We start from the raw sequence: 57149 nt of genomic DNA, 5'->3' as shown, positions 1-57149 counted from the left end.
GGATCGATGCGTGCGCATCGTAGACCTGCGCCTGGAGCATCTGGCGCGGCTGGCGCCACGGCCCGATCAGAGCGCTGTCGGTTTCAGTGATGTCGGTGTCGAACGCTTGTGCCGTCATGGTGGCCTCCCTTGCAGCCATGACTAGCAGGGGCGACACGGATGCGGCCAGCGATATTGACTTCGCCGGTGCATGCTCTTGACTGCACCGATCTGCTTCGCAAAGCCGCCAATCCCCTCCCGCGGCGCAATTCCTCCAGCCGGAACAAGAAAAGGACAACGAGATGGCGCTGTTGCAGGTCGAGCTGGAGGACAAGTACCGGCTCGAATCGAAGCGGATCTACCTGTCCGGCACGCAGGCCCTGGTCCGTCTTCCCATGTTGCAGCGCGAACGCGACCGACTGGCAGGCCTCAATACCGGCGGTTTCATCTCGGGCTATCGCGGCTCGCCGCTCGGCATGTACGACCATGCGCTGTGGCGCGCAAAGTCCTTCCTGCAACAGCACGACATTGCCTTCGTGCCCGGCCTGAACGAGGACCTTGCGGCCACGGCAGTATGGGGCAGCCAGCAGGTCGGCCTGTTCCCGGGCGCCAAGGTCGATGGCGTGTTCGGCATCTGGTACGGCAAGGGTCCCGGCGTCGATCGCTCGGTCGATGCGCTCAAGCATGCGAACTCGGCCGGCACCTCGCGCCATGGCGGCGTGCTGGCGCTCGCGGGCGACGATCACGGCTGCCAGTCCTCGACGCTGGCGCATCAGAGCGAGCAGGTGTTTGCGGCGGCGCTGATCCCGGTGATCAATCCCGCGACCTTGCAGGACTATCTCGACCTCGGTCTTTACGGCTTCGCGCTGTCGCGTTTCTCCGGCTGCTGGGTCGGCTTCAAGGCGATCGGCGAGACCGTGGAAAGCTCGGCGTCGATTGACAGCGATCCCGCGCGCATCCGGATCAAGCTGCCCGACGATTTCGAGATGCCGCCCGGCGGGCTCAACATCCGCTGGCCCGATCCGCCGCTGGAGGCGGAGAAGCGCCTGTTCGGCCCCAAGATGGAGGCCGTGAAGGCGTTTGCCCGCGCCAACCAGCTCGACCGTATCGTGCTGGATTCAAAGCCCGCGCGGCTCGGCATCCTCGCCACCGGCAAGGCCTATCTCGACCTGCGGCAGGCGCTCGCCGATCTCGGCATCACCGACAAGGACGCGCAGGACCTTGGCCTTCGCATCTACAAGGTCGCGATGACCTGGCCGCTGGAAGAAAGCGGCGCGCGCCGTTTCGCCGAAGGTCTTCAGGACGTGCTCGTCGTCGAGGAGAAGCGCGGCTTCATTGAGGACCAGCTCATGCGCATCCTCTACAACGTCGATGCGTCAGGGCGTCCGGCCATCGCCGGCAAGCGCGACGAGAACGGCGCGCCGCTGCTTCCCAGCGAAGGCGAGCTGACGCCGACCATGGTGGCGTCCGCGCTGGTCGCCCGGCTGCGCCGGCTCGGCCATCAAAGCCCCCTGCTCGAGCAGCGGCTGGCCCGGCTCGAAGCCTTCGACAATCCCGTTACCGCGAACGCGCCGATCAAGCTTTCGCGCACGCCGTTCTTCTGCTCGGGCTGCCCGCACAACTCTTCGACGCGCGTGCCCGAGGGCAGCCGCGCCATGGCCGGCATCGGCTGCCACGGCATGGCCTTGAGCATGCCGAGCCGGCGCACCGACCTGATCTCGCATATGGGCGCCGAGGGCGTGAACTGGATCGGGCAATCGCCGTTCACCAGCGAAAAGCACATCTTTCAGAACCTCGGCGACGGCACCTACACGCATTCCGGGCTTCTCGCGCTTCGTGCCGCCTCCGCTGCCGGGACCAACATCACCTACAAGATCCTCTACAACGATGCGGTGGCGATGACCGGCGGCCAGCCGGCAGAAGGCAGCTTCAACGTCGCGCAGATCGCGCACCAGGTCTGGGCCGAGGGCGTCAAGCGCCTCGCGATCGTCTCGGACGATCCGACGAAATACCCGGCCGGAAACTACTTCCCGCAAGGCGCGAGCGTCCATCACCGCCGCGAGCTCGACCAGGTGCAGCGCGAGCTGCGCGACATCAAGGGCCTCACCGTCATCATCTACGACCAGACCTGCGCGGCTGAGAAACGCCGCCGCCGCAAGCGCGGGCTCTATCCCGATCCGCAAAAGCGCGCCTTCATCAACGAGCTCGTCTGCGAAGGCTGCGGCGACTGCTCGCAGGCCTCCAACTGCGTCTCCGTGCAGCCGCTGGAGACCGAGTTCGGCCGCAAGCGGCAGATCGACCAATCGAACTGCAACAAGGACTATTCCTGCGTCGAGGGCTTTTGCCCGAGTTTCGTCACTGTGCACGGCGGCACGTTGAAGCGGATCAAGACCTCGGCGGTGGATTCCGGGCAGTTGTTCGCCGATCTGCCGCTGCCCCCTGCCCGCAAGCTCGACGGGCCCTACAACATCCTCGTCACCGGCATCGGCGGCACCGGCGTCATCACCATCGGCGCGCTGCTCGGCATGGCCGCCCATGTCGACGGCAAGGGCTGCTCCGCGCTCGACTTCACCGGGCTGTCGCAGAAGAACGGCGCGGTGATGAGCCATGTCCGCATCGCACCGAAGCCGGAGGACATCTCCGCAGTGCGCATCACGACCGGCGGCGCCGACGTCATCCTCGGCTGCGACATGATCGTCTCCGCAGGTCCCACTGCGCTCAGCCGCGCCGCGCGCGGCGTGACCAAGGCGTTCATCAACGCCGACCTCCAGCCGACCGCGAGCTTCGTGCAAAACCCGGATCTCGATTTCGAGATGGGCGCGATGCAGACCGTGCTGCGCGATGCGGTCGGCGACAAGAACCTCGACATCGTCGATGCCACCGGCATTGCCGCCAGCCTGATGGGCGATTCCATCGCGACCAACCCCTTCATGCTCGGCTTCGCCTTCCAGAAGGGCGCCATTCCACTGTCGCTGGAGGCGCTGCTCCGCGCCATCGAGATCAACGGCGCCGCAGTCGAGATGAACAAGCTCGCCTTCACCTGGGGGCGGCTGGCCGCGCACGACATCGCGCGGGTGCGCAGCGTGCTCCAGTTCAGGAGCCGGGCGAGCGCGCCAGCCAGATCGCTCGACGACATCATTGCAACGCGCGCGGAGTTTTTGACCAACTATCAGGACAAGGCTTACGCGGACCGCTATCTCGCCGCCGTCGCCAAAGTGCGCAATGCGGAGACGATTGCCGCGCCCTCTTCCGCCGAGCTGACGGAAGCGGTGGCGAAGAACCTGTTCAAGCTGATGGCCTACAAGGACGAGTACGAGGTCGCGCGCCTCTACACCGATGGCAGCTTTGCCAGGAAGGTCGCCGAAAAATTCGACGGCAACGTCACGCTCAAATTCCATCTCGCACCGCCGATCTTCGCGCGGCGCGACAAGGTAACCGGACATTTCCAGAAGCAGGAATATGGCGGCTGGATGATCCACGCCTTCCGCATGCTGGCAAAGCTGAAGTTCTTGCGCGGCAGTGCGTTCGACCCATTCGGTCGCACGGTGGAGCGCAGGATGGAGCGGAAGCTCGTCGCGGACTATTTTGCGATGATTGACCAGCGGTTCGCGGGGTTAAAGGCGGAACAGATTCCCCTGCTGGCACAGCTCGCGCGCGTGCCGGAGACCATCCGCGGTTTCGGTCATGTGAAAGAAGCGAACATGAAGCAGGCGGAAGCCGAGAAGGTGCGGCTGGAGGCAGAACTCGAAAACAGCCGCTTCGCCGCCGCGGCGGAGTAGCGGTGACAGCGCGAACCCGTCTCCACCACTGTCATACCGCTCCCGGAGGGGCGAGCGCTAGCGCGCGGGCTTGCGCTCGACGGGATCGATGTCGATCGCCCGCAGGCGCCCGAGCCGCAGCACGTCCATGGCGAGCCGCCGGCCGATCCGGTCGCGGTCGAGCACGCGGATCAGATCGTCGACACCGTTGATCTCGACGCCGTCGAGCCTGATCACGACGTCGCCGGGGAGCAGTCCCGCCTTCGCCGCCGGCCCGTCCGGCTCGATCTGGGCGAGCAGCGCACCCATCTTGTTCTCGACGCCGGCGAGCACCGCATGGCGCCGCGGGATCGGGGCGGTCTGGCCGGCGACGCCGATATAGGCGCGGCGGACATAGCCGTGGCGGATGATCTCCGACAGCACGAACTGCGCAGTGTTGCTCGCAACTGCGAAGCAGATTCCTTGCGCACCGCTGATGATCGCAGTGTTGATGCCGATCACCTCGGAATTCGACGAGACCAGCGGCCCGCCCGAATTGCCGGGGTTGAGTGCGGCGTCGGTCTGGATCACGTCCTCGATGGTACGGCCACTCACCGAGCGGATCGAGCGTCCCAGCGCCGAGACCACGCCCGCGGTCACGGTGGACTCGAAGCCCAGGGGATTGCCGATCGCGATCACGAGCTGGCCGCGCCTTAGACCCTTCGAATTGCCGAGCGATGCATAGCGGAGGTCGCGGACGCCGTTGGCGCGGAGCAGCGCCAGATCCGTGTCGGGATCGACGCCGAGCACCCGGGCGTCGCCGACATTCCCTTCGATGTCCCGCAGGCGGATCTCCTTGGACGAACCGACGACGTGGCTGTTGGTGAGCACCAGACCATCCGGCGAGATCACGATGCCGGAACCGAGCCCGCCGCGCTCGCGGCCGTTCGGCACCTTCGGCCCGGTCTCGACGCGCACCACAGCTGGTCCGACGCGTTCCGTGACGCCGATCACGGCGTTGGAATAGGCGTCTAACAGCTGCTGGTCGTCGACGGGAGTGAATTGAACGGGGTGCGATGACTGGCTGGCATCGCTGAGATCTGAGGTAAAATCTAACATGACGAATTTTCCTTCGCGCGTCAGATGGTTACCTCGGACTTATAATGCAAGCCGATTGCTCTTCACGAACTGCTTAACTGACCTGACGCATCGCGTGAGCTCGGGCCTTGACCGGATCGAGCAGCGACCAATCGCCGTCTTCCAGCACGTGCCCCTTGGGGAAAGGCGCGCGCGGCTCGAGCCCGAGCGAGCGCAGCACGCGGTCGTCGCGATAGTAGCATTGCAGCACGACGCGGACGAGGGTTGCGGCCGGCGCACCGCCTTCGGCGCGGAACGTCATGATGACGCCGTCCCGCGCGGCCGGATCGAGATCGGCAAGCGGCATGCCGGCAAGCCGGGCAAGATGATCGAGCGCCGTGGCAACGAGCTTGGCGTCGCGGCCGAGCGTCGCGAGGATGTCGGCCTGGATCGCCGGGTCGTCGGCGCCGGGCACACGGTACTCCTCGCTCGCGGGGATGATCATGGCCGCAATGGTGCGCAGGTCCCGGCACTGCCGTGGCGTGAGGGCGGTCTGATCAGGCATTGTGTCCTCTTTTGGCGCTCGCACGGCGATGAAAGTGCACTCCCTCCCCCGCTTGCGGGGGAGGGTTGGGGAGAGGGTGTCTCCACAACGGGACTCCCCCAGAGGAGAGAACCCTCACCCGGCGCTTCGCGCCGACCTCTCCCGCAAGCGGGAGAGGTACAGAGAATTCGTGGTCCGCATTGTTCAACAACGTCATTCCTCTAATCGAAGAGATTGGCGAGACGCTGCTTCATCTGGTCGGCGACGTAGAGCGCGATGGCCTGGATGGTCGAAGTCGGGTTCACCCCGCCCGAGGTGACGAAGACGCTGCCGTCGACAATGAACAGGTTCTTGACGTCATGCGAGCGGCCCCATTCGTTGACGACGGAGCTTTCGGGGTCGGTGCCCATCCGCGCGGTGCCGAGGAGGTGCCAGCCGCCCCAGGGGATCGGACTGTTGACGCAGATGTCGGTGGCGCCGGCAGTCTCGAGAATCTCCCGACCGCGAGCCAGCGCATGCTCCATCATCTTGCGGCTGTTCTCGCTGATGGTGTAGTCGATCCGCGGCGCGGGAATGCCGTGGCTGTCCTTCAGGACCGGATCGAGCGTGACGCGGTTGTGCTCCTCCGGCAGATCCTCGCAGATCGCGGAGACACCGAGCCGGTGGCCGTTGAGCTTGCGGAAGATGCGGTGATGATCCGCTCCCCACGGCAAGATGCCCTTCTGCTCGCTGACGACGGCCTCGAACACCGGGCCGGCGCCACGCACGAACTGGATGCCGTAGCCGCGGACGAAACCACGCGTCAGGTCGGTGTCGTAGAATTCCTTGCTCCAGAGACAGGTCGGCGGCGCGCGGTTTGAGTCAGTCGGCTCAGCGACATAGCCGTAGATCTGCGCGTAAGGGTGGAACATGAGGTTCTTGCCGACGAGCCCGGACGAATTGGCAAGGCCGTTCGGAAAGCGCCCCGAGGCGGAGTTGAGCAGCAAGCGCGGCGTGCCGACGCCGTTGCACGCGATGATCACGACATGCGCGGGCTGGAACTGCTCGACGCCGTCCTTGTCGTAATAGACGACGCCCGACGCCATGCCGTTCTCGTCGGTCGTGATCTCGCGCACCCGGCAATGGGTCCGCAGCTCGACGCCGGCGCGGATCGCATGTGGCCAATAGGTGATATCGGTGGAGGCCTTTGCGCCTTGCGCGCAGGCCGGCGTGCAATGGCCGAGATTGATACAGCGCGCCCTGCCCTCATAGTCCGCCGTCGCAACCGTGGTGTCCGACGGCCACCAGTGCCAGCCGAGCTTGTTCATGGCCTTGGCGACGAGCGGACCGGAGAGCCCGAGCGGCTGCGGCGGCATCGGCGGATGGGTCAGCGGCGAGAGCGGGTCACCTGATAGGCCCGATGTCCCCATGATCCGGTCGTTCTCCTCGAAGAACGGCACCAGCGTGTCGTAGTCGATCGGCCAGTCGTCGGCGACGCCGTCCAGCGTCTTCACCCTGAAATCGGACGGATGCAGCCGCGGCCAGTGCGCTGTGTACATCACCGTCGAGCCGCCGACCGCGTTGAAATTGACGACCTTGATCGGCGAGTTGTCGTCGTTGATCGGATAGTCCTCGGGCCGGCCGCGGATGTTCGGACTGGTCGACCATTCGCCGTAGAACCTGGCTTCCCAGTCCCTCCCCGTGCTCGGATAGTCCGCCGGCTTCATCCAATCGCCCTGCTCGAGGCAAAGGATGTGCATCTTGGTCTCGGCGAGTGACCAGGCAACCGCGGCTCCGGAAGCGCCGGCGCCGATGATCAGGACGTCCACGGGGTCGTTCATGCCAAAGTCATCCTCCCGCCCTCGCCGCTTTCCGGGCGATTCAGCTTGCGTGCAGCGTCAAACGATAGGGTCAGAGCGGCCGGCGAGTAAAGCCGCAGGGGACGAATGTCGGGCTTCGCTGGGCGCAGACCATTGGTGTTGCAATGTCGAGATGCTAGAGAACCCTCGCGAAAGAGAAAATCGATAGCGAGAACGTATGTCCTTCCAAAATTCCTTTGCCGCCGCCCGCGCCGCCGCGCTTGCCCTGTTTCTCGCTATCCTCGGCTGCGTCGCCGATACCGGGCCCAGCTTCGCCGTAACGGCCAGCGCAACGGTACGGGACGGCAACTCCATCCAGCTCGGCGACGTGACCTACCGGCTGGACGGCGTCGACGCGCCGGAACTGGACCAGGTCTGCATCGACGACCACGCCGATCCCTGGACCTGCGGGCTGGAGGCGCGCGATCAGCTTGCAAAGCTGATCAACGGCCGCAACGTGCGCTGCGACGATGTCGGGCCGGAGAAGAGCTTTGGCAAGCGTCACCGCGCCATCTGCACGGCCGAGGACGACAAGACCAGCCTGAACGAGCAGCTCGTCCGCCTCGGCTTTGCCGTCGCGCGCGAGCCGGTCAAGGCGAACGTCAAGCCGGCCGCCGCCGAGGCCAAGACGAATTCAGCAGGCATATGGAAGGGCTGCTTTGTTGCACCGCAGGAATTCCGCATCGGCAAGAAGGACGGCACGCTGCTCGGCGCCGCCTGCCGCTCCGACCGCGACAAGGAGATCCGCAGCGTGCTGTTTCCGGACGAGCTGACCATGCCGCCGAGTTGCAGCATCAAGGGCAAGCTCGCCGTGCGCGCGCGCGTCACCGGCAATATCGGCATCTACCATCTGCGGGGCTGCCCGAGCTATCCGGCGACGACGAAGCCGGACCGCTGGTTCTGCTCCGAGGACGACGCGTTAGCCGCAGGCTTCCGCAAGGCGTACAACTGCCGCCGGCCGAAGTGAGCGGAAGCACTACGCTCTTAGCGTGACCGGGGGCTTCCGCGAGTCTCCGTCACCGCCCCCGCGGCTACCCCCGCCCTAGGGGGGAGGGAATGCAGCGGACGATGCCGCCACGTCGTCATTGCGAGCGAAGCGAAGCAATCCAGACTCTTCCCAAGAAAAGACTCTGAATTGCGCCCTCCTCCCTCACTGCATCCGCATGATCTGGTCCATCGCCGGCATGTTCTCGTTCAGGTGCGACATGATCCAGACCGAGCCGCCGACCACCAGGAAGACGATCAGCAGCCCGAACGCCAGCGCCAGCACGTTGTTGGTGTTGTCGGGGCCGGTGGTGATGTGCAGGAAGAACACGAGATGCACGCCCATCTGGGCGATCGCGAGCACAATGATGGCGATGGGAATGCTGGGCTGCCAAACGAGATTGGTACCGGCGATAAAGAACGAGGTCGCCGTCAAGAGTAGCGCAAGGCCGAGGCCGACGACGTAGCCGACGATCCGCTCGCCGACGCTGTGTATCTCTTCCTCGCCAGGTGCCAGGTCATGTTGGACAGGATGGTGCGTCAGATCGCTCATACGCCACTCCCAAGCAGATAGACGACGGAAAACACCGCGACCCAGATGATGTCGAGCGCGTGCCAGAACAGTGCAAAGCACATCATGCGGCGCAGGATGTCGGCACGAAAGCCCTTGGCGAACACCTGGGCCATCATGGTGAGGAGCCACAGCACGCCGGCCGTGACGTGCAGGCCGTGGCAACCGACGAGCGAGAAGAACGCAGTCAGGAACGCGCTGCGCGAGGGTCCATAACCCCGGGAGACCAGATCGGCGAATTCGCGGAATTCGATGCTGAGGAATATAAGCCCGAGCAGGCAGGTCACCGCCATGCCGAGGTAGAACCAAAGCCGGTTGCGGACGTCGGCCGCAATGCTGGCCATGCCGCATGTGAAGCTCGACAGCAGCAGGCAGACCGTCTCAATCGCCACGTTCCGCTGCTCGAAGATCTCCGAGCCCTTCGGGCCGTCGGCAGTCTGGCCGACCAGCACGGCATAGGCCGCGAAGAAGCAGGAGAACATCACGATGTCGGAGAGCAGGAAGACCCAGAAGCCGTAGGCGGTCACGATGCGCTTCGGCGCCGGTCCGGGATGCTCGATAGCACGGCCGAGATGGTGTGGGTCGGCATGGGCGTGCCCATATGTCGCGGTCATCGCCATTAGACAGCTCCCGCCATGCTGACGAGATTGCGCCGCTCCTCGAGATTGGCGCGATCGATCGCCGCGACGTCGGCCGCCGGAATGACGTATTCGTCATGGTCGCGCCAGGCGAACACGACGAAGGTCGCGAACGCGCCGAGGCAACCCAATATCACCATCCACCAGATGTGCCAGATCAGCGCAAAGCCCGTGACGGTGGCGAAGAAGGCGCAGACGAAGCCGGTCGGCGAATTCCGGGGCATCTCAATGTCCTGGTATTCGGGCTCGGCGTGCTCAAGCTGCTGCTCCTTGGCATGCTGCTTCAGTGCCCAATAGGCGTCCTCGCCGCGCACATCGGGATAGAAGGCGAAGTTGAACACGGGTGGCGGCGACGAGGTCGCCCATTCCAGCGACCGCCCGTCCCAGGGATCGCCGGTGCGGTCGCGCAAGGCGTCGCGATTGCGGATGCTGACGACGACCTGCGTGATCTGGCAGATCACTGCAATGCTCAGCAGCGCCATGCCGATCGCCGCCCAGAACATCCAGGGTCGCCAGGCCGCGACGTCGTAGTGCTGCATGCGCCGGGTCATGCCCAGCATGCCCGCGGCATAGAGCGGGATGAAGGTGACCCAGAAGCCGATGAAGGTGAACCAGAACGCCGCCTTGCCCCAGGTTTCATCGAGCCGGAAACCGAACGCCTTGGGAAACCAGTAGGTAAAGCCCGCAAACGCCCCGAACAGCACGCCGCCGATGATCACGTTGTGGAAATGCGCCACCAGGAACATGCTGTTGTGCAGCATGAAATCCGCCGGCGGCACCGCGACGAGAACGCCGGTCAGGCCACCGATGATGAAGGTCACCATGAAGCCGACCGCCCACAGCATCGGCGTCGCGAAGCGGATGCGGCCGCCATACATCGTGAACAGCCAGTTGTAGATCTTCACGCCCGTCGGCACCGCGATGATCATGCTGGCGATGCCGAAGATGGCGTTGACATCGGGCCCCGCGCCCATCGTGAAGAAGTGGTGCAGCCACACCATGAACGAGATGACGCAGATCGCCATGGTGGCGAGCACCATCGAGCGATAACCGAACAGCGGCTTGCCGGAGAAGGTCGACACCACCTCGGAGAAGATGCCGAAGGCCGGCAGCACGAGGATATAGACCTCGGGATGCCCCCATGCCCAGATCAGATTCATGAACATCATGAGGTTGCCGCCGGCCTCGTTGGTGAAGAAGTGGAAGCCGAGGTAGCGGTCGAGCAGCAGCATCGCAAGCGTCGCGGTGAGGATCGGGAACGCCGCGACGATCAGGAGGTTCGAGGCAAGCGTGGTCCAGCAGAACATCGGCATGCGCAGATAGCTCATGCCCTTGGTGCGAATCTTCAGGACCGTGGTGACGAGATTGATGCCGGCAACCAGCGTCCCTACGCCCGAGATCTGGAGCGACCAGGCGTAGTAGTCGACGCCGACTCCCGGCGAGTAGGTGAGCTCCGACAGCGGCGGAAAGGCGAGCCAGCCGGTGCGCGAGAACTCGCCGATCACCAGCGACAGATTGACCAGGAGCGCGCCGGTCGCTGTCAGCCAGAAGCCCACCGAATTCAGCGTCGGGAAAGCGACGTCGCGCACGCCGAGTTGCAGGGGCACGACCAGGTTCATCAGCCCGATCACGAACGGCATCGCAACGAAGAAGATCATGATGGTGCCATGCGCGGAGAATATCTGGTTGTAATGCTCCGGCGGCAGATAGCCCTGCGACTGATAGGCGATCGCTTGCTGAATCCGCATCATGATGGCATCGCTGCCGCCGCGCAGGAACATGACCGAGGCGAGCAGCACATACATCACGCCGATCCGCTTGTGATCGACGCTGGTGATCCATTCGGCCCAGAGATAGGGCAGATATCCCTTCACCACGACCCAGAGCAGGACACCGAGAATCGCAACCAGCACTACACCGCCGGCGATCAGCGGAATCGGCTGCTCGAGGGGGATCGCCGACCAATCAAGCTTACCGAGCATCGTGATCTCCACTGTGCGGGCGGCCGGCACTCGATGTCACTTGCGGACCGGGTCCGGGCGGAATGTGCTGGGTGGAGATCAGGTTGAACAGCGTGGGATCCTCGAGGCGATAGGTCGGCCTGCCCCGCTCGACGAACTGCTGCATCAGCTTCTTGTAGCTGTCCTCGTTCAGCACCTGGTCGGTCTTCGCCGTGCTCGCCACCCAATCCGGAAAGGCAAGCGGCGAGATCACGTTGACGTCGAACATCATCTCGGGAAAGCCGTCGCCGGAGAAATGCGCCGAGAGACCCTGGAGCTTGCCTTCATTGTCGGCGCGCAAATTTAGCCGCGTCACCATGCCGTTCATGGTGTAGATCATGCTGCCGAGCTGCGGGATGAAGAACACGTTCATCACGCTCGACGACGTCAGCTGGAAGTTCAGCTCGGCGCCCGCCGGCGCCGTCAGCGAATTGACGGTCGCAATGCGCTGGTCGGGATAGATGAAGAGCCATTTCCAGTCGAGCGACACCGCCTGGATGCGCACCGGGCTGCCGGTCCCCGGCACCGGCGCCCGCGGATCGAGCTGGTGCGAGCCGATCCAGGCGACGCCGCCGAGCAGGATGATGGTAAGTGCCGGGATCGCCCACACCACCATTTCGATGCGTCCGGAGTAGACGAAGTCGGGTTGATACTGCGCCATGGGATTAGAGGCGCGAAACCACCAGGCGAAGCCGAGGATGGCGACGATCGTCGGCACCACGATCGTCAGCATGATGAAAACGGAATCGACGAGAATCGTACTGTTGGCAACAGCAACAGGCCCTTGTGGATCGAGCAGATTCATCGGCAAGCCACTGGCGGTTGGGAAGCCCCGATCGAGAGCCTAGCGCGGAAAGGATGGGGCGACAAACGAAGTTCGTGTGACTTCTTATCCTGCCGTCGCGGCACGTGATTGCATGTTCCTGCTCCTTCGGCCGCGCGACGGAGCCATGCCTGCAGCGCCGGGCGATGCGCATTCGGCACGGTCATCATCAAGGACGATCAATCTTCTCTCTTTGCGCATCCGTGCTATCCTGATGAAAAAGCAGGGAGAAAGCCGTCATGCGCTTGAAGGACAAGGTCGCCATCGTGGTGGGCGCAGGGCAGAGCCCCGGCGAAGGCATGGGCAACGGCCGCGCCACCGCGCTGACCTTCGCACGCGAGGGCGCGAAAGTGGTCTGCGTCGATCACAATCTCGAATCGGCACAGGAGACCGTCGCGATGATCGCGGCAAAACAAGGCACCGCGAGTGCCTTCAAGGCCGATGTCACCAGGACTGCCGACATCAAGGCGATGGTGGCGGATGCGCAGGCGCGCTGGGGACGCATCGATATCCTGCACAACAATGTCGGCGTCAGTCTCGGCGGCGGCGACGCCGAGCTCCTGAAGCTGACCGAAGCGGCATTCGACCGCGTGGTCGCCGTCAACCTGAAGAGCTGCATCCTGGCGGCAAAGGAGGTGATCCCGATCATGCGGACGCAAAGAAGCGGCGCGATCATCAACATCTCCTCGATGGCCGCGATCACGACCTATCCTTACGTCGCCTACAAGGCGACGAAGTCGGCGATGATCGCCTTCACGGAACAGCTCGCCTACCAGAACGCCGAATACGGCATCCGCGCCAACGTCATCCTGCCCGGCCTGATGAACACGCCGATGGCCGTCGATACCCGCGCCCGCGAATGGCACAAGACCCGCGCCGAAGTCGAAGCCGAGCGCGACAGCAAGGTGCCCCTGCGCAGGAAGATGGGCACCGCATGGGACGTCGCGAACGCGGCGCTGTTTCTGGCGTCAGACGAAGCGAACTTCATCACCGGCGTGACCCTGCCGGTGGACGGCGGCGCGAGCGTGATCAGGGGATAGCCGAAGCGACCACGCTGCCTTCCCTTCTCCCCTTGTGGGAGAAGGCGGCGCGAAGCGCCGGATGAGGGGTTGCATCCTCGCATTCACATCGAGAGATGAAATCGCGGAGAGATACCCGTCTCACCCGTCTCGCCGCTTCGCGGCGAGCCACCCTTCCCACAAGGGGAGAGGGTGCAGCGTCAGCGCTGCGCGAGCTTCAATGCGTCACCCGCCAGATGGTGCCGCCGCCGTCTTCCGAGAACAACAGCGCGCCGTCTTTCGCCACGGCGACGCCGACCGGGCGGCCCCAGACGTCGCTGTCGTTGACGACGAAACCGGTCACGAAGTCTTCGTATTCGCCGGTCGGCTTGCCGTCCTTCATCCTGATGCGGATCACCTTGTAGCCGGTGCGCTTGGACCTGTTCCACGAGCCGTGCTCGGCGGCGAAGGCGTCGCCTTGATAGTCGACTGGGAAATTGCTGCCCTGGTAGAACGTCATGCCGAGCGAGGCGGAGTGCGGTTGCAACAGCACATCGGGAATCGTGACCTTGTCCTTCAGGTCCGGCCGCGCGCCGGCATGGCGCGGGTCTTCGTTAGCGCCGATATAGAACCACGGCCAGCCATAGAACGCGCCTTCCCGCACGCTCGTGACGTAATCCGGCACGAGATCGTCGCCGAGGCCGTCGCGTTCGTTGGTCGAGCACCAGGGCAGGCCGCTCTGCGGCTGGATGGCAAGGCCGACACAGTTGCGGATGCCGGTGGCGTAGAACTTTCGGTTCTTGCCGTCCGCATCGAAGGCGAGCACGGCTGCGCGCTCCGCCTCATAACTCCAGGGTGCGCCAAGCGGCTGCGCGCGCGACCACGCCTCAAGACCGCCGGGCGGATTGCCCATGCCTTCGCCGACATTGCCGACCGAGCCGACCGAGACCAGCATGCGCTTGTTGTCCGGCGTGAAGACGATGTCGCGGGTGGAATGGCCCGTGCCGTGCGCAAGGTTCGCGACCACCGTCTGGGGCTTGCCGGATGCCTTGAGGTCACCGCTGCGATAGGCGAAGCGAACGACACTGTCCGTGTTGGCGACATAGACCCATTGCGGATTGTCGCCGTTCGGAAAGAACGCGATGCCGAACGGACGGTTCAGCCCGCTGGCAAAGATCTCATTCGCCACGATCTTGGCGCCGTCTGCGCGCAGCACGCGGATGCGCCCTGCCCGCGTTTCCGCAACGACGATGTCGCCGTTCGGAGCGACGCGCAGGGTGCGCGGACCTGAAAGACCTTCGGCGAGCAGCTCGATCTTGAAACCCTCGGGCACAAGCGGCGTTGCGTCGGCGGGCCGTGCCACGACGCGCGAGGCGTTGGCGACCGATGGCGAGGCGCCGGGCCGCGGCAAATCCTGTGGCCGGATCAGCCTCACCGTCCCCGGCTTGTCCGCTTGCCAGCTTCCGAAGGCGTCCTTGCCTTGCAGCACGGGTTCTGCCGACGCGGTGGTAGCGATGACAGCAATGCACAGCGCGGACGTCGATGCGGGATTGGACCGGCGTCCAAGATACTTCGTCACGAGTTCCTCCGCAGCCTTCGAGTGCCGAATCGCACATCAGCTCATGCCCGCAGGATGTGCAATGCGTAATGCCGTCCTGCTGGAAAATCCCGTCGATCAATGCGACACATTGTAAGGGCGCGGCCGCCGGTTGCGGTCATCAAAGCTGCGGCATCGACGTCGCGACGGACGGGGTAAGCATGTGGGGATCCATCATCTCGGAATGGGCGAGCCTGCTCCTGCGCTGGCTGCATGTGGTGGCGGCGATCGCATGGATCGGCAGCTCCTTCTATTTCATCCATCTCGACCTGAGCCTGAAGCAGAAAGCGGACCTGCCTGACGGCGTGCAGGGCGAAGCCTGGCAGGTCCATGGCGGCGGCTTCTACCGGATCATGAAATATCTGGTGGCCCCGAGCCAGATGCCGGAAGAGCTCACCTGGTTCAAATGGGAGGCCTACACCACCTGGCTCTCCGGCTTCGCGCTGATGGTGGTGGTCTATTATCTCGATGCCGACCTCTTCCTGGTCGACAAGTCGATCCTCGACCTGACGCCGGTCCAGGCGGGCCTGTTCAGCCTTTGCAGTTTGGCGCTGGCGTGGCTGCTCTACGAGATCGCCTGCCGCACCGGCCTTGCCCAGCGCGAGCTCGGCTTTGCGATCGGTGGCTATCTGTTCCTGGTCGCGCTGACCTACGCCTTCACCCACGTCCTGAGCGGCCGCGGCGCGTTCAACCAGATCGGCGCGATCATCGGCACCATCATGGTCGCCAACGTCTTTACGGTGATCATCCCGAACCAGAAGAAAATCGTCGCGGCGCTGATCGCAGGACAATCGCCCGACCCAAAGCTCGGCAAGACCAGCAAGGAGCGCTCGGTCCACAACAACTATCTGACGCTGCCCGTCGTCGTGCTGATGATCAGCAACCACTATCCCCTGCTCTACGCCACGCGGTTCAACTGGATCATCGTTGCGATCGTGCTGGCACTGGGACCGGTGATCCGGCATTTCTTCAACGAGCGGCATGCGGGTCGCAAATCGCCGTGGTGGGTGTGGGGCGTTGCCGCAGCCGGCGTGATCGCGATCGGCTTTCTCTCCGCCGCCGGCCCGCGCGAGGTGAAGACCGGCGCACTTGCCACGCAGCCACCGCTTGCCAATGTCGAGGAAATCGTGATGTCACGCTGCAGCATGTGCCATGCCGCAGAGCCGGTATGGGCCGGCATCGTCACCGCGCCAAAGGGCATCCTGCTCGATGCACCCCAGCATATCCAGCGCAACATCCGCTTGATCGGACGTGTCGCTGCATGGTCGAGCGCGATGCCGCCGGGCAACATCACCGAGATGACCGGCGAGGAACGCGCGGTGCTGGCCGCCTATATCACGCAGACCGATCGCTGAAACCAACAGCAGCCACGCGTCCATGCGGCCTTTTGCGGAAGGATATTCCGCAATCGCAGACCATTTCAAAATGACTTGAACGCCCGTCCGGCGTAGATAGGGAACCTGTGCGGCCACAGGTCGGCCCTTAAGTCAGTTTGTTTGGAGACGTCGTATGGATTTGACCCGCCTCGAAATCAACCGCCGCACGGCGCTCCTGACCTCGGCGGCGATCGCCGCCAACGTCATCAACCCGATGCGGGCGTTTGCGCAGGAGGCCCCGAAGAAGGGCGGCGTATTCAACGTCCACTACGGCGCCGAGCAGCGCCAGCTCAATCCGAGCATCCAGGCCTCCACCGGAGTCTACATCATCAGCGGCAAGATCCAGGAGAGCCTGGTCGATCTCGATGCCGACGGCAAGCCGGTCGGCGTTCTCGCCGAGAGCTGGGAGTCCTCGCCCGACGGCAAGACCATCACATTCAAGCTGCGCAAGGGCATCACCTGGCACGACGGCAAGCCTTTCACCTCGGCGGACGTCGCGTTCACCGCGATGAACATGTGGAAGAAGATCTTGAACTACGGCTCGACGCTGCAGCTCTTCCTCACCGCCGTCGACACGCCGGATCCACAGACGGCCGTATTCCGCTACGAGCGGCCGATGCCGCTGAACCTCCTGCTCCGGGCGCTGCCCGATCTCGGCTATATCTCTGCAAAACATCTCTATGAGAGCGGTGATATCAGGCAGAACCCGGTCAACCTCGCGCCCATCGGCACGGGCCCGTTCAAATTCGTCAAGTATGAGCGCGGCCAGTACATCATCGCCGACCGCAACGCCGACTACTGGCGACCCAATGCGCCCTATCTCGACCGCATCGTCTGGAAGGTGATCACCGATCGTTCGGCTGCCGCAGCCCAGCTCGAAGCCGGTGAACTGCAATACGCCCCGTTCTCGAGCCTGACCATCTCCGACATGGCGCGATTGGGAAAGGACAAGCGCTTCATCGTCACTACCAAGGGCAACGAAGGCAACGCGCGCACCAACACCATCGAGTTCAACTTCCGCCGCAAGGAATTGTCCGATATCCGCGTACGCCGCGCGATCGCGCATGCGATCGACGTGCCCTTCTTCATCGACAACTTCCTGGGTGATTTTGCCAAGCTCGGCACCGGTCCGATTCCGTCGACCTCGACCGACTTCTATCCCGGCGCAGGCACGCCGCAATATCCGTTCGACAAGGCCAAGGCCGCCGCGCTTCTCGATGAGGCCGGCTACAAGGCCGGCGCCGGCGGCGCGCGCTTCTCGCTGAAACTCCTGCCCGCACCCTGGGGCGAGGACATCTCGCTGTGGTCGACCTTCATCCAGCAGTCGCTGAAGGATGTCGGCATCACCGTCGACATCGTGCGCAATGACGGCGGCGGCTTCCTCAAGCAGGTCTATGACGAGCACGCCTTCGATCTCGCCACCGGCTGGCATCAATATCGTAACGATCCCGCCGTCTCGACCACGGTGTGGTACCGCTCCGGCCAGCCCAAGGGCGCGCCGTGGACCAACCAGTGGGACTGGGAGGACAAGCAGGTCGACCAGACCATCGACAATGCCCTGACCGAGCTCGATCCCACAAAGCGCAAGGCGCTTTATGCCGATTTCGTGAAGGAGGTGAACACGGAGCTGCCGGTCTGGATGCCGATCGAGCAGATCTTCGTCACCGTGATCACCGCCAAGGCCCGCAACCACTCCATCACCCCGCGCTGGGGCTCGTCGAGCTGGCACGATCTTTGGCTTTCCGCGTGATCCGTTTTTCGTCAAGATGATGCCATGCGCATCATAGGCCTTGCGGGGCGGCGGCTCGCCGCCTCGATCCCGACCCTGTTCCTGATCCTGATCGGCGTCTTCCTGCTGCTGCAACTCGCGCCGGGAGACACCGTCGACGCGCTGATGGCGCAGATGGGTGGCGGCGACGCCGCGACGGCGCGCGAGCTGCGCAAATTCTACGGGCTCGACCTGTCGATTCCGGCGCAACTTGCCAACTACCTCTGGCATCTGGTGCGGCTCGATCTCGGCTTCTCCTCGATCTACGGCAAGCCAGTCGCCACCGTGATCATGGAACGGCTGCCGCCGACGATCCTCTTGATGACGGCCTCGCTCTCCTTCGCGTTCTTCTTTGGCCTGGTGTTCGGCGTCATCGCCTCGCGCGCCGTCAACAAATGGCCGGACACGCTGATCTCCACACTTGGCCTCGTGTTCTACGCGACGCCATCGTTCTGGTTCGGCCTGATGGCCATCGTCGTGTTCTCGATCTATCTGCAATGGCTGCCGGCCGGCGGCTTTGAGGATATCGGAGAGGTACGCACCGGCATCTTCCGCGTCATCGACATCGCGCGGCACCTCATCCTGCCGACGCTGACGCTCGGGCTGATCTTCCTTGCGATCTACCTGCGCATCATGCGCGCCTCGATGCTCGAGGTCCTGAACCTCGACTATGTCCGCACCGCGCGGGCCAAGGGCCTCGACGAGACCCGCGTCGTGATGGGGCACGTGCTGCGCAATGCGCTGCTGCCGATGGTGACGCTGATCGGCCTGCAAGCCGGCACCATGCTCGGCGGCTCGGTGGTGGTGGAGAGCGTGTTCTCGCTGCCTGGCCTCGGGCGGCTCGCCTATGAATCCGTGATCCAGCGCGACCTCAACACGCTGCTCGGGATCGTCTTCGTCTCGGCGCTCCTGGTCGTCGTCGTCAACTTCGTCGTTGACCTCCTCTACGCGCGGCTCGATCCGCGCATCTCGGCGGAGGGTTGAGATGGACGCCGCGAAGCGCTATTTCCGGAGCCCCGCGGCCGTGATCGGCCTCGTGCTGCTGCTCGCCGTCATTGCAATGGCGCTCTCCGCCGGCGTACTCTATCCGCGCGATCCGCTGGCGCTTGCCGGCCGGCCGCTGGTGTGGCCGTTCACCAATCCGCGCTTTCCGCTCGGCACGGACAATTCGGGGCGCGATATCGCGGCGCAGATCTTCTACGGCGCGCGGATCTCGCTGCTGATCGGGGGCGTTGCCACCGTGATCGCGGTTGCGATCGGCACGCTGATCGGGGCGTTTGCCGGCTACTATGGCGGCTGGGTCGACAACATCCTGATGCGGATCACGGAAGCGTTCCAGACACTGCCGAATTTCGTGCTGCTGCTGGTGCTCGTCGCCGTGTTCGGCTCGACGCTGACGACGGTCACGATCGCGATCGGCATCGTGTGCTGGCCGGCGCCGGCGCGGCTTACCCGCGCCGAGTTCCTGTCGCTACGCAACCGCGAATTCGTCCAGGCCGGGCGCACGCTCGGCATGAGGGACCTCCAGCTCATCCTCGGCGAGATCCTGCCCAATGCGCTGCCGCCGGTGATCGTTTATGCCAGCGTGGTGATGGCGCTCTCGATTCTGCTGGAGAGCGCGCTCGCCTTCCTGCGGCTCTCCGATCCCAACGTGGCATCCTGGGGCAACCTCATTGGCCTCGGGCGCGACGTGCTGCGCGTGCAATGGTACGTCTCGGCCATTCCCGGCATCGCCATCCTCGTCACCGTGCTCGCGGTCTCGCTGGTCGGCCAGGGCCTGAACGACGCGCTCAATCCGAGGCTGAAGAGCCGATGAGCGAGCAGCCTATCCTCTCACTGGAAGGCCTCAGCGTGCGCCTGCCCCGGGGCGCCGATCGCACGCATGCGCTGAACGGCGTGTCGCTGTCGATCGCCTCGAACGAGATCCTCTGCGTCGTCGGCGAATCCGGCTCCGGCAAGTCGATGATGGCCAACGCCATCATGCGGCTGGTGCCGGGCGAGGTCGCAATCGAGGCCGGCCGGATGATGTTCGACGGCCGCGATCTCTGCACGACCGACCCGGCCGCGATGCGCGAGGTGCGCGGCGCCGGCATCGCCATGATCTTCCAGGAGCCGATGACCGCGCTCAATCCCTTGCGGACCGTCGGCGACCAGATCGCGGAGATGTTCAGGATCCACACCGATCTGTCCAAGGCGGAGATCGGCGAGCGGGTGCTGTCGCTGCTCGAAGACGTCCGCATCCCCAGTCCGAAGACTGCGGCCAAGGCCTATCCGCACGAGCTTTCCGGTGGCCAGCGCCAGCGCGCGATGATCGCGATGGCGCTGGCGCTCGACCCAAAGCTGCTGATCGCGGACGAGCCGACCACCGCGCTCGACGTCACCACGCAGGCGCAGATCCTGAAGCTGATCCGCGACCTGCAGCAGCGCAAGAAGACGGCCGTGCTGTTCATCACCCATGATTTCGGCGTCGTCGCCGAGATCGCCGACCGCGTCGTGGTCATGCAGCACGGCAAGATCGTGGAGCAAGGCACGGCGGATGACGTGCTGAACCGCCCGACCCATAGCTACACAAAGCAGCTCATCGCCGCCGTCCCGCCGCTGACGGCGCCGCCGCCGCGGCCGCTGTCTTCAGACAACATCCTCACCATCACCAACGTTGCCAAGACCTATCGCACCGGCGGCTTTCTCGACCGTGGTGCGCGCGTCACCGCGGCGGTGAAGGACGCTTCGTTGACGCTGCCCAGGGGCGCGACGCTCGGCATCGTCGGCGAGTCCGGCTCGGGCAAGTCGACGCTGGCACGCTGCATCGTGCGGCTGATCGATCCCGACAACGGCGCGATCCTGCTCGACGGCAAGGATTGGGTGAAGCTCAAGCGCGCAGAGATCCGCCGCGAGACCCGTCACATCCAGATGGTGTTCCAGGATCCCTCTGCCTCGCTCAACCCTCGACGCAAGGCCGCCGAGCTGGTTGCGCAGGGCCCGATCGTCCACGGCACGCCGCGCGCGACCGCGATGACTGAAGCCAGGGAGCTGTTCGCGCTGGTCGGGCTGGATCCGTCCGCCGGCGACCGCTTCCCGCACGAATTCTCCGGCGGGCAGCGCCAGCGCATCGGTCTTGCGCGCGCGCTCGCGCTGAAGCCGGACGTCCTGATCGCGGACGAGCCGGTGTCCGCGCTCGACGTGTCGGTGCAGGCGCAGGTCCTGAAACTGCTCGGCGAACTGCGCGAACGGCTCGGGCTCTCGATCGTCTTCATCACCCATGATTTGCGCGTGGCGGCGCAGGTCTGCGACCTCGTCGCGGTCATGAAGGACGGCGAGATCGTCGAGCACGGGCTGGTGGCCGACGTGTTCAGCCGGCCGCAACATCCCTACACCCAGGCGCTGCTCGCCTCGGTTCCGGGCGGCGCGTTCGCGCGTGAGCATCAGACGGCCGTGTAGCCGGGCGGACTTGCGTCATTTGGCCGCGGCGCTTCAGCCCAAGGCCGGCGCCGGAGCGGGCTTTCCGATGTGCGCGGTCTCCTCTGCCAAAGGCAAGGTGAACTGGAACGCCGCCCCTCGCGGTTCGTTCGCGCCGGCCCACATCTTCCCGCCATGCGCCTCGATGATCGAATGGCAGATGGCGAGCCCCATCCCCATGCCTTCAGACTTGGTGGTGTAGAACGGCTCGAACACGCGGCCCACGCTCTTCGGATCGAGCCCAGGGCCGGAATCGCGCACGCTGATGACGACGCCGTTCGTATCGTTCCTGCCGGTGGAGATGAACAGCTCGCGCGCGCCTTCGCGGACGTGGCTCATCGCCTCGACGGCATTGATGATGAGGTTGAGAACCACCTGCTGGAGCTGGACCCGGTCGGCCTGAACGGGCGGCAAGCCATCGGCGAACTGCATCCGGACCGTGACGTCGTGTTTCAGCACTTCGCTGTGCGTCAAGGTCATGACCTCGCGCACCAGCTGATTGATCTCCAGGTCCTCCATCTGCGGCGGCGCGTTCTTGATGAGCGCACGGATCCGACTGATGATCTCGCTGGCTCGCATGCCGTCGCTGATGATCCAGCCCAGCGTCTGCCCGACTTCGTCCAGATTTGGCGGCCGGGCACCGAGCCAGTTCAACCCAGCCCGAGCGTTCGCCACGGTGGCGGCGATCGGCTGGCTGATTTCGTGAGCGATCGAGGCGGTCAGCTCGCCCATGGTCGTGACGCGGTTGGTGTGCGCGAGCTCCATCAGGGCCTCGCGGTAGCGCCGCTCGCTCTCCCGCGCCTCGGCCTCCACCCGCTTGAGCTCGCTCAGATCGAGAACGAAGCCGACGCCCTGGCTACTGCCCTCTTCGAACATCGCCCCGCCGATCAGGACCGGCACACGGCTGCCGTCCTTGCGAAAATACTCCTTCTCGAACGGCTGGACGGTTCCGATCCGCTCGAGCTCGGCGACGTGCTGCGCGTCGTGGCCGTGCCATTCGGTCGGCGTGAGCGTCCTGCGATGCAGACGGCCCGCGGCGAGGTCCTCGCGGTCATATCCGATGATCCGCAGGAACTCGTCATTGGCTTCGAAAATGCGTCCCTCCAGTTCCCAAATGATGATCCCGATGATGTTGGAATCGAACAGCCGCCGGATCTTCCTGTCGCGCGCCAGGAGGTCGCTCTGGAGCCGAACGTTCTCCTCGGTCGCCATCCGTCGCCGGCGCGCTTCAATCCGCGCCAGCGCCAACGCGGTTCCGGCCAATGCGACGACGATGACGACCGCGGCGATGGTGAGCCGGGTCCGGCGCTGCTCGAGTTCGTCTGCGGATCTGTCGAGATCCACCTGGAGCAGCCGTTCGTGATCGACCATCAAATCGATTTGCGAGCGGATGTCTTCCATGCCGCGGATCATCGCCAGGGCCGCCAGCCCGGATTCGCGGGCGGCCGTCTTGACGATGTCGTCGATCTCTTTCAGTTTCGCCGAAAGCGTCAGGGCGAGATGTTCGGCGCGCAGGCTCTGCAACGGGTCCTTCGCGACCAGCGCCTGGAGCGCCTCGGCCTGCCGTCGCACGCTTTCGTCGGAGACGCCATAAGCCTTGAGATAGGCCGGGTCGAGGGTGAGCAGATAGCCGTGCCGTTCGGCCTCGAGGTCGGCGATGATCGTTTTGAGCCCGTCGAACGTCTCGAACAGCTGGCGGCTGTGCGCGAGCGAAACATTGACCGCCTGCCGATCGCGCCAGTAGCGCAGGCCGAGCACCCCGGTTATCACGAGCAAAATGACGAGCCCTGCAACCACCGGGATCAGCGGCCGTGCAAACCACCGCAAGATATGGCCCGAAGCAAGGATTGACATTGGCGTTAAGTCTTCCATGCTCGCAGGCGCATCTTCTGGTGCCAACGCCAGCGCATGGCTAGAATAATAGCATGAACCGGCCCGCATTGGGGAGCCGGAAACTCAATATTCTCCGCATGTTACTCCGGCTTTGGAGCTGATCATACAGCTTTGACGAAGCCGGTGCGCGCACAGGTCGCATGTTGTGAACGACTGACCACAACGAGGAGCATCAACATGGCGCCAAGCGAGAAATCGAAACGTGAAAAATCGCAAAGTGAGAACTCACGTAACGAACAAGCGCCGACCAGCCGGCGCAGTTTCATCAAGACATTGGGCATGGCAGGAGTCATCGTGCCGACCCTTACGACGTGGCCGCGAAGCGGCCTCGCCGAGGAGGCCAGCGCGGACTTTGCCAATGCCAAGATCGACTGGAAGCAGTTCGCGGGGCAGACGCTCACGCTCGCGGGCGCGATCCATCCGTGGTCGAGCGCGATCACGCCGCTGCTGCCGGATTTCACAAAACTCACCGGCATCAAGGTCGTCACCGACTTCCAGCTCGAAACCACTTATCTGAGCGCGATTCCGGTCATGCTCGCGCGCGGCGGCAACACGCCCGACGTGTTCATGTTCACGACCTATGGCCAAGGCATCTCGGGCGGATGGCTCGAGCCGCTCAACGCTCACTACGCCAACAAATCACTGACCGATCTCGCCTGGTATGACGAGAGCGATCTCTTGAAGACCGCGCGCGCCTTTCCGGTATGGTCGGACGGCGAGCGCTACGCAGTCCCGATCACATCGGAGGCGATGACCCTGTTCATCAACACCGATGCGCTGGCGGCCAAGAACCTTCCGGTGCCGCAGACCTTCGACGAACTGCTCGCGACCGCCAAGGCGATCAAAAGCAGCGACATGGCGGGTATCGCGATGCGGGCGCAGGCCGGCGGCAATTCGACCCCACCGGCGATGGGGTTCGTGTTCTCCTATGGCGGAGCCATGGTCAACAAGGACGGCACGGCCGCGTTCGGGAGCCCCGAGGCGATCGAGGCCATCGACATGTACGCACGGATGCTCAGCCAGGCAGGGCCTGCCAATGTCGGCACCTATGAATGGTACCAGGTACTCGACGATTTCCTGCAAGCGAGAACCGCGATGGCGATCGACAGCAGCAATTTCGCCACCGACATCTCCAATCCGGGGAAGAGCCGCGTCGCCAAGCAGGCCGGCTTTGCACCCTTCCCGCACCTCCCCGGCAAGCCTCCCGTGCCCTTCATGTCGCACTGGCAGGCCTGCGTGAATTCCAGATCGCAGAACAAGCGCGCGGCATTCCTGTTCCTGCTGTGGGCCACGAGCAGGTCGACCTCGCTGCAAACCGCCGCTGCGGGCCTTGCGACGACGCGCGTCTCCGCCTGGTCGAGCAAGGCCTTCAAGGACGCCTTCGGCGCGCAGGCCGCCGAGGCCGCGCTGGCCAATCTGCAAAATGCCGACGTCGAGCGCGCCAAGGCGATCCTGTTTCATCCGCAACAGCGCCGCATCCTCGACGCCTTCATGATCGGCGTCAATGAAGTGGTCTCCGGCAACAAGACGGCGAAGGCGGTGATGCCCGCCGCCGCTGAACGCGCCAATGCGGCGATTCGCGGATAGTTGCACCGCTTCCAACCGCAACGCGCGCTAGATCTCGCGCGCGTCGCGGCGCCGATAGACCAGCAGCATCAGCGGCGCGAGCTTGCGCATCAGGCCGTGCACCGGGATCGGCACCGGATTGGTGAACGGCAGCGCGAGCTCGCTGTCCGGCGCGCCGCGCACGGCTTTGGCGAGCTGATCTCCCAGCGGGATCGTCAGCGCCACCGCGCGGCCGTTGCAGCCGGTCCAGCCATAGGCATTCGGCCCGAGCTTGTGGATCCGCGGCAGGAAATCCGAGGTCATGCCGACATAGCCGTTCCAGACATAGTCGAATCCGACCTCGCCGATCTGCGGCCATAACCGCTGCAAGCGTTCGGTGACGCGCGCCTTCAGCCGCTCCGCCTTGTTGCCGGGCCCGATCACGGCACCGCCGGTGACAAGGCGATTGCGTGCGTCGTAACGGGCGAAGTAGAGCTCGCCATGGGTATCAGACATCGCCTGCCGGCCTGCGATGATGGTCTTCCTGACATTGTCCGACAGCGGCTGCGTCGCCATCTGCCACGACAGCACCGGCATCACCTCATGCGCAATGTCGGGCACGAGCTGTTTCGAGAACTCGCCGCTATAAGCATTGGTCGCCATCACCAGCGCGCCGCCGGAGATCTCGCCCTTCTCTGTCTTCACCACCCATCTGTCGTTGCGCCGCTCAAAGCTCACAGCCGGGGAACGCGCGTAGACGCGCGCGCCGAGGCCGAGCACGCTGCGCGCCAATCCGCGCGCGAGCGCGAGCGGATTGATGTGGCCGCCGGTCCTGTTCCAGAAGCCGCCATGCCAGGCGTCGGAGCCCAGCATATCCCTCACCTGCTCGCGCGAGAGCAGCTCGACGGGCGCGCCGAATCTAGACCATTGCCGCACGCGCCGCTCGGCGATCTTGATGCGGCCCGGCGAATGCACCGGCTGCACCCAGCCGGCCTGCTCCTGCTCGGCCTCGATGCCGTACCGCCGCGCCACGTCGAACAGCGTCGATGCGCTATCGCGCAACAGGTGCACGAAGCGCTCGCCCACCGCGCCATGCCGCGCGATGATGTCCTCGGGATCGGGGCGCGACAACGTCGGGATCACCTGGCCGTTGTTGCGGCCCGAGGCGCCCCAGCCCGGCTCGGCCGCCTCCACGATTGCGACATCGACGCCAGCTTCGCGCAAGTGCAACGCCGTCGACAGGCCCGTGAAGCCGCCGCCGACCACGATCACATCCGCCTTCTCGCTTCCTGCGAGCTCCGGCAATTCGGGCCCCTGCGGCGTGACCGCGGCCCACAGCGAATGCGGCCAGGTAACTGTCGAAGCGACGGTCAAACCAGTCATCATCAACCTTTCCAAATTGTCCCAAGCGTCACGAGATACCGCATCTGCGGCTGTCGCAGTTGACAGCCGCATGCAGGTGCGTTGTCGTGCTCGCCAGCCTAATCCACCCATTCATGCCGGGAAAATCAAGTGGCCCTCAAAAACGTCATCGGAATCGACCACGCCGTAGTCATGGTGAAGGATCTCGACAAAGCCGCAGAGAACTACAAGCGGCTCGGCTTCACCGTCTCGCCGCGCGGCACCCACAGTGCGCATATGGGATCTGGCAATTACACCATCATGTTCGACCCCGACTATATGGAATTGCTCGGCGTGCTCGCGCCAACGGAACATAATGCTCCGGCGCGCGCCTTTCTCGAAAAACGCGGCGAAGGCATCGAGCGCATCGCCTTCACCGCGGTCGATTCCACCGCAGGCGCGGAGGAGATTCGCGCGCATGGACTAACGCCGGTCGGCCCGGTCGATTTCGAGCGGCCGGTGACGCTGCCGGACGGCACGGTGTCGGCGGCGAAATTCCGCGTCTTCCAGTGGCCGGTCGCGGAAGCGCCTGGCGGCGTGCGCATCTTCGCCTGCCAGCACAAGACGCGCGAGACGGTGTGGATTCCCGAACTGATGATGCACGCCAACAGAGCGAAGCGGCTGAAGCAGGTACTGATCGCGAGCCCCGAGCCCGCGAACGACGCCGCCCATCTGTCGCGCCTGATCGACCGCGAGGCAAAAGCGGAAGCCGACGGCGCCGTCACGGTGCCCTCCGGCGGCGACCGCGCCGACTTCGTGTTCCTGACGCTCGACCAGCTCGGCAAGCGCTACCCCGGCGTCTCGCTGAGAGGTCTTGCCGAGCGCGGCGGCGCGGCGCTCGTGCTGGTGAGCGGCGATCTCGAGGCAACCGAGAAGGCACTTGGTGCGGCCGCCACCCGCAGCGGCGCGGCAATCTGCGTGGCCCCTGCTGCCGCCAACGGCACCCTGCTCGCCTTCGTTGCCGGCTGATTTGAACTAATTCTTTAACGGCTGTTTACCCCGGCGCCATACGATCCCAGGCAAACCACGTCTGCCTGGGATCGTATGCATGTTTAGAGAAGGCTCGCCAATCGTCTATGACGCGCCGGCCGAACTGAAGAAGTGGCCGTCGCTAAAGGGCGAGCGGCTCAAGGACCGAGGCCCGCCCTATCTCGTCTACAACGGCACGCTGGCCGAATGCGTGCGCCAGCTGATGGCAAAGCCGATCAAGGGCATCTCGCTCTACGACATCATGACGAGGCCGCAGCCGGCCTTCAACCAGACCGTGCTCTCGCCGGGTGACGCCGCCGAGATCGCGATGCGCAAGGACTTTCCGAAAGACTAGCGACCGCAGCGGCGCACCGCTCAGTGCCGTTACATGCGCGAACTCTTCCTTGTCGACGCCTGGTGTTGCGCAGGCGTCGCTTCTGCTGACTGGTCCAGAAAGACGACCGGCATTCCTTTCTTGATATTCGCGCTGAGTGTTAGCGCATCCCAGTTGGTGAGCCGGACGCAACCGTGCGAAGCCGACTTGCTCACCTTGCCGGGATCAGGAGTGCCGTGAATGCCATAGCCTTCGGCGGACAGGTTGATCCAGGTCGAGCCGACGGGATTGTTCGGACCAGGCTCGATCGTGAAAGGCCTCTTCGATTTCACGCCCTTGAACCTGTAATCCGGATTGTAGCGATAGGTCGGATTTTGATTGATGGCCGTCACCTTCAGCGTGCCGCTCGGCGTCGGCTTTTCCGGGCTGCCGACCGTCGCCGGATAGAACGCCAGCAGCTTTCCGCTTGCATCGAACGCCTTCAACGTCTGCCGCGTCTTGTCGATTTCAACGCGCGCGACCGGCATCGCATTCTGCTGCCCGATGACGTTCGCAACGGCGATCGTTTCCCCGGCCTTGTCGAAGGTCTTCCCCGGGTTGATCGCGCTGAGCAACGCTTCGCTCATGTGGAATTTCTCGGCGAGCGCCTCGCGCGCGCTGGTGTAGCTCAGCGCTTGGAGGCTCTTCATGTCCTCCATCCTTGCTGGCAGCGTCTTGAGGAACGGCCCCTTCACATCCGCTTCCGTAATTCTGTAGTCGACGATGGCAGGGCCGTCGCTCGTCGCGGCGAGCTTGTCCCAGAGATCCGGTGTGATTGCCTTCCCGAGATTCAGCTCATTTGCTTCGGCAAATGCGGACAGCGCCTTCTGCGCATTCTCACCGAGCTTGCCGTCGATCTCGCCCGGAGAGAAGCGCGCGCGATCGAGCAGGATCTGAAGCTTGACGATAGAGCTGCTCGGCTTGTCGGAGCCCGCCGGCTTCGCGGGCATCGCTGCGTCGTTGATGGCAGCGGCGTCGAGACCACCTGCGATGACAGGCGTCAACGCAAGGAACGAGAGCACAACAGCGGCAAGAGTTCGCAACATACCGCATCTCAGCCAAGGACTTCTCCGTAAAGTCGCGGAACGCGACGAAGTTCCAGAGCGAGGAAAATACGGTGTTCCTGCACGGAACAGCAAAGATCGCAGCTTCGCCGCAATCGACTCGTTAAAAAGTCCCTATCGGCGGCGCAATTGCGACCAACTCATCCACAATTGAGGCTCACACAAGCAATGCGATTTGTTTTCGCGGCGCTCGCCGCGTTCCTCGTCCTGATGCTCGACCTCGATGGACCTGCCACTCCGGCATCGAGCGTCAACAATCTCCTCCTCGCAGCCAGTCCATCCGAACATATCTCCTCCGCCTTCGCAGCGCTGTTTGAAAGCGCCAAGGCCGACGAACAGTCCAACGCGACACCCGCACAAGAGAGTTCTTCTCCGTCAGACAGGCCGGCGGAGACCATCACCGAATACGAGGCGGAGCAGTCGCCGCACGATGCATTCTGCCACGCGCTCCGCGAGGCCGCCGAGAACAGCGAAATCCCGGTCCCGTTCTTTGCACGCCTGATCTGGCAGGAGAGCCGCTTCCGCTCGAACGAGGTCAGCCACGCCGGCGCGCGAGGCGTCGCGCAATTCATGCCGGAAACCGCAGCCGAAGTCGGGCTCGACGATCCCCTCGATCCGTTCAAGGCGCTCCCCGCGTCCGCAAAGCTGCTGCGCAAGCTGCGCGATGATTTCGGCAATCTTGGCCTCGCCGCAGCCGCCTACAATGCCGGCAGCGGCCGCATACAGAAATGGCTGGCGAAGCAGAGCGCACTTCCGCGCGAGACACGCGACTACGTCCACATCATCACCGGCACCAAGGCGGAAGACTGGATCGAGGACGCCGACATGCTCGCGATCCGCATTGATCTGCCCAGCGAAGCACCCTGCGAAGGCGTCGGCGGGTTATCCAAGATCAAGGAGGTCGCGTTCGTCTCGGCCTCTCCTGCGGCGAGCGTCACCGCGCTGATTCAGAAGGCGCAATCCGCGGAGGCTACCGCAAAACTCGCCGCGCACCGCGTGCGCAAGCGGCTCGCTTTGCTGCTCAAGCGGAGCGCGCCGTCGACAGGCGCCACGCGGCTCGGCAGGGCACGCAGCATGATCGCCCCGCGCGCGGCCAGAAACACGAAAACGCGCGGGATCCGCATCGCGTCGCGCGTACGATCCTCGAGCTGAGAGGCAACTCGGAAGCGCGGCGAGGACATCGCGCACCTTTCCGCTCTCGGGGCTAAACGGCGCCTTCGTCAGGGATGTTCAATATTGTTCCGCACGCCTTGCAGTGCACGGCGTCGATATCATGGCGAAACAAGCCGCAGGACGGGCATTTGAACCGCACCTTGGTCGGGCTGAACAGCACTTTCGCGAGATTCAGGAAGAGCGTTACGCCGAAGATCATGATGACGACCGTAATCATGCGCCCCGCCGTTCCCGGCAGCGTGATATCGCCAAAGCCCGTCGTCGTCAGCGCAGTGACCGTGAAATAGAGGGCGTCTGCATAGTTCTTGATGCCCGGGTTAACGCCGCGTTGCGTTTCGTAAACCACGCCCGTCATGACGAATATGAAGACGGACAGATTGGTGATGGCGAACAGGAGCTCTTCATTGCGGCGAAAGAAGACGCTGTCCTCACGCAGGCACTGCACCACCCGGAAGGTTCGCAGCAGCCGAAACGTGCGCAGCACGCGCAGGAAGCCGGCGGCCTCGCTCGCTGTCGCCGCCAGCAGGGACACGATCGCCGCAACGTCGGTCCAGGTCGTGACGCGAAGAAGCTCCCGGCTGACCTGGCGACTTCCCGCCAGGCGCATCAACAACTCGGCCAGAAATGCGATGCCGAAGGTGACGTCGAGGGCACCGATCAATCGGTTGCGCGGAAGAAACGACGTGATGATGATGAACAGGAGCGAGGCGAGATCAAAGGCCAGAAGCGCGTAGAAGAAGACGCGCGAATTCGCGCTGCGTCCACCGTAGAGGTGACGCAATGAAGCACGAAATCGGGAGAGCGGCGTTCGGGGCGCCCCCTCAGCCTGTACGCCTAGAGCCGTCACTTTGTCGCCTCCACGGGCGCCGATGACCCCTTGTTCGCGGCGACGAACCTGGTCAATCCGGCCGGATGGTCCGCCTGCGGCACGATCCAGCCGCGACCACTAGTGTTCCCGAGGACGGCGAGCAAGTTGACATAGATCAACGGAGGGCGAGCTGCCGGCGGTGAATCAAAAATCTGAAAAACAACCCCATGCAAAGGCGCGACAGGGTCGCGGGACGCGAATTGCTGATTTAGCGAAGTCCACTTGACACGTCGGGCAAATCAGGGGTAAAAGTAGATCATCGCACAATTCGTGAACGACAGCTCGAGGCGCCCGACGATGGCCGCCCTCTTGCGTCCGTGCGCGCGAAAAATCTCAATCGACCGATGACGTTGCACCTCACCGCCGCAGCGGGCGCTTTGCTTGCGCGTGCCCAACCGCGCGCGCCCAGCGCGAAGGAGTCCATCAACATGACCACAGCATCCGACCGCAACACGACCACGACGATCGCTGTGCCCGATCAAGCCCGAACCACCGTCATGCCGCGGATCAGGTTCTCGCGCCGCGGCGCTGCGATCGACCATCCGGACCCGGACGTGGGTGAGCGGCTGATGGTGGAGGCATTCGGCGTTGCCGACCGCGACGCGATGTACGGCATCCTCCGGCAACTGGTGCGGGCAAGCATGGCTGGCACGAGACCCGACCCGACCAGCCTCGCCTTCATGCTCTCGATGGTGCAGAGCATCAAGCCCAGGGACGCCATCGAGGCCATGCTGGTGGCGCAGATGGTGTCCGTCCATGTGCTGACGATGCGCTGGACCTGTCAGCTCGGAAGAGCCAACGACCTAGCGCAGCAGGAGAGCGCCACGCGCGCCCTCGGCCGGCTGGCCCGCACCTTTCCCGCCCAGATGGAGGCGCTCAACCGCTACCGGAGCAAGGACGAGCCCGCCATCACCGTGCAAAACCTGTCGGTGCAGGACGGCGGCAAGGCCATCGTAGGCAACGTCACGCAGCATGCCAGCGTGATGGTTGCAGACCAACGCTCGCCGGTCGCTATAGCCAATGCGCGAACTGTCCCGATGCAGGAGCTCGGCGAACGCGAACTCGATGCCGTGCACGCGACGCGCGCCGCCCGGGCATGAACGATCGGCGATACGACACCGTGCCAATGCTGGCGAGCCCGCGCTGCGGCGCCAGAACCCGATGCGGCGGTGCGTGCCGGGCGCCGGCGGTGCCGGGCAAGAGCCGCTGCCGCATGCATGGCAGCGCGCCGGGCTCCGGCGCGCCCAAGCGAAACCGTAACGCACGGAAGCACGGGCTGTTCACCAGGGCTGCGATGGCCGAGCGACGTCAGGTCCGGGCGTTGCTGGATGACGCGCGGAAGCTGCTACGGGAGTTGAAATGATTTCCCTTGTTCTTTGGAGCGTTCACCTGCTTGGAGCTTGGCCTGCTTGCCTCTGCAACCAGACGCTGGCGGCCCAAAGGACCAGGTCACCTGCGGGCCATGAGCCGATTGTGCTCCACCGGCCAGTTGGGTGAACGCATCAGCCTTGGAGAGCTCAGGGAATAAGCGCGGCTGGCAGTGGTCCTGTTGGCAGCGGTGCAAACTGATTCTGCTGCTCCCGAGCCATCGCCAGGACAGCCAACGCAATTGCAAGAACCACCAAGAGTCTGGCCATCAGTCAAATCCGCTGAAACCCGGTTCGTACGAGATCCTGCTTTGCGCCCTTTCGGAAATGCGCTCGCCGAGCGGCGACCAAAATCCGCCGGTCACAATCAATACATGCATGCTGAAGAGATCAGCACCGTAAACATGTCGACGTCGAACTCTTTCTCCAAGCTCAGTCCGAACCGCTCCAGCCATTTGGCCTGAGCCAGGTAGGCCGTCTTCTCTCGCGCCTGGAGGCAATCAAATTTGAGCCTTCCCAGATTCTGAAGGTGATGAACCATTTCGTGTACCAGGACCGATTGGTCCGCCGGCGAAGTCCCTCCCCAATCGTCAGGAAGCAGGATCGTTCTCGTATTGTCGTCGTAGAGTGCGACAACCTCGCGCTGAGCCAGTTGCCCCTCGCTTCCTATGAAGCCTTGCGAAGAAGCAAGGTCCCTTGCACGCAACCTCGCAAGCTCCATCCTCGATGCAAATTCAATGGTGGGACGTTCTTTGATGGCTGGCAGGTCAAAGTTTGACGAGAGCCAGGCCACAATGTCGTCCAACAAGTCTTCCGTGGGTCGAGTTGCATCAGAATGCAACGAAACCGAACGCGCCACGGTGGACGCGCTACGCCCCAAAGCATATTCGCAATGGGCTCCAGAGGATGTCGCTAACGCGAGAGAGGCAATTGCCGCGACCAAAAGGAATTGTTTGAACATGACCCTCTCCTGGAGGCTGTTCGGAATAGAGGCCCTCTGCAAAAAATCTCAGTCATGGTTGAATGGCTGGAAGCTAGCATTCGCTTGGCGACGCCGTTGTGAACTCATTCACACCCAGGAAGCCACAACGCCGGTCACGGCATATGCGGGTGAGCGGCGCGGACGGTACCTCACCGGGACACTCCCGGCCAACAATGGTTCAGCAGACGATGTACGTCGCTAGTGAGCAGGAGTAGACGCGAGCGCCGGGGTGAACCGTTCGTTGGACCGCGCAAATACGAAGCGGGAGATCACGGAGATTTCTGCGTCAGGTCGGCCATCCTGGCCAAAGAGGATAAGTCCAGCTCCGCCATTAGCCACGTTTAGAATGACCGGCTCGCCACTCCACGTCTTGATTGGCTCCATTCCGATGATGAGAAACTCCCCCATGGGCTGGTCAAAGTATTGAAGCCTCAATTGCGGACCGACCTCTGCCGGCGCCAGTTCAAAACCAAGCTGCCGCGCCTGAGCATAAATTGCGGTCAAAGTCACGGTATCGGTTTCAAAGCCGAGTTGGACCGCTGATACGGCAACAAGCTCCACGTCTGTTTTCGTAGAGCTGACGGCAAAGGCGGGTCGAGCGAGAATTTCCGCAGCCAGCCCTCCAATGCTGCAACCTTTCTTGTCCAACGCATTACGAAGAGCCAACGGGTCCGCAAAAGTCCCCAGCGTAATCGTCTTCCACACCGGGACACCGGTAGCGGACTTGACCAAAACCGGCGGCCCGTTGGCTGAGGGAGCTTTCTTGAGCTTCAGCTGGCTCTGCAAGACATCTCGTGCGCTGCATTGAGCGCTCGCTTCACTCACGAACTGGATTATGCATGCCGCACAGAGCATCGCGACAATGAAACCGCGGCTACGATGTCCGCCCGTCGAGCAATGATGTCGCACGCGGCAATCGACGCGCTGAAAAACTACGCCCATAGCAACCTCTCTTGCGCAAGGCGCGTATGGATGATCAGAAAATTGCTTCAGTATCAGTTAATCAGTCCCGCTTCGTGAGAAGCGGCCTCGTAAAGTAGTTCCTGCTTTAAAGTCAAAGGTTCAAGTACAAACAGAATCTTTTGTGGCCGCCAGGGATCGTGATGCACCCAGGCCACGGCGCGCAAGCATACCGGTATGATGATGAGCACACTCGTTGATGATGTTTGCGATCAACCATATGCACGCCGACGTACAAATGGTTGGCCTTGCCCGCGACCGCAGCGACCGCTTCGGGTCGGACTCGGAAGTCGTGGCCAAGTCTCAGCTAGGTCCAGTTTACTCTCGACGACCGACATGTGGCCGACCTTTGGTTCGTAGAACTCAACGGCCATCGACGTGATGCACAACTAAACAATTATGCATCAAGGGACCTCTCGGCGGGGGGTGTATTTTGGGCGTGACGTCGAGGGCACGCCCCTCGCGGTCGCGAACTCAAACTTCCGCCATTCCAGAGCCCTCGCCGAGCCTGGCGAGCAGCATCAAACGCTTCGCACGTTTGTGAGGAGATTGACAAATACGATGTAAGGTAGATCACACTTCCGAATGCGATGGGCATTATTGTGGGTTAATAGCCAAAGGAGGCGCCCATGTCCGATGTCGTCGTGCAGATGCAGTCTGATCCAGACCAAAGACCGAGGGAAAACCCTGGTCAATGGACAATGCAGTGTCGCAACCTCGGACTATGTGATCAACGATCCAAAGTTCAATCGATTGCAATCGACACTGACTGACCTCTGCTATTTCATGCAGCGCGAAGGTGTCAGCATTCCGTCCGAAAAGGCGCACCTGCTTGTAATAGGTAAGATCGGCCGACTACGAAAACCGCGCTTCTGGTCGCGAGAGAGAGGTCGTGCGCCGACAGAAGCGGAGTGGGTTGCACTGGAAACCCGCCTTCAAGATCTGCACTCTTTGCTAGGCGAGCCGTGCAGGCGCGACTTTTATATTAGTCAGAGCAAACACCTGCTAATTCGGATGTCGCTGATCATCATGATAGTCGCCGTGGTATCGCTCATCGCAACCAGTTTAATAGGCAAAGATCGGCATTTGATTCCTTACTTCTTCTGGCTCATGGCACTGGGCGCTCTCGGCTCAATCGCTTACATCTCGATGAACGCATTATCGCTTCAAAAGAGCATCACGTTCGATATTGGAAATCAAAAGCTCCTTGTAATCCGGATCATGTTGGGCGCGATGTTTGGCCTCATCTTAGCATTGCCGTTCGGGTTCGGGGGGTTTGAACACTTCATTCAGACGCTTGATGCCATCAAAGCAACCACGTCAAGCGGTGCGACGACCGCAACTGACGCCAAGATGGCCGCAACGTTATCCGCAGAAGACGCCATGATGGCCGTAACGCTGTTGATGCCTTTTGTGTTTGGATTTAGTACGACCCTCGTACTGATCATCATCAATAGGCTTCTCGACGCAATTGGAGTCATTTTTGGGAAGCCACCAAACACGCAGTCTGACAATGTGTCGCATTAAGGCAGCGTGCCGCGGCGCTGGCCGCTGCAATCGCTGGATCAAGGTGAAGAACCCGAAACATCCAGCCTACCGCCGGGTGCAGGATCAGTTCTAAAGATCGTCCATGCGCTTCCCGACGTCGCGTCTGGTAAAACGGGACGATGCGACGGCGCGTTTGATGTCTGCTATGTCCCCAACAGCAGCGCTAACGTGGCCATTGCCAGAAGTCCGAGATGGGCCAGGAGCGGACTCACGCATCGCGGGTCGAAGCCAGCGGGAGCCATGTCCGGTGTGAGCGCGAATGCGCGACTGGCCACGCGCCTGCGATTGCCGAAGGCAACAGCGCCGGGTAAAACTGATCGTGGATCAATACCGCTTGTGCTCGTCAGACTTCGATTATCAGTATCTGCGAAGTTCGAAAAATAACCGACTGCTTTGCGTGGGGTGATCCGATGCGTTCCATTGCAGATCTTTCGACAATTCTAAACCGCATTCTTGATACGGCGGCGGATAATCTCAGGATCGCAAAGATTCTCGTTCAAATGGGGCTTGATCCCAACAACATCACCTACGACGCACTGTTTGATCGGCTGTTGGAAATTGTGTTGGCCAACATCACGCTCGCCAACTTGTTTGCTCTGGTCGGCGCAGTCTTCCTTGTCGCTACCTTGCTGATGCAGAGAATGGTGCCGCTGCGGGTCGCGAATATGGTCGGCTGTGCATTCTTCGCAATCTCTGGCGCGCTTTCCGAAAGCGTCGCCACCTTTCTGCTTTATCTGCTGTTGCTGCCGGTCAATGCCGTTCGTCTCGGTCAACTGCTCAGGCTCGTTAAGAAGGCACGTAATGCGATGCAAGGTGACATGTCGATGGAATGGCTCAAACCGTTCATGACCGAACGCAGATATCGCCATGGCGACCGATTATTCAGGAAGGGTGATCCGGCGACCGAAATGTTTCTCACCGTCACCGGGAAGTTTCTAGTCAAAGAAACCGGCGTCGAGTTTCCGCCAGGGCGTCTCATGGGAGAACTTGGCTTCCTTACGCCCAACAACCGACGAACCGCAACGGTCGAGTGCATAGAAGACGGACAAGTCCTGACTATAACTTATGAAAGGCTGCTTGAAATCTACTTTCAAAGTAATCAGCAATTCGGCTACTACATCCTTATCCTCACTAGTCAGCGTCTGCTGGAAAACAACCGTCGCCTCCAGGAAAACATCTCGCGGCTGGAATCAACTCTCGCACAAGAGTAAGCGGCCGCCGAGCATGTCATAGCTTAGAACCTTGGCTTTAACTGCTCCACCATTGGTGGCATCACTGTCACGCATTGCGGGTCTCGCGAGGTGGGGAGGGTTCCGCTATGGGTCAAAAGCGCCGTTGGTTCGCGCCCAACCATGTCCGGTCTAGCCCGGCAAGCGGACGAGTTGGCAGGATGGGTTGAGCTCTTCGCGAACCCGTCCTCGTCGGAAATGATTTGATGGATCTCGCTTCCGCCTTCGCTCTTCGAGCTACGGCGGACAAGTCGCTCAACCCATCCTAAAAACCCAGATCGTGGATGACGGGAGAAACGCCTCGCGCCGAAACGTCCAGCGTCGCAACCGTCACCGGCAGCTTGAAGCGGCGCGGGCCGGCGCTGCCGGGGTTCAGATAGAGCACTCCGTCTGCGGTGTTGAAGCCGGGCTGATGGGAATGTCCGGAGATCACGACGTCTATCCCGCAAGCGGCCGGCGTGATCCGGAGCGACTTCAGGTCATGCAGGACATGGAACGATCGGCCGCCAAGCTGCACGGTCACTGTTTCGGGGTAGCTGTTCGCCCAATCACCGACATCGATGTTGCCCCGGATGGCGGTGACGGGCGCGATGCGGCGAAGTCCGTCCAAAACGTCCGGCCGTCCGATGTCGCCGCCGTGGATGATGTGTGATACTCCGGCCAGGCACTGCACTGCCTCCGGCCGCAACAGGCCGTGAGTGTCCGAGATGATTCCAATGCGCATGTGCGTCGCCAAATGGGATCTCCGTTGCGCTAGCCGTGGCTACCGTCGTCTCGGCGCGGTTCGCACCTGTGGTCGGGCCGCCGCCCGTCAAGTCAAACGGCCCTTCCTTATGTGAGCTAGTTCATACGCTGTGTCCGTTGAGCAGGCTATGTTAGGTGACCGGTTGAGCGTTAGCCTCGCTTTGCCGCGCCGCCCGACGGGCGTTCCTCCCTAGACTAGGCCGATCGCTTCGAACAAGCGGAGCGATCGGCCCGTTTGCCGTGCGTGGCCTCCTACGCCGCGATCTGGAATAACGGGACTGTCTTTCCCGCAGTTGGCACCCTCCCCCCAATCGTGTAACCCCACCGAAAACCCTTGCCGGGACGGGACGCTCATGACTGCGGTGGCCACGGAGGAAGCGGGAGTTGGCACCCGCGCGCTGATCTTTGCGCTGATCGCGCTGGCCTGCGGCCACATGCTCTCGACCTTGCTGCGCACCATCCCCGCGGTCAGCCTCGACCTGATGGCGGCGGATTTCGGCATGAGGCCGCAGGCGCTGGCCAGCCTCACCTCGGTCTATCATTTCGCCTTTGCCGCTGCGCAGATCCCGGTCGGCGCGGCGATGGATCGCTTCGGCGTGCGGGTGGTGTCGCTCAGCCTGCTCGCGGGAACCGTGGTCGGCGCCACCGCTTCCGGCTTTGCGGCGGGGCCGGAAAGTTTTGCGTTCGGCCAATTGCTGCTGGGTGTTGCCACCTCCGGCATGCTGATGTGCCCGATGACGCTGGCTGCCAAGCAATTGTCGGCGGCGCGGTTCGGCCTGTGGTCGGGCGCTATCCTCTCGATCGGCAATATCGGCATGCTGCTGTCGTCGAGCCCGCTCGCCTTCGTGGTCGATCATTACGGCTGGCGCGCCGGGTTCTGGATCGCTGGGCTGGCCGGGATCCTGGTGGCGCTCGCCGTGTTCGCGCTGGTGCCGGACCAGCCGGCCGAGCACAAGGACGATTCTTCCGCCCTGTCGCAGATGATCGAGGTGCTGCGGCTCGGTTTCTCACGTCCCCTGCGCGGTTTGATCGCGCTCGCGCTGGTGTCGCTTGCGACCTCGCTGGTGCTGCGTGGCCTGTGGGGCGGGCCGTGGCTGATGGAGATCAAGGGCTTGTCGCGGGTCGAGGCCGGCAACCAGCTCGGCGCGTTCACGATCGCGATGATCGTCGGCCCGCTTTGCATCGGCATGGTCGATCGCAGTCTTGGCCGCCGCCGCGAGCTGGTTGCCGGCGCTCACCTCATTGCGGCATGTCTGCTCGCGCTGATGGCGCTCGGCGCGCCGCACTATGCGGTCTCTCTGCTGCTCGGCGTTCCCGTCATGCCGCCGCAATACGACCTCGTGCTGTTCGTGCTCATCGGCCTTGCAACCTCCGCGCAGCCGCTGCTGTTCGGCATGTCACGGCAACTGGTCGACGCGCAGGTTGCCGGCAAGGCGCTCGCCGCGGTCAACCTCGCCTTCTTCCTCGGCGCGGCCCTGATGCAGTCGACCACCGGCGCAGTGGCGGCGCTTGCGGGACTGCCGGCGGTGCTGCTGTTCATGGCAACGGCGCTGCTGATCGGCACGCTGATTTTTCTGGCCTATACGTCGCCAAGCCCGTCCGACGGGTAGAGTCCTTCGCGAAACCCATCGTCGCCGCAACGGACGCGATGGGTCTCGGCCTGCATGCTTTCGGCGAGGCAAATTGTCGCGAGCGTCGAAATTCTCTGCTGCGTGTGAACTCCCTCACAATGGGCACCGGGCGGCGCAAGCTAAGATCGTTGAGGGAGGTCGGCCTGCGAAATTTTCTGCGCAGGAGACTCCCATCAGAACGCTGTTCTGGATCGGAGCACTCGCGGTTGCCTTCGGCGTAACCGTTGCGGCATCTGCGCCTGCCTCCGTCAGATAGAAGCGTTGGCTGCGCGTTCCAGATTGATGGCGGAGCCAACCACGTTTCGATCAAAGCTGATCTTGAAGACTGCCCGCGAGCGAGGCGGCGGCGATGATGCGCGGGCCGGCTGCATTGCGAATCCGGAGATTGCGCCATGAGCACGACCTACAGTGCAACAGCGTACAGGCGGCTCGCTTCTGCCAGACGCATCGTCGGCTTGCTCGAAAGATATTGGGCGGCGTTTCAGGAGCAACGCAAACGCGCGCGGCTGCACGCCGCCTTGTCCGATCTGCCCGACCGGGAGCTGATGGACATCGGCATCTCGCGCGGGGAGATCGACTACGTCGCCGCGAACCCGAATATCGATCCGCGCGGCGCCCGATAGATTCCGGCGACGGTGATCTGACATCCGCAGCCTGCGGGGGCGAGACCAGCCCGGTCGGCTTCGACCGGAAGGGGCTGGCACAGCTTTCGCGCTAGAGCGCGATGAGATTGGGATGAATCGTCATCGCGCCTTAGGTTGGAATCTCAAATGCCCCAGGCTCTGACGTCACATCCGTCACGTCGTCGCGATCCCGCCCTTCCTGAGACGGTCGAGGATGACGTCGCGCAAAGCATAGGCGAGCGTGTTTGTCGCCCATTCGCTCTGATGCAGCCGCTTGTCGTCCGTGGGATTGACCATCTGATCGAATGAAAACTTGCCGATCTCGGACCAGCGCTGCATCAGGTCGAACCGCCGGAACAGGTTGACCTGCTTGTCGCTGGCCACGTCGGCGATGGCCTGAACCATCGCTTCGGTGGCGTTCTTGGTCGCCGGCGTGAGCATGGCCGGGAGATATTGCGGGTCCATCAGTACGATATCGATCGTTCCCTGCTTCTTCAGGAGATCAATCCCGCGCTTAAGCGCGTCGATCGTATCCTGCTGGGATGGAGGCTTGTCCGGCGCGCTCTGCCAGACGCAATTGGTGCCGATCTGCCAGATCACCAGGCAGGGATTCTCGGCGAGAACATCGCCTTCGATCCGGTCGCACTCCTTTGGCGCTTCCTCGCCACCGAGACCACGGTTGAGGACGTCGATCCTGCGGTTGCCAAGGCGGGGGCGCAGCAGCATTTCGAGGCGATGGGGATAGGGCGGGATGTCGCCCTCGCCTGCCGTCGAGGAGGAGCCGAGGGCCACCATCCTGATGGGGCCGGTGTTCCAGAGCCTGGCGACGAAATTCGGCAGATCATGCTGGAGCGGCAGCGGCCGGACCGGAATTTGCGGCGGATTGCTGTTCATGTTGCGACCTCGAATGCGTTCATGGACGCTGGTGAAGTTCGAGAACCAAGGTTACGCCAGCGGCTGGCCGACGGCACCACTGACGAACCACCCCAGGTTGTCATCGCAACCTGGCCGGTGTGCAACCGATGTACCGACGTATTCGATTTATCAACAGAGTTCCGTCACGCCGCCACTTCTACCGGTGCCCGCGCACCGGTCATGAAGGCGACCGCATCCGACATCGTATAGGCCTTGGGGTCGATCACCGTGAGCCGCCGACCGAGCCGGTGGATATGGATGCGATCGGCGATCTCGAACACGTGCGGCATGTTGTGGCTGATCAAGACCACCGAAACCCCTCGCCGTCGCACGTCCAGGATCAATTCCAGAACGCGGCGCGATTCCTTGACCCCGAGCGCCGCGGTCGGCTCGTCCATGATGACGACGCGCGAGCCGAAGGCCGCGGCCCTTGCCACCGCCACGCCCTGGCGTTGACCACCCGATAAGGTCTCGACGCGCTGGTTGATGCTCTGCACGGTCATGAGACCAAGCTCGGTGAGCTTCTCGCGCGCGATGCGCTGCATGGCCTTGCGATCGAGCATGCGGCAGATCGTGCCGAGCGGACCCGCCCGGCGCAGCTCGCGGCCGAGAAACATGTTGTCGGCGATCGACAGGCTCGGCGAGAGTGCAAGCGTCTGATAGACCGTCTCGATGCCGGCCGCCTGCGCGTCGAGCGGCGAGCGGAACGCGACTGGGCTGCCGGCCAGCCTGATCTCGCCGGCGTCCGGAACCAGCGCGCCCGAGAGCGCGCGGATCAGCGATGACTTTCCGGCGCCATTGTCTCCGATCACGGCCAGGATTTCGCCCTGATAGAGATCGAAGTCGGCGTGATCGAGCGCCGTGACGCGGCCATAGCGCTTGTTCAAGCCGCGGGCCTGGAGGAGCGGTGTTGCCCCGGGAACGTTCGGTCCTGCGCTCATGCCGACACCTTGCGAATCCATTGATCGAGAGCGACTGCGATGATGATCAGCCAGCCGACGGCGAATTCCTGCCAGAGCACGTCGACATCGGACAACGCGAGCCCGTTGCGGAATACGCCGACGATGAGGGCGCCGATCAGCGTGCCGATAATCGAGCCGCGCCCGCCGAACAGGCTGGCGCCACCGACGACCACCGCCGTGATGCTGTCCAGATTGGCCGTCTGGCCGGCTTGCGGGCTGATCGAGCCGATGCGCCCGATCAATGCCCACGCACCGAGCGAGCAGATCACGCCGGCGATCACATAGACGCTGAAGAGGATGCGGTCGGTTCGGATGCCGGAAAGCCGCGCCGCATCAGGATCATCGCCCACCGCGTAGAGATGGCGCCCGAAGGCCGTGCGATTCAGCACGAACCAGATCAATGCCACGAGACCGAGCATGAAGAAGGAGCCGTAAGTGAAGCGGGCGCCAAGGATATTCACCGGCGTTCCCAATGCCTGCAGCAACGGGGCGATTTTCGCGACCTCCTGCGAGCGGATGGTCTCGGACGCCGAATACCAAAGATTGAGCGCGAAGAAGATCGACCATGTCCCAAGCGTGACGATGAAGGGCGGCAGCTTGAGCCGGGTCACGAGCGCGCCGTTGAGCACGCCGCAGCCGGCGCCGGCGGCGACACCGGCAACGAGCGCGATTGGAGCCGGCAGTCCCATGGTGACCGCGAGCTTGCCCATGATGACGGAACACAGCACCATGATGGCGCCAACCGACAGATCGATGCCGGCGGTGATCACGATCAAGGTCTGCGCCGCCCCGATTACGCCGATGATCGTGACCTGCTGGATGATCAGCGACAGGTTGAACATCGACAGAAAGCGCGAGCCGACGGTAAAGCCGAACGCCGCAACGCTGAGCAGGAGCACGATCGCCGGCACCGCCGTCGGATTGGCGTGCAGGAAGTGCTGAAGCTTCTGTAGCGGCGATCTCGCACGGACCTCGAATTCGGCCACGCGGCTCTCGCCCTTGTCGAGCACAAGCTCGAAGGCCTGGGCAGCGGGGCGACTACTGCCGATATCGGTCATGGCCGTTTTCCTCGTTGCATGCGGAGACCTGCCCATCCAATCTCGGGCAAGCGTTCCCGGCTTTTTCTGGCGTCCGGATCGCGGGCGCCAGTTCTTGCCAGCGGCTACAATTCAAGGGTGCGATCAGCCCCAGCACTTCTTCAAGGCGGCGGCGCTGTCGATCGACGGCATCTCGCCGGCCGGCTTGTCGGTGACGAGCTCGACGCCGGTGTTGACGAAGTCGAGACCGGGCGACGCCTTCGGCTTGCCGCCGCCGGAGGCGAAGGCCTTCACCGCCTCGACACCCTTCGCCGCCATCAGCAGCGGGAACTGCATGGAGGTTGCACCGATGACGCCGTCCTTCACGTTGCGCACGCCGGGGCAACCGCCGTCGACCGACACGATCAGCACGTCCTTGTCACGGCCGACCGAGCGCAGGGCCTCATAGGCTCCCGCTGCCGCAGGCTCGTTGATGGTATAGACGAGCGAGATGCCGGGATCCTTCTGCAGCAAATTCTCCATCGCCTTGCGGCCGCCCTCCTCGCTGCCGAGCGTCACGTCATGGCCGACGATGCGCGCATCCTTCTCGTCGCCGATCTTGGCGGGGTTGCCGAGGTCAATGCCGAAGCCTTTCAGAAAACCCTGATCGCGGGCGACGTCGACCGAGATCTGGTTCACGTTCAGGTCCAGCAGCGCGATCTTCGCCGACGCCGCCTTGGCGCCCAGCGTCTTGGCGGCCCACTGGCCGATCAACTGACCCGCCATGAAATTGTCGGTGGCAAACGTCGCATCCGCCGCATTCGCCGGATCTAGCGGCGTGTCGAGGGCAATGACCAGAATGCCCGCGGCCCGTGCCTTCTCGACGGCCGGAACGATGGCGCGCGAGTCGTTCGGCGTGATCAGGATGCCTTTGGCGCCGGCGGCGATCAGGTTCTCAATGGCAGCGACCTGGCTCTCATTGTCGCCGTCGACCTTGCCGGCGAAGGACCGCAGCTCGACATCATTGGCCTTGGCCGCCTCTTCGGCGCCAGCCTTCATCTTCACGAAGAACGGATTGGTGTTGGTCTTGGTGATGAGCCCGACGATCGGCTTGTCGGCCGCGAAAGCGCTGGTGGCGCCCAAAGTCAGCGCAAGTGCCGCGAATAGTCCGAATGACTGACGCATGTATTCCCTCCTGGAGCATTTGTTGCCTGCGCGGTTCGTCCCGCGTGTTGGATGATCCTAAGAGGACATGAACGGCCGTGTCAATAAATAAATCATTCCGACTTATTAATTGACACTCACCTTCGACTGCGTTCATTGTAGAGATTGACCGCCCTGGGAACCGAACTTGCTGGGAAAATGGCCCAAGGCGTTTGTGGAGCCGAGGATGGAAGAAACAGCACCCGCCGGAGCAACTAACCCGTCGGTGGTCTTGCCGGGCGGGAGCCGCGGCAGCACCCAGACGGGCATGCGGCTTTATAACGAGCGCCTGATCCTCTCCCTCATCCGGCGCCACCGCAGTCTCGCCAAGGTCGAGATCGCGCGCCTGACTGGTCTTTCGACCCAAACGACGACGGTGATCATCAATCGGTTGGAAGCCGATGGCTTGGTGCTCGCAGGCGAACCGCAACGAGGCCGCATCGGCCAACCTTCCGTCCCCTACTCGCTCAACCCGGCCGGCGCGTTTGGTCTCGGTCTGATGATCGGCCGGCGCAGCTCCGATCTGGTGTTGATGGACTTCACCGCCGGCATCCGCGCCAGACGCCGCACGATTTATTCGTTCCCGGTGCCCGAAGACATCATGGCATTTGCGGAGCGCGAGATGCCGAGTCTGCTCGCCGAATTGCCCGAAGCCCAGCACGGCAGGATCAGCGGCCTTGGCGTTGCGATGCCATTCGAGCTGTGGAACTGGGAAGCCGATCTGCAAACGCCGCCCGGCGTGCTCGGCAAGTGGCGTGACTTCAACGTCGCCGCTGAACTCTCGCGCCGCTTCGGCCCTTGGCCGGTGCACGTCTGCAACGACGCGACTTCGGCATGTGCGGCCGAACTCACCTTCGGGGCCGGCGCGGCCTATCGGGATTTCGCCTACTTCTACATTGGCGCCTTCATCGGCGGCGGCATCGTTCTGAACGGCAGCCTCTTCCCGGGTCGTAGCGGCAATGCCGGCGCGCTCGGCTCCATGCCGATCATGCGACGGGAGGACAACGGAGAGACAAGCGTTCAGCAACTGATCCGCACCGCCTCCATCTATCAGCTGGAGCGGCGGCTGATCGCTGCCGGTCGACCTGGCACCGATATCTGGCTCTCGCCCGAGGACTGGTCGAGCTTCGAGGAGCCGCTCGATGCGTGGGTTACGGCAGCAGCCGAGGCCCTGGCGCAGGCCATCGCCGCATTGCTGGCGGTGATCGACTTCGAAGCCGTCATCATCGACGGCGCCTTTCCGCTCGATGTGCGCCGTCGCCTCGTCGCGCGCACGAACGAGCATTGGGCCCGCATGGACCGGCAGGGCCTCACCGACGCTGTGGTGGTGGAAGGCTCGATCGGGCGTGATGCACGCGCGATCGGCGGGGCGGCCTTGCCGCTGCTCGCAGCGTTCGCGCGCGATCACGACGTGCTGTTTAGGGATTGAGCAGGGTCGCGCATCATGATTCTTGTCTGCGGCGAAGCCCTGATCGATCTGTTTGTGAGCGCGCCCGGCCGGTCGGAAATGGCGGCCCGTGCCGTTGCTGGTGGCTCACCCTTCAATGTCGCTATTGGTCTTGCCCGGCTTGGCGTTCGAACGGCCTTCCTGAGCGGCATCTCGCGCGATCATTTCGGCGCGTTCCTCGCGGACAGGCTGGCTCGCGAAGGCGTGGATGACGGCTTTCTCGTGCGCACCGACCGGCTGTCCACGATTTCGATCGTGGCGACGACCGACGACGGTCAACCGAACTACGCCTTCCATGGCGAGGGTGCAGCAGATCGTTCGCTCGGGCTTGCCCACCTGCCCGGCACGCTGCCGGACGATATTGAGGCTCTGGCCTTTGGCTCTTATTCGATGGCTGTCGAGCCGGTCGGCACCACCTTTGCCGCGCTCGCCGAGCGCGAGCATGGACGCCGCGTCATCAGCGTCGATGCGAATGTCCGTCCGACCGTCGTCAGCGATATGAAAAGCTGGGCCGTCGCGGCGGAACGCTTCTACAGGACAGCCACGATGATCAAGGCGAGCGACGAGGATGTTCGCGTTGCGTGGGGCGGTCACCTCTCGATTGCCGATGCGGCCGCCTACTGGCTCGACTGTGGCGCGCGCCTCGTGGTGATAACCGAGGGCGCGAAGGGAGCAACCGCCTTCTCTGCCACGGGCAGCGTCTCGGTGCCCGGTCGTTCCGTGGTCGTGCGCGACACCGTGGGTGCCGGCGACACGTTCCACGCCGCGCTGCTCGCGCAGCTTGCGAAGACCGGCAGGCTCCATACCGAGGCCATCGCGGCGCTCGAGCTGCCCGCAATCCGCGAGTTGCTCGCTTACGCAACGGCTGCCGCCGCCATCACGGTTTCACGCGATGGTGCCGACCTGCCGACCACCGCCGACATCGATGCCAGTACGGAGCCATGCCATGCTTGACAGAGTGACGGACGCAACGCGGCACATCAGAGGGGATCGAATTGAGAAAGGCTCGCGTATGACCAGCCGCGTGATTCCCGTGGCTCCCTTCGTCCTGACCGTCTTCGGAGCGACGGGCGATCTTGCGTGCCGCAAGCTGTTGCCGGCGCTGTTTCGTCGCGATTTTGCGGGCCAGCTGCCGGACGCAGCGACCATAATCGGCGTCGCGCGCGCAGCGATGTCACGGGATGATTTCCTCGCCATGGTACACGCGGCGATCACAAAGTATGTGCCGGCATCGGAAACCACGGGGCCCGAACTCGACCGCTTCCTGGCCCGTATCTCCTACATGGCTGCCGATGCAGAAGGCGAGACTGGGTGGACCGAGTTCGCAGCCGCCCTGTCGGCCTACGCCGAACACATTCACGTCCATTATCTGGCGACGGCACCGCATCTGTTCGGCCCGATCTGCGAAAGGCTCGGTCGCTACGGCCTTTCAAAAGGCGATTCCCGCATCGTTATCGAGAAGCCGATCGGCAAGGATCTCGAGTCCGCAATCCGGCTCAATCAAACCGTCGGCATGATTTTTCCGGAGGAGCGCGTCTACCGGATCGATCACTATCTCGGCAAGGAGACGGTGCAGAATCTGATGGCGCTGCGGTTCGCCAACGCGCTGTTCGAGCCGCTGTGGAATGCCGCCCACATCGACCATGTGCAAATTACGGTCGCCGAATCCATCGGCGTGGAGGAACGCGGCCCTTACTACGACAAGTCCGGCGCCCTGCGCGACATGGTGCAGAACCATCTTCTGCAGCTGCTCTGTCTGGTGGCGATGGAGCCGCCGCATTCGCTCGAAGCCGATGCCGTGCGCGACGAGAAGCTCAAGATCCTGAAATCGCTCGAACGGATTGACGAAACAAACGCGGCATTCGTGACCGTGCCGGGTCAATACCGCGCCGGCGCCTGCGACGGCATCGCTGTTCCCGGTTATGCGGAGGAGATCACCGATCGCGCAAGCTCGACCGAGACCTTCGTTGCGCTCAAGGCGGCCGTTGCGAATTGGCGCTGGACCGGGGTTCCCTTCTACCTGCGCACCGGAAAGCGGTTGCAGCAGCGCAGTTCCGAGATCGTCGTGACCTTCAGGAAAGTTCCGCATTCGATCTTCAATTCGAATTCGGGAAAGGCTGTGCAGACGCGGCTCGTGATCCGCCTGCAGCCCGACGAGGGAATCAAGCTCTGGCTCATGATCAAGGAGCCCGGACCGGGCGGCATGCGGCTGCAATATGTCCCCCTCGACATGAGCTTTGCGGAAGCATTCGACGTCTCGGTGCCGGACGCTTACGAACGGTTGTTGATGGATGTAGTCCGCGGAGACGCGACCTTGTTCATGCGCCGGGATGAAGTCGAGGCGGCATGGCGCTGGATTGACCCGATCCGTCAGGCGTGGAGCCAGATGAATGAAATCCCGCGCCCCTATGTTGCCGGCAGCTGGGGCCCCTCCGCCGCCATCGCGCTGATCGAACGCGACAGCCGAACATGGATGGAGGACGCCCCGTGACCGCGGAGCAGCTTATCGCCGATGACCAGTCCGCAATCAGGAGGCTTGTATGACGATCGAAGCAAAGGTCAATGCGCGGGTCGCCGAAGTGACGGATCGCATCGCTCGGCGCAGTCACGACAGCCGAGCACGCTACCTCGACCGCATTGCGAACGCGGCGAGCATGCCGGTGCGGCGGCGGCTGGGATGCGCCAACCAGGCCCACGCCTTCGCGGCTTGCGGGGGGCACGACAAGAAGCGGATGCAGGATGGCCACGTTCCCAGCCTCGGCATCGTCACGGCCTACAACGATATGCTCTCGGCACACCAGCCCTACGAGCGTTTCCCTGAACTCATCCGACAGAGCGCGCGTGCAGCGGGTGGTGTGGCCCAGGTCGCGGGCGGCGTTCCGGCGATGTGCGACGGCATCACGCAAGGCGAAGCAGGAATGGAGCTCTCGCTGTTCTCGCGCGAGGTCATCGCCCTGTCCACCGCAGTCGCGTTGTCGCATCAGACCTTCGACGCCGCGGTGTTCCTCGGCATTTGCGACAAGATCGTGCCGGGTCTCGTTATCGGCGCGCTCTCATTCGGGCATTTGCCTGCGGTCTTCATTCCGTCGGGGCCGATGACCTCGGGCCTGGCCAACAACGAAAAAGCGAAGATCCGACAGGCCTACGCGGAAGGAAAGCTCGGTCGCGAAGCTCTGCTGGAAGCGGAGGCGAAGGCCTATCACGGCGCGGGGACGTGCACGTTCTATGGGACGGCCAACACCAACCAGATGCTGATGGAGATCATGGGCCTTCAGCTGCCGGGCGCTTCTTTCGTGAACCCGAACACGCCTTTGCGCGATGCGCTGACTTGCGCGGCGACCGAGCGGGCGCTGGACATCACCTCGCTCGGCAATCAATACATCGCGATCGGGCGCGTGCTCGACGAGCGCGCTTTCGTCAACGGCATCGTGGGGCTGCACGCCACGGGCGGCTCGACCAATCTGACGCTGCATCTGGTTGCCATGGCTGCGGCGGCCGGCGTCATCCTGACCTGGGACGATTTCGCCGACCTCGCGCAGGTGACGCCATTGATCGCGCGGATCTATCCCAACGGCTCCGCAGACGTGAATCATTTTCATGCCGCCGGCGGAATGAGCTTCTTGATCCGGGAATTGCTTGCCGCCGGGTTCCTGCACCGCGACGTCTTGACCGTTTGCGGCGCCGGACTCGATGCGTACCTGCAAGAGCCGCAGCTCGATGCCGAGGGCACGTTGACGTGGCGCGACGGACCGACTGCAAGCGGCGATGCTGCCGTGCTTCGCGGCGTCGCTGACCCGTTCCAGGCAACCGGCGGCCTTCAGCTTCTGAACGGCAATCTCGGGCGCGCGGTCGTCAAGACATCTGCGGTCGCACCGCAACGCCATGTCATCGAAGCGCCGGCTCGCGTCTTCCACTCCCAGGAGGATCTGCAACAGACCTTCGCCGCAGGTGAACTCGCGGGTGATGTGGTCGCGGTGGTGCGCTTCCAGGGTCCGAAGGCGAACGGCATGCCGGAGCTGCACAAGCTGATGCCGCTCCTTGGCGTGCTTCAGGATCGCGGGCACAGAGTCGCGCTTGTCACGGATGGGCGGCTTTCGGGCGCCTCAGGCAAGGTTCCCGCGGCCATCCACGTCACCCCTGAAGCGGCCGATGGCGGCGCGATTGCGCGGATTCGCGATGGCGACCTCGTTCGGCTCGACGCCGTCACCGGTCAGCTCGACGTGCTCGTCGCCCCGAGCGAGTGGGCCGAGCGAGCCTGCGCGCAAGCCGATCTCTCCACGGCGCATGTCGGGATCGGCCGTGAACTCTTCGGCTTCTTCCGCGGGCGCGTCAGTTGCGCAGATCGCGGCGCAAGCGTTTTTGTGTCGTAGATGCAAGGGCTGGGCTAGATGATGCCGCCTTGCCGAAGCGCCGCAATCGCAGCCGGGTCATAGCCGAGCTCGGCCAGGACAAGTTCGGTATGCTCGCCGAGCGTCGGCGGACGCGTCGCGATTTCACCGGGCGTTTCCGACAGCCGGACGGCGGCGCGTGCGACCGGTGCGGATTTCGGCAAGCCCGGATAATCGACGTCGCGCAGGAAGCCAGCGGCGCGGATGTGGGGATGATCCAGCGCCTGTTGCGGGCTCAGGACGGGCCCGGTCGGAATCATAGCATTGCCCAGCGTGTCGACGGCTTCCTGCGTGGTGCGTTCGGCGCACCAGCGCGCCATCCGCTCACTGATGACGGGGCCGTTGTTGCCGCGGCTGATGTCGTCGGCGAAGCGCGGATCGTTCAGCCACTGGTCCTCCTCGCCCATCAGCTTCGCCCAGCGCTTGAACAGCGGGTGACCCGTGACCTGGCACAGCACCCAGCCATCCTTGGTGCGGTAGATGTCGGCTGGCGCGGCGGTCTGGCCGAGATTGCCGGTCGGAACGCGATTGACGTTGATGACCGCCTGCTCGATCAGCGTGGCATTGGTGAAGGACAGCGCGGTTGCAAGCAACGCGCCCTCGACGATCTGCCCGCGCCCGGATTTGCCGCGCTCGATCAGCGCGGCGAGCGTCCCGAACGCGCAATGTAGCGCCGTTCCGAAATCAACCCAGTTGACCGCGGCGCGGTAAGGCGGATCGCCGGCGCCGGTCATGTACACCGAGCCCGACATGACCTGCCCCACACCGTCGAAACCGACGCGGTCGGACCAGGGGCCCGGCCCGCCGAACGCGGTTGCCGTCGTCAGGATGATGTCCGGCTTGCTCGCCTTGAGCGAGTCGTAGTCGAGCTTCATCGCGCGCAGGGTCTGTGGCGGCAGGTTGGCGACGACCACGTCTGCGGTCGCGACCAGACGACGCATCACCTCCTGCCCTTCCGGCTTCATCGGATCGAGCGTGATGCATTTCTTGTTGCGATTGATCTGGAGAAACAGCGCGCCTTCACCGCCCTCGCCGACCGGCGCCACGAAGCGATCCTCACTGCCGTCGCGCTTTTCCACGCGAATGACCTCAGCGCCGAATTCGGCCAGCAATGTCGCGCAATATGGCCCTGCGATATAGCGCCCGAAATCGAGGACGCGCACGCCTTCCAGAACTCCCCCCATCGATGTCTTCCCTTGCGTTTTTCCCGTATGTTTTTGTCAGATTACAGGGACTGGCTGCCGCGGCAAGGCGGCAACAGACATCATGCGTTGCCTCCAAGATTTGATCGGCCGGCCGTTTCGGCTGGCGGAAATTCTGCTCTAGTATCACTGGTCCGTCATCCGTACCCAGAGCCGCATCCATGACTCAACAATTCGACCGGTCCGCTGAGGATCTCGGCAATGCGATCCATCTCGAGCACGTCAACGTCCAGGTCCCGGATCAGCGCCTCGCCACCTTATTCTACGTCACGGGACTGGGGCTCACCCGCGACCCCTATCTGATGGTGTCCGACACCAACATGTGGATCAATGCCGGTCAGAGCCAGTTTCATTTGCCGAGCGGCAAGCCGCAGGTACTGCGCGGTCACGTCGGGCTGGTCATCGCGGGCCGCGAGGCGCTGCTGGCGCGATTGGCGTCGGTCGCCAAAAAGCTCGAGGGCACGGCGTTCGCCTTCGCCGAGCACAACGACTACGTCGAGGCGACCTGTCCGTGGGGCAATCGCCTGCGCTGCCATGAGCCGGACGCGGCACGCTTCGGGCGCATCGCGCTCGGCATCCCCTATGTCGAGTTCGAAGTGCCGGCCGGATCCGCGCCTGGAATTTGCGCCTTCTATCCGGCGATCATGGGCATGCCCGCCTGCTTGCGGAACGGCGGCGGCCAGGTTGCCGCCGTAAAAACGGGCCGCGGCCAGCATCTGCTGTTCCGCGAGACCGATCGGCCCCGGCCGGACTATGACGGCCACCATGTGCAGATGTACGTCAGCGACTTCTCCGGTCCATACCGCAGGCTGCTCGCGCGAAACCTCGTCTCCCGCGAGGACAATCAATACCAGTACCGCTTTTGCGACATCGTCGATCTCGATAGCGGAAAGCCGCTCTTCACGGTCGAGCACGAGGTACGTAGCGCGACCCACCCGATGTTCATGCGACCGATGGTCAACCGCAATCCGGCGCTGACCAACCGCAACTACGCGTTCGGCCACGATCAATCGCTCTGGGCGATGGGACCGGACCAATACGAGGGATAGGGAGCGGAAGGATGATGTCCCCGCCCGGAGGCCACCCGTAAATTTCCCAAGTGTTGGCCACCGGGCTCACTGGTTTAACTGGTGCTCGTCGAGCACCGCACCATGAAGACACCGAAGCCAAAGCAATGGGCCGAGCAGGAAGTCCGGCGATTGGTCAAACTCGCCCGGCAGGGTGTTGGTGCATCGAAGATTGCCGCCGAACTGGGCCGTCATGCCGGCTCGGTGAGGCGAATGGCGCGGACGGTGGGAATATTGTTGAAGAAGTAGCCGTCGCGGGCAGGCGCGAAAGGTCAGGATCGCTGCGCCACAACTTTGGTTGGCTCGCGTCTTATGGCGCGCTGCAAGTAGCCGCCGTCCGCGCGTGCAAATGTCCCCGACAAGTAGCCGCAGATGTGCCAGCGGGATTTCAGCCTGCAAGGCGCGGGCGTCCAAGCCATTCGACGTCGATAGAGCACCCGACCTATTGCAGCGCAATGCGCGCTATCGGCTACAGCTAACCCTTTATATCCATGGCTTTCTCTCCGCAAAGGCTCAAAGTTCCCAGCATCAACTTAAAGCGCTGGCGGAGCCCCCATGAGTCGCTCACCCTCTATTGTGCCGCATGCGTCAGTCAACCACGACATCTATCTCGTGCTTGAAGACTTCGGCGGCCGGCTCGGGTGTGCCTGGTGCGAGACTGCCGAAGAGGACGCAAATCGCGCAACGCTGATGCGGCACCTGGTCGAGGGCCAATACGAACATCCCATCCGCATCGTTGCCTTCAATCCGATAGAGGGATGGTCGCGCGATGTGACTGCGGACATCGCTGATGAGATTCGCCGCCGCTACGTCGAACTCGACGACGTAGCACCATCTCTGCTGGAGTTTCTGGACAGAATGGCCCGCCACTGATGCGGTGCCCGCGCGTCCGCCGGTCCGCGTAGTGGCGCGCGGCCTTTCGGCGGTATTGGATGCGGGCCCGCGATTTCGTCAAGACAACCCGTGCAGCACGACTTTGCTCTGATCGAGTCTCTTGCGCCTGCAAGCATGTCAAAAAACATTCGTGTTTGAGGACTTCCTCAAGAAGCATGGGTCGGTATACTGACCCAATTGCAATATCGTTTTTTGGGGACGACCATGTTGGATGATGAATTTAACAAGCAACGCGCGAAGATATTGCGCGATCTCGCAGAGCAAGCTGATCCCTTCATCAAGAGCCGTCTTCTGAAGCTGGTGGAGCGCTACGAACCCAAGCGACGTGCCGCGCCAATTGACCAACAATTTTCAAGCCAGGCTTCAGCGGGACATCGAACATCGCGACATCACTTCTGACTGATCGTCGAGGGCAGTCGCTCTTGAAGCCGTTCAAAAAATAACTGGCGTTCGAGAGCAAGAGGGTAGACACTCCGATCGACCAGCATCACGTCAGCCGTAAATTCGAAAGTCGCGAATTCGCCATCCACGCGTTGGAGCAGCGTCATGCGATACGCTTTTGGGCAGACAGTCTCTCCTCAAGACCAGCTCTCGAAAGTCGCGCAGGAGAGCCGTGAGCGCGCGAAAACGATGCCTGCCGGCAAGGAGAGAGAAGAGCTTCAGAGGAAGGCGAGCCAGGCCGACACGGCAGCCCGCATCGATGAGTGGGTCAATTCTCCCGGGCTCCGACGCCCAACTTAGTCAGATCAGATCGAATCATGACTGCTTGCGGCTGGGGTCTCCAGGCCCCCGCCATCGCCGGGCCCTTTCGCGCGATCAAGGATTTGAGCTTGTTGACGGCACGGATGGCGATGCCGAACGGGAATGGAAATTACCTAGGAAAAATGAGCGCGGCCGAATCATGCAGCGCGTCTCTTGGCTTAATCGCGGACCCGGCGTAGCATCAGACTCCCACTTCGGCGGATAGAACCAATGCATCGCGTATTTCTGGTCTGCGTTGCCTTCATCTGCTTTTCGGCCGCCCTTCTTGTCCGTTCCTCTGACGCGAATGCGGTGTTTTGGCGCGGCATAACCGCGCCGACAGATATCGACATTCACGGATGGCCGATCATCAAAGAGCCGCCCCCTAGTCCATGCCAGTGGATACGGGTCAGCGGCGGCTACTGGGTCCGGCAGTGCCTTCGCTAGGCCGACACAGCCTGCGTCCGGCCGCGCTCTAGTCCACCAATATCAGTGCGAGCAGACCGGAGCTGAGCAGAACGACGCCCGCGAGCGTAACCGCCAAGAAGGCGAGGGATGTAAATTCTTCACGCATGTACATATGGCCAAGGAACTCACCACGCTCCAACCATCACAAGGGTAGCGATGCTCAAGGCCGAGCAGCACAGAATGATGACTGGCGCGACTAAACTTTGGTGAGACCGCATTGCTGGCTCTCCGAGTTAGAAACGTGCTACATAATAGGTCGACCGTGTTTTGCCGTGACGTCGTGGTTGCTGGAAAGTGGTTTCAACCCGAGGTCATTTGTTTCGTCCTCGCGCGGGCGAATGAAGTCTCTTCACGGGGCCGCGAACGCGAAACAGTCTGCTGTCTTGTCCTCAATTGACATAGGGCTCGCTTGTCGGCACGGTTTGCATATGCGCAGCGTGCAAAACGACCGTCTGATTTGATGCCCCGGGCGGAACAACCTTTGAAGTTAATAGATGGCTCCATCGAGGACGGATACCGGCCGGCTTAATCACCAGGGAGATCCGTCCCGCACTCATCCGCAGGCCGCCGCTCATCCACCGGTGGACGATCACGCCGACGAGCACCGCGAGCCACAGCCACGCACCACCGGTCAAGGCAACCGTGCGCCCATCATTCAGCCGCCCCAGGAGGGCTCCGCCTTGTCATCCGCGCACTTCGGCGCCGGGCTGGAGGAGTCCGGACGTGTGGCCGCAATAGCGAATTGGATGCGGCGGGGACGCCGCATCTGGCGCGGCCACCTCCAGCGCGACCAACTCCCCGAGGCGACCGGAGGGTCGATGGCAAACATCGAGCGCTGGTTGCTCGCATTGCTGAGCGTTCTCGTCATCGTGAGTTGCGTCTGCGCGGCTATTGTCTTCACGCAGGTCACATCGCTCAAGGCTGAGATCGCTACGCTGCAACGCGAGATCATCGCGCTCAAGCTGCGCGTAGCCAGGCTCGATCAGATCGCAAGCGCCAATGAAGCCCCCAAGCCGCCGGCCGCGAATCGTCCTGACCAGGATGTTCTCACCCTATCGCGCGAAGAGCTTCAGCTGATCCGCGACTATATCAAGCCGGCTCCAAATGCGGGCTCCGCGACTGAATCGATCAAGGTCGGCGATCCCGTCACGGGAGAGACCATCCCCTTCCCGTCTCCGGTCACGGACAAGGTGCGCAAACTGCTCGGCGCGAGATTCACCATTCGCAACGGCGTCATCGTCATTACCCGAAACGGCAGCAACCGCGCTGATGTTGTGATCGGGCCGAATTGACCCCGCAGATGGCCGGCGTGCCCGCGCCCGGCTCAAGCGGAATCCAAAAGGCACGTTGAAGGCTCAAGCCAGAGGCCAACCATCATTTCCCTGCGAACAGGGAAATTTGCAGGGAAAAATGGCCTATTGGAGGGACCGCCTAGCAAAGAGTGTTGACGAGAAGTATCTGAGAATCCTTGGAAATCCGAAGCGCCGCGGCGCTATGCGCCCAAATCGGAACAGGGAATTTGCGGTGGCGAACAGGGAATCCATTCTCCGGGAGCACGGAAAAAGGGTAAGCGTCCATATCTCGCCACACTTTTCCTTGTGGTTCCGCCGGTGCGATTCTGTTCTCGGAGAGCGAGATGGTGGACGAGAGCGGAGCGTGGACGCGTCAGAGGGAAGCTTTGTGACGGGCCCTTCCGCAACTTGGGGATACGAAGTTCGAGCGTGAGGGAGCGGGTCTCCCAGAATCCGGTCGGGGTAGCCGTTGCGCTGGGCCAGACGTTCGGGCTTCTTCTCGCCATAGGTCGCCCCGGTCTGGCCTTCGACTTCCAGCTCCATCAGCCGCTGGGGGCAAGGCCGGTCATCTCGCGCAACAGAATCAGCCTCACGGGTCTTCTCCGCGAGGGTGCGCAGGTTCATCATGGTTCCCGTTGCCTTAGCGTGTCGCAATCGATCCCACCGGCCGGTGACCACCGCAAAGCCGCCCGCCCGCTACGGTTCTCTTTGGGGCGCGCGTACGGCTTGCTCTACCGAGTCACCGGGAGACGGCCTAAATAGCCTCTCTGATTTAAGAATTCCGTGCGGAACTACACGCGCCAGCCTTGGAGTTTTCGCAATTGCCCGCCCGCAAACTCGTGCTTGATTTCCAGAACCAGAGTTTCTTCGAATGCGGAGCCACACTGTTAGCCGTCCTCGCTTTTCCGTCCGCGACTGATGTCGTACTCGCCGAAATCGTCGCGTCAATCTGCTCCGAATATCTACGGACAAGGTTCGAACAGTCCGACAATCTAGACGAGCTCGTGAAGGCCAGGTACGCGTTCCGCGACAAACGAAGGATCAAAAGAGACCTGAGGACTCTAGACCGCGCGATACGCGACCGCATGGCCGCGGCGCACGTCGCTGTTGCGCTACTGCAGAATGCCATCGGTCACCGCCCCAACCTCCCCGGTAGCGTGAAGCGCCTTTCGCTCAACCAACTTTCCGAGTTCGCCATGGGCGATGCGAACCAAAGTAGCCCGGAAAACTTCGAGACCAGGATCTGGCGGCCGAGCTTACCAGTGATTCACGTCGCGGCTGCGTTCGCCGTCGCAATCAGCGATCGGGAGCGAGCCGGCGAAAAGCGGACCGCATACGGCAACCTGATCGCCGATGCGGAACTTGTGGGCAACGTTGTCAACTACATTGAGAAGTTTAAAAACATCATTGATAACAACAACTTAAAGATTGATCGCAGAAAGCTGATATCGATCCGGATCACCCCTCCTCAGTAGCTTCATAATTTTCGTCAGTTTGTGAACTCGATACCTGAGGTCGAACGGACGCACCCTCGCCTTCCCTATTTGCGAGGAAACGCCCATGACTAACTCTTCGAACGCCGGTCGACGCAGCGCGGAGACCAATGCCGGCTTGGTCGAGATTCAGATTCAGTATCGTCCCGTGGGAGATCTCGTTCTGGATCCCCGCAACCCGCGACAGCACTCTCAAACTCAGGTCAATCTGATCGCGGACAGCATCCGCGAATTTGGGTTCGTCATGCCGATCGTGGTTGACGACACCCGGCAGGTGGTGATCGGGCACGGCCGGGTGCTCGCAG

Annotated in this window: 52 protein-coding genes and 1 pseudogene (1 of these 53 running past the window's edge); 29 read left to right on the top strand and 24 right to left on the bottom strand. The window is 63.0% G+C overall.

Annotation, left to right across the window (positions count from 1 at the left end):
- On the bottom strand, positions 1-118 hold the 5' portion of the coding sequence (locus QQL28_RS28370) for a hotdog fold domain-containing protein (RefSeq protein WP_284270803.1). 833 nt of this gene lie to the left of the window's left edge; only the first 118 of its 951 coding nucleotides appear in the window; it begins with the start codon at positions 116-118; its stop codon lies off the left edge, out of view.
- Between the two features lie 163 nt (positions 119-281).
- Between QQL28_RS28370 and QQL28_RS28365 the strand changes: the two genes are divergently transcribed.
- On the top strand, positions 282-3758 hold the full coding sequence (locus tag QQL28_RS28365) for an indolepyruvate ferredoxin oxidoreductase family protein (protein WP_284270801.1): 3477 nt from the start codon (positions 282-284) through the stop codon (positions 3756-3758).
- Between the two features lie 57 nt (positions 3759-3815).
- Here QQL28_RS28365 and QQL28_RS28360 read toward each other — a convergent pair whose 3' ends face one another.
- The 3 genes from QQL28_RS28360 to QQL28_RS28350 all read right to left on the bottom strand — a co-directional run bounded on the left by QQL28_RS28360 (position 3816) and on the right by QQL28_RS28350 (position 7157).
- Positions 3816-4835, bottom strand: a complete 1020-nt coding sequence (locus tag QQL28_RS28360; protein WP_284270800.1) for a S1C family serine protease — start codon at positions 4833-4835, stop codon at positions 3816-3818.
- Between the two features lie 73 nt (positions 4836-4908).
- Entirely contained in the window at positions 4909-5358 is a 450-nt protein-coding gene (locus QQL28_RS28355) for a hypothetical protein (RefSeq protein WP_284270798.1), read from the bottom strand.
- Positions 5359-5558: 200 nt separating this feature from the next.
- Positions 5559-7157: a GMC family oxidoreductase gene (locus QQL28_RS28350; RefSeq protein ID WP_284270796.1), complete on the bottom strand. Its 1599-nt coding sequence runs from the start codon at positions 7155-7157 to the stop codon at positions 5559-5561.
- A gap of 196 nt (positions 7158-7353) precedes the next feature.
- Here QQL28_RS28350 and QQL28_RS28345 point away from each other — a divergent pair, with 196 nt between their 5' ends.
- Positions 7354-8142, top strand: coding sequence for a thermonuclease family protein (locus QQL28_RS28345; protein ID WP_284270794.1), 789 nt, complete (start codon positions 7354-7356; stop codon positions 8140-8142).
- A gap of 183 nt (positions 8143-8325) precedes the next feature.
- Here the strand turns inward: QQL28_RS28345 and cyoD are convergent, their stop codons facing one another.
- From cyoD to QQL28_RS28325, 4 genes are read right to left on the bottom strand one after another with little or no spacing between them, the layout of a single operon-like run.
- Complete coding sequence (gene cyoD, locus QQL28_RS28340; RefSeq protein ID WP_284270792.1) at positions 8326-8712, bottom strand: cytochrome o ubiquinol oxidase subunit IV; 387 nt, start codon at positions 8710-8712, stop codon at positions 8326-8328.
- Positions 8709-9350, bottom strand: coding sequence for a cytochrome (ubi)quinol oxidase subunit III (locus tag QQL28_RS28335; RefSeq protein ID WP_284270790.1), 642 nt, complete (start codon positions 9348-9350; stop codon positions 8709-8711). The genes cyoD and QQL28_RS28335 overlap by 4 nt, the downstream gene beginning before the upstream one ends.
- Positions 9350-11350: a cytochrome o ubiquinol oxidase subunit I gene (gene cyoB, locus QQL28_RS28330; RefSeq protein WP_284270788.1), complete on the bottom strand. Its 2001-nt coding sequence runs from the start codon at positions 11348-11350 to the stop codon at positions 9350-9352. The genes QQL28_RS28335 and cyoB overlap by 1 nt, the downstream gene beginning before the upstream one ends.
- Positions 11340-12173: a cytochrome ubiquinol oxidase subunit II family protein gene (locus QQL28_RS28325; RefSeq protein ID WP_284270787.1), complete on the bottom strand. Its 834-nt coding sequence runs from the start codon at positions 12171-12173 to the stop codon at positions 11340-11342. Before QQL28_RS28325 ends, cyoB begins: the two co-directional genes overlap by 11 nt.
- Positions 12174-12430: 257 nt before the next feature.
- Here QQL28_RS28325 and QQL28_RS28320 point away from each other — a divergent pair, with 257 nt between their 5' ends.
- Positions 12431-13231, top strand: a complete 801-nt coding sequence (locus tag QQL28_RS28320; RefSeq protein ID WP_284270786.1) for an SDR family NAD(P)-dependent oxidoreductase — start codon at positions 12431-12433, stop codon at positions 13229-13231.
- A 196-nt stretch (positions 13232-13427) separates the two neighbouring features.
- Here QQL28_RS28320 and QQL28_RS28315 read toward each other — a convergent pair whose 3' ends face one another.
- Complete coding sequence (locus tag QQL28_RS28315; protein WP_284270899.1) at positions 13428-14720, bottom strand: PQQ-dependent sugar dehydrogenase; 1293 nt, start codon at positions 14718-14720, stop codon at positions 13428-13430.
- A 227-nt stretch (positions 14721-14947) separates the two neighbouring features.
- Between QQL28_RS28315 and QQL28_RS28310 the strand changes: the two genes are divergently transcribed.
- The 5 genes from QQL28_RS28310 (at position 14948) to QQL28_RS28290 (ending at position 21368) form a co-directional block, all read left to right on the top strand.
- On the top strand, positions 14948-16141 hold the full coding sequence (locus QQL28_RS28310) for a urate hydroxylase PuuD (protein ID WP_284270785.1): 1194 nt from the start codon (positions 14948-14950) through the stop codon (positions 16139-16141).
- Between the two features lie 154 nt (positions 16142-16295).
- Positions 16296-17912 carry an ABC transporter substrate-binding protein gene (locus tag QQL28_RS28305; protein WP_284270783.1) on the top strand — a complete coding sequence of 539 codons (1617 nt, stop codon included), beginning with the start codon at positions 16296-16298 and terminating at the stop codon, positions 17910-17912.
- A 24-nt stretch (positions 17913-17936) separates the two neighbouring features.
- The gene (locus QQL28_RS28300) at positions 17937-18914 is read left to right on the top strand and encodes an ABC transporter permease (protein WP_284270781.1); all 978 of its coding nucleotides are present in this window, start codon (positions 17937-17939) and stop codon (positions 18912-18914) included.
- Position 18915: 1 nt separating this feature from the next.
- Positions 18916-19746, top strand: coding sequence for an ABC transporter permease (locus tag QQL28_RS28295; protein ID WP_284270778.1), 831 nt, complete (start codon positions 18916-18918; stop codon positions 19744-19746).
- Positions 19743-21368 carry an ABC transporter ATP-binding protein gene (locus QQL28_RS28290; protein WP_284270776.1) on the top strand — a complete coding sequence of 542 codons (1626 nt, stop codon included), beginning with the start codon at positions 19743-19745 and terminating at the stop codon, positions 21366-21368. The genes QQL28_RS28295 and QQL28_RS28290 overlap by 4 nt, the downstream gene beginning before the upstream one ends.
- 33 nt (positions 21369-21401) lie before the next feature.
- Here the strand turns inward: QQL28_RS28290 and QQL28_RS28285 are convergent, their stop codons facing one another.
- Together QQL28_RS28285 and QQL28_RS28280 are read right to left on the bottom strand one after the other, a co-directional pair.
- Positions 21402-23240 carry an ATP-binding protein gene (locus tag QQL28_RS28285; protein WP_284270774.1) on the bottom strand — a complete coding sequence of 613 codons (1839 nt, stop codon included), beginning with the start codon at positions 23238-23240 and terminating at the stop codon, positions 21402-21404.
- 140 nt (positions 23241-23380) lie between these two features.
- On the bottom strand, positions 23381-23560 hold the full coding sequence (locus QQL28_RS28280) for a hypothetical protein (RefSeq protein ID WP_284270772.1): 180 nt from the start codon (positions 23558-23560) through the stop codon (positions 23381-23383).
- Between QQL28_RS28280 and QQL28_RS28275 the strand changes: the two genes are divergently transcribed.
- Positions 23559-24866 carry an ABC transporter substrate-binding protein gene (locus QQL28_RS28275; protein ID WP_284270770.1) on the top strand — a complete coding sequence of 436 codons (1308 nt, stop codon included), beginning with the start codon at positions 23559-23561 and terminating at the stop codon, positions 24864-24866. The genes QQL28_RS28280 and QQL28_RS28275 overlap by 2 nt on opposite strands.
- Positions 24867-24893: 27 nt before the next feature.
- On the opposite strand, the gene QQL28_RS28270 is transcribed toward QQL28_RS28275, so the two are convergent.
- Complete coding sequence (locus QQL28_RS28270; RefSeq protein ID WP_431309655.1) at positions 24894-26207, bottom strand: NAD(P)/FAD-dependent oxidoreductase; 1314 nt, start codon at positions 26205-26207, stop codon at positions 24894-24896.
- Between the two features lie 129 nt (positions 26208-26336).
- Here QQL28_RS28270 and QQL28_RS28265 point away from each other — a divergent pair, with 129 nt between their 5' ends.
- Both QQL28_RS28265 and QQL28_RS28260 read left to right on the top strand, forming a co-directional pair.
- Entirely contained in the window at positions 26337-27194 is an 858-nt protein-coding gene (locus tag QQL28_RS28265) for a VOC family protein (protein WP_284270766.1), read from the top strand.
- Between the two features lie 79 nt (positions 27195-27273).
- Entirely contained in the window at positions 27274-27549 is a 276-nt protein-coding gene (locus tag QQL28_RS28260) for a hypothetical protein (RefSeq protein ID WP_284270764.1), read from the top strand.
- A 29-nt stretch (positions 27550-27578) separates the two neighbouring features.
- Here the strand turns inward: QQL28_RS28260 and QQL28_RS28255 are convergent, their stop codons facing one another.
- Positions 27579-28613, bottom strand: coding sequence for a L,D-transpeptidase (locus QQL28_RS28255; protein ID WP_284270762.1), 1035 nt, complete (start codon positions 28611-28613; stop codon positions 27579-27581).
- A gap of 186 nt (positions 28614-28799) precedes the next feature.
- Here QQL28_RS28255 and QQL28_RS28250 point away from each other — a divergent pair, with 186 nt between their 5' ends.
- A complete protein-coding gene (locus QQL28_RS28250) occupies positions 28800-29783 on the top strand; it encodes a lytic transglycosylase domain-containing protein (RefSeq protein ID WP_284270760.1) in 984 nt (327 codons plus the stop codon).
- A gap of 52 nt (positions 29784-29835) precedes the next feature.
- Here QQL28_RS28250 and QQL28_RS28245 read toward each other — a convergent pair whose 3' ends face one another.
- Positions 29836-30585, bottom strand: coding sequence for an ion transporter (locus tag QQL28_RS28245; RefSeq protein WP_284270757.1), 750 nt, complete (start codon positions 30583-30585; stop codon positions 29836-29838).
- A 515-nt stretch (positions 30586-31100) separates the two neighbouring features.
- Between QQL28_RS28245 and QQL28_RS28240 the strand changes: the two genes are divergently transcribed.
- Together QQL28_RS28240 and QQL28_RS28235 are read left to right on the top strand one after the other, a co-directional pair.
- Positions 31101-31772, top strand: coding sequence for a hypothetical protein (locus tag QQL28_RS28240; protein WP_284270754.1), 672 nt, complete (start codon positions 31101-31103; stop codon positions 31770-31772).
- The gene (locus QQL28_RS28235; RefSeq protein ID WP_348522526.1) at positions 31769-32035 is read left to right on the top strand and encodes an HGGxSTG domain-containing protein; all 267 of its coding nucleotides are present in this window, start codon (positions 31769-31771) and stop codon (positions 32033-32035) included. The genes QQL28_RS28240 and QQL28_RS28235 overlap by 4 nt, the downstream gene beginning before the upstream one ends.
- 371 nt (positions 32036-32406) lie before the next feature.
- On the opposite strand, the gene QQL28_RS28230 is transcribed toward QQL28_RS28235, so the two are convergent.
- A complete protein-coding gene (locus QQL28_RS28230) occupies positions 32407-33000 on the bottom strand; it encodes a DUF6647 family protein (RefSeq protein WP_284270752.1) in 594 nt (197 codons plus the stop codon).
- 219 nt (positions 33001-33219) lie between these two features.
- The gene (locus QQL28_RS28225) at positions 33220-33876 is read right to left on the bottom strand and encodes a hypothetical protein (protein ID WP_284270897.1); all 657 of its coding nucleotides are present in this window, start codon (positions 33874-33876) and stop codon (positions 33220-33222) included.
- A gap of 741 nt (positions 33877-34617) precedes the next feature.
- On the opposite strand from QQL28_RS28225, the gene QQL28_RS28220 reads away from it, so the two are divergent.
- Together QQL28_RS28220 and QQL28_RS28215 are read left to right on the top strand one after the other, a co-directional pair.
- The gene (locus QQL28_RS28220) at positions 34618-35508 is read left to right on the top strand and encodes a hypothetical protein (protein WP_284270751.1); all 891 of its coding nucleotides are present in this window, start codon (positions 34618-34620) and stop codon (positions 35506-35508) included.
- A gap of 431 nt (positions 35509-35939) precedes the next feature.
- Positions 35940-36740 (top strand): Crp/Fnr family transcriptional regulator, encoded by an 801-nt coding sequence (locus QQL28_RS28215; RefSeq protein ID WP_284270749.1) that lies wholly within the window; start codon positions 35940-35942, stop codon positions 36738-36740.
- 283 nt (positions 36741-37023) lie between these two features.
- Here the strand turns inward: QQL28_RS28215 and QQL28_RS28210 are convergent, their stop codons facing one another.
- Complete coding sequence (locus tag QQL28_RS28210) at positions 37024-37482, bottom strand: metallophosphoesterase family protein (protein WP_284270747.1); 459 nt, start codon at positions 37480-37482, stop codon at positions 37024-37026.
- A gap of 373 nt (positions 37483-37855) precedes the next feature.
- Here QQL28_RS28210 and QQL28_RS28205 point away from each other — a divergent pair, with 373 nt between their 5' ends.
- Positions 37856-39112, top strand: a complete 1257-nt coding sequence (locus tag QQL28_RS28205; RefSeq protein ID WP_284270745.1) for an MFS transporter — start codon at positions 37856-37858, stop codon at positions 39110-39112.
- 413 nt (positions 39113-39525) lie between these two features.
- The gene (locus tag QQL28_RS28200) at positions 39526-39756 is read left to right on the top strand and encodes a DUF1127 domain-containing protein (protein ID WP_284270743.1); all 231 of its coding nucleotides are present in this window, start codon (positions 39526-39528) and stop codon (positions 39754-39756) included.
- Between the two features lie 174 nt (positions 39757-39930).
- Here QQL28_RS28200 and QQL28_RS28195 read toward each other — a convergent pair whose 3' ends face one another.
- The 4 genes from QQL28_RS28195 to QQL28_RS28180 all read right to left on the bottom strand — a co-directional run bounded on the left by QQL28_RS28195 (position 39931) and on the right by QQL28_RS28180 (position 43834).
- Positions 39931-40650: an SGNH/GDSL hydrolase family protein gene (locus tag QQL28_RS28195; protein ID WP_284270741.1), complete on the bottom strand. Its 720-nt coding sequence runs from the start codon at positions 40648-40650 to the stop codon at positions 39931-39933.
- Between the two features lie 164 nt (positions 40651-40814).
- Positions 40815-41633, bottom strand: a complete 819-nt coding sequence (locus QQL28_RS28190) for an ATP-binding cassette domain-containing protein (RefSeq protein WP_431309652.1) — start codon at positions 41631-41633, stop codon at positions 40815-40817.
- Positions 41609-42691: an ABC transporter permease gene (locus tag QQL28_RS28185; RefSeq protein ID WP_284270737.1), complete on the bottom strand. Its 1083-nt coding sequence runs from the start codon at positions 42689-42691 to the stop codon at positions 41609-41611. The genes QQL28_RS28190 and QQL28_RS28185 overlap by 25 nt, the downstream gene beginning before the upstream one ends.
- Before the next feature lie 123 nt (positions 42692-42814).
- The gene (locus QQL28_RS28180) at positions 42815-43834 is read right to left on the bottom strand and encodes a sugar ABC transporter substrate-binding protein (RefSeq protein ID WP_284270735.1); all 1020 of its coding nucleotides are present in this window, start codon (positions 43832-43834) and stop codon (positions 42815-42817) included.
- 166 nt (positions 43835-44000) lie between these two features.
- Between QQL28_RS28180 and QQL28_RS28175 the strand changes: the two genes are divergently transcribed.
- Genes QQL28_RS28175 through edd form a run of 4 tightly spaced genes read left to right on the top strand, consistent with a single transcriptional unit; the run spans position 44001 to position 49669 of the window.
- Positions 44001-45281, top strand: a complete 1281-nt coding sequence (locus QQL28_RS28175; RefSeq protein WP_284270733.1) for an ROK family transcriptional regulator — start codon at positions 44001-44003, stop codon at positions 45279-45281.
- Positions 45282-45296: 15 nt separating this feature from the next.
- On the top strand, positions 45297-46253 hold the full coding sequence (locus QQL28_RS28170; protein WP_284270731.1) for a carbohydrate kinase family protein: 957 nt from the start codon (positions 45297-45299) through the stop codon (positions 46251-46253).
- Positions 46254-46311: 58 nt separating this feature from the next.
- A complete protein-coding gene (gene zwf / locus QQL28_RS28165) occupies positions 46312-47790 on the top strand; it encodes a glucose-6-phosphate dehydrogenase (RefSeq protein ID WP_284270729.1) in 1479 nt (492 codons plus the stop codon).
- A 49-nt stretch (positions 47791-47839) separates the two neighbouring features.
- A complete protein-coding gene (gene edd, locus QQL28_RS28160; protein ID WP_284270727.1) occupies positions 47840-49669 on the top strand; it encodes a phosphogluconate dehydratase in 1830 nt (609 codons plus the stop codon).
- 14 nt (positions 49670-49683) lie between these two features.
- On the opposite strand, the gene QQL28_RS28155 is transcribed toward edd, so the two are convergent.
- The gene (locus QQL28_RS28155) at positions 49684-50871 is read right to left on the bottom strand and encodes a CaiB/BaiF CoA transferase family protein (RefSeq protein ID WP_284270726.1); all 1188 of its coding nucleotides are present in this window, start codon (positions 50869-50871) and stop codon (positions 49684-49686) included.
- A gap of 179 nt (positions 50872-51050) precedes the next feature.
- Here QQL28_RS28155 and QQL28_RS28150 point away from each other — a divergent pair, with 179 nt between their 5' ends.
- From QQL28_RS28150 to QQL28_RS28135, 4 genes are all read left to right on the top strand, one after another.
- Complete coding sequence (locus QQL28_RS28150; RefSeq protein ID WP_284270724.1) at positions 51051-51938, top strand: VOC family protein; 888 nt, start codon at positions 51051-51053, stop codon at positions 51936-51938.
- Positions 51939-52040: 102 nt separating this feature from the next.
- Positions 52041-52205 (top strand): hypothetical protein, encoded by a 165-nt coding sequence (locus QQL28_RS28145; protein WP_284270723.1) that lies wholly within the window; start codon positions 52041-52043, stop codon positions 52203-52205.
- 306 nt (positions 52206-52511) lie between these two features.
- The gene (locus tag QQL28_RS28140; protein ID WP_284270721.1) at positions 52512-52829 is read left to right on the top strand and encodes a hypothetical protein; all 318 of its coding nucleotides are present in this window, start codon (positions 52512-52514) and stop codon (positions 52827-52829) included.
- A 225-nt stretch (positions 52830-53054) separates the two neighbouring features.
- On the top strand, positions 53055-53249 hold the full coding sequence (locus tag QQL28_RS28135; RefSeq protein WP_284270719.1) for a hypothetical protein: 195 nt from the start codon (positions 53055-53057) through the stop codon (positions 53247-53249).
- On the opposite strand, the gene QQL28_RS28130 is transcribed toward QQL28_RS28135, so the two are convergent.
- A complete protein-coding gene (locus QQL28_RS28130; protein WP_284270717.1) occupies positions 53240-53398 on the bottom strand; it encodes a hypothetical protein in 159 nt (52 codons plus the stop codon). The two genes, QQL28_RS28135 and QQL28_RS28130, sit on opposite strands and share 10 nt — an antisense overlap.
- Positions 53399-54640: 1242 nt before the next feature.
- Between QQL28_RS28130 and QQL28_RS28125 the strand changes: the two genes are divergently transcribed.
- Positions 54641-55351, top strand: coding sequence for a hypothetical protein (locus tag QQL28_RS28125; protein WP_284270715.1), 711 nt, complete (start codon positions 54641-54643; stop codon positions 55349-55351).
- Between the two features lie 395 nt (positions 55352-55746).
- Here QQL28_RS28125 and QQL28_RS28120 read toward each other — a convergent pair.
- Positions 55747-55978: pseudogene (locus QQL28_RS28120) on the bottom strand (transposase); the annotation flags it as partial.
- Between the two features lie 194 nt (positions 55979-56172).
- On the opposite strand from QQL28_RS28120, the gene QQL28_RS28115 reads away from it, so the two are divergent.
- Both QQL28_RS28115 and QQL28_RS28110 read left to right on the top strand, forming a co-directional pair.
- Positions 56173-56826, top strand: coding sequence for a hypothetical protein (locus QQL28_RS28115; protein ID WP_284270713.1), 654 nt, complete (start codon positions 56173-56175; stop codon positions 56824-56826).
- Between the two features lie 85 nt (positions 56827-56911).
- Positions 56912-57149: ParB N-terminal domain-containing protein (locus QQL28_RS28110; RefSeq protein ID WP_284270711.1), on the top strand; the 238-nt coding region annotated here is incomplete at its 3' end.

It is taken from the genome of Bradyrhizobium iriomotense, assembly GCF_030160715.1.
GTDB classification, from domain to species: domain Bacteria; phylum Pseudomonadota; class Alphaproteobacteria; order Rhizobiales; family Xanthobacteraceae; genus Bradyrhizobium; species Bradyrhizobium iriomotense.
Note: the sequence above shows the minus strand (reverse complement) of the source record. Positions and strands in the feature narration are given on the sequence as shown.

Bases quoted from the DNA above. Each gene is read 5' to 3' on its own strand.
- QQL28_RS28260 (WP_284270764.1), top strand. From the start codon at position 27,274: ATGTTTAGAGAAGGCTCGCCAATCGTCTATGACGCGCCGGCCGAACTG.
- QQL28_RS28235 (WP_348522526.1), top strand. From the start codon at position 31,769: ATGAACGATCGGCGATACGACACCGTGCCAATGCTGGCGAGCCCGCGC.
- QQL28_RS28220 (WP_284270751.1), top strand. From the start codon at position 34,618: ATGTCGTCGTGCAGATGCAGTCTGATCCAGACCAAAGACCGAGGGAAA.
- QQL28_RS28145 (WP_284270723.1), top strand. From the start codon at position 52,041: ATGAAGACACCGAAGCCAAAGCAATGGGCCGAGCAGGAAGTCCGGCGA.
- QQL28_RS28335 (WP_284270790.1), bottom strand. From the start codon at position 9,350: ATGGCGATGACCGCGACATATGGGCACGCCCATGCCGACCCACACCAT.
- QQL28_RS28365 (WP_284270801.1), top strand. From the start codon at position 282: ATGGCGCTGTTGCAGGTCGAGCTGGAGGACAAGTACCGGCTCGAATCG.
- QQL28_RS28325 (WP_284270787.1), bottom strand. From the start codon at position 12,173: ATGAATCTGCTCGATCCACAAGGGCCTGTTGCTGTTGCCAACAGTACG.
- QQL28_RS28360 (WP_284270800.1), bottom strand. From the start codon at position 4,835: ATGTTAGATTTTACCTCAGATCTCAGCGATGCCAGCCAGTCATCGCAC.
- cyoB (WP_284270788.1), bottom strand. From the start codon at position 11,350: ATGCTCGGTAAGCTTGATTGGTCGGCGATCCCCCTCGAGCAGCCGATT.
- QQL28_RS28345 (WP_284270794.1), top strand. From the start codon at position 7,354: ATGTCCTTCCAAAATTCCTTTGCCGCCGCCCGCGCCGCCGCGCTTGCC.
- QQL28_RS28305 (WP_284270783.1), top strand. From the start codon at position 16,296: ATGGATTTGACCCGCCTCGAAATCAACCGCCGCACGGCGCTCCTGACC.
- QQL28_RS28255 (WP_284270762.1), bottom strand. From the start codon at position 28,613: ATGTTGCGAACTCTTGCCGCTGTTGTGCTCTCGTTCCTTGCGTTGACG.
- QQL28_RS28130 (WP_284270717.1), bottom strand. From the start codon at position 53,398: ATGACGCTGCTCCAACGCGTGGATGGCGAATTCGCGACTTTCGAATTT.
- QQL28_RS28200 (WP_284270743.1), top strand. From the start codon at position 39,526: ATGAGCACGACCTACAGTGCAACAGCGTACAGGCGGCTCGCTTCTGCC.
- QQL28_RS28170 (WP_284270731.1), top strand. From the start codon at position 45,297: ATGATTCTTGTCTGCGGCGAAGCCCTGATCGATCTGTTTGTGAGCGCG.
- QQL28_RS28270 (WP_431309655.1), bottom strand. From the start codon at position 26,207: ATGACTGGTTTGACCGTCGCTTCGACAGTTACCTGGCCGCATTCGCTG.
- QQL28_RS28230 (WP_284270752.1), bottom strand. From the start codon at position 33,000: ATGTTCAAACAATTCCTTTTGGTCGCGGCAATTGCCTCTCTCGCGTTA.
- QQL28_RS28185 (WP_284270737.1), bottom strand. From the start codon at position 42,691: ATGACCGATATCGGCAGTAGTCGCCCCGCTGCCCAGGCCTTCGAGCTT.
- QQL28_RS28350 (WP_284270796.1), bottom strand. From the start codon at position 7,157: ATGAACGACCCCGTGGACGTCCTGATCATCGGCGCCGGCGCTTCCGGA.
- QQL28_RS28285 (WP_284270774.1), bottom strand. From the start codon at position 23,240: ATGTCAATCCTTGCTTCGGGCCATATCTTGCGGTGGTTTGCACGGCCG.
- QQL28_RS28295 (WP_284270778.1), top strand. From the start codon at position 18,916: ATGGACGCCGCGAAGCGCTATTTCCGGAGCCCCGCGGCCGTGATCGGC.
- QQL28_RS28135 (WP_284270719.1), top strand. From the start codon at position 53,055: ATGTTGGATGATGAATTTAACAAGCAACGCGCGAAGATATTGCGCGAT.
- QQL28_RS28310 (WP_284270785.1), top strand. From the start codon at position 14,948: ATGTGGGGATCCATCATCTCGGAATGGGCGAGCCTGCTCCTGCGCTGG.
- QQL28_RS28195 (WP_284270741.1), bottom strand. From the start codon at position 40,650: ATGAACAGCAATCCGCCGCAAATTCCGGTCCGGCCGCTGCCGCTCCAG.
- QQL28_RS28140 (WP_284270721.1), top strand. From the start codon at position 52,512: ATGAGTCGCTCACCCTCTATTGTGCCGCATGCGTCAGTCAACCACGAC.
- QQL28_RS28155 (WP_284270726.1), bottom strand. From the start codon at position 50,871: ATGGGGGGAGTTCTGGAAGGCGTGCGCGTCCTCGATTTCGGGCGCTAT.
- QQL28_RS28275 (WP_284270770.1), top strand. From the start codon at position 23,559: ATGGCAGGAGTCATCGTGCCGACCCTTACGACGTGGCCGCGAAGCGGC.
- QQL28_RS28280 (WP_284270772.1), bottom strand. From the start codon at position 23,560: ATGCCCAATGTCTTGATGAAACTGCGCCGGCTGGTCGGCGCTTGTTCG.
- QQL28_RS28210 (WP_284270747.1), bottom strand. From the start codon at position 37,482: ATGCGCATTGGAATCATCTCGGACACTCACGGCCTGTTGCGGCCGGAG.
- QQL28_RS28225 (WP_284270897.1), bottom strand. From the start codon at position 33,876: ATGCTCTGTGCGGCATGCATAATCCAGTTCGTGAGTGAAGCGAGCGCT.
- edd (WP_284270727.1), top strand. From the start codon at position 47,840: ATGACGATCGAAGCAAAGGTCAATGCGCGGGTCGCCGAAGTGACGGAT.
- zwf (WP_284270729.1), top strand. From the start codon at position 46,312: ATGACCAGCCGCGTGATTCCCGTGGCTCCCTTCGTCCTGACCGTCTTC.
- QQL28_RS28190 (WP_431309652.1), bottom strand. From the start codon at position 41,633: ATGGATTCGCAAGGTGTCGGCATGAGCGCAGGACCGAACGTTCCCGGG.
- QQL28_RS28240 (WP_284270754.1), top strand. From the start codon at position 31,101: ATGACCACAGCATCCGACCGCAACACGACCACGACGATCGCTGTGCCC.
- QQL28_RS28150 (WP_284270724.1), top strand. From the start codon at position 51,051: ATGACTCAACAATTCGACCGGTCCGCTGAGGATCTCGGCAATGCGATC.
- QQL28_RS28290 (WP_284270776.1), top strand. From the start codon at position 19,743: ATGAGCGAGCAGCCTATCCTCTCACTGGAAGGCCTCAGCGTGCGCCTG.
- QQL28_RS28215 (WP_284270749.1), top strand. From the start codon at position 35,940: ATGCGTTCCATTGCAGATCTTTCGACAATTCTAAACCGCATTCTTGAT.
- QQL28_RS28180 (WP_284270735.1), bottom strand. From the start codon at position 43,834: ATGCGTCAGTCATTCGGACTATTCGCGGCACTTGCGCTGACTTTGGGC.
- QQL28_RS28250 (WP_284270760.1), top strand. From the start codon at position 28,800: ATGCGATTTGTTTTCGCGGCGCTCGCCGCGTTCCTCGTCCTGATGCTC.
- cyoD (WP_284270792.1), bottom strand. From the start codon at position 8,712: ATGAGCGATCTGACGCACCATCCTGTCCAACATGACCTGGCACCTGGC.
- QQL28_RS28320 (WP_284270786.1), top strand. From the start codon at position 12,431: ATGCGCTTGAAGGACAAGGTCGCCATCGTGGTGGGCGCAGGGCAGAGC.
- QQL28_RS28205 (WP_284270745.1), top strand. From the start codon at position 37,856: ATGACTGCGGTGGCCACGGAGGAAGCGGGAGTTGGCACCCGCGCGCTG.
- QQL28_RS28355 (WP_284270798.1), bottom strand. From the start codon at position 5,358: ATGCCTGATCAGACCGCCCTCACGCCACGGCAGTGCCGGGACCTGCGC.
- QQL28_RS28300 (WP_284270781.1), top strand. From the start codon at position 17,937: ATGCGCATCATAGGCCTTGCGGGGCGGCGGCTCGCCGCCTCGATCCCG.